Annotated in this window: 52 protein-coding genes (2 of these 52 running past the window's edge); 28 read left to right on the top strand and 24 right to left on the bottom strand. The window is 71.8% G+C overall.

The window, feature by feature from the left end:
* Positions 1–670: the 3' end of an ArnT family glycosyltransferase gene (locus ABH941_RS32640; RefSeq protein WP_370133201.1), read on the top strand. The gene continues 1055 nt to the left of window position 1, outside the view; only the last 670 of its 1725 coding nucleotides appear in the window; the start codon falls outside the window, past its left edge; the stop codon is at positions 668–670.
* Positions 671–683: 13 nt separating this feature from the next.
* Here ABH941_RS32640 and ABH941_RS32645 read toward each other — a convergent pair whose 3' ends face one another.
* The 4 genes from ABH941_RS32645 to ABH941_RS32660 all read right to left on the bottom strand — a co-directional run bounded on the left by ABH941_RS32645 (position 684) and on the right by ABH941_RS32660 (position 4830).
* The gene (locus ABH941_RS32645) at positions 684–1511 is read right to left on the bottom strand and encodes a tyrosine-protein phosphatase (protein WP_370133202.1); all 828 of its coding nucleotides are present in this window, start codon (positions 1509–1511) and stop codon (positions 684–686) included.
* Between the two features lie 34 nt (positions 1512–1545).
* Positions 1546–3255 (bottom strand): phospho-sugar mutase, encoded by a 1710-nt coding sequence (locus ABH941_RS32650; protein ID WP_370133203.1) that lies wholly within the window; start codon positions 3253–3255, stop codon positions 1546–1548.
* 103 nt (positions 3256–3358) lie between these two features.
* The gene (locus ABH941_RS32655; protein ID WP_370133204.1) at positions 3359–4213 is read right to left on the bottom strand and encodes a purine-nucleoside phosphorylase; all 855 of its coding nucleotides are present in this window, start codon (positions 4211–4213) and stop codon (positions 3359–3361) included.
* A gap of 179 nt (positions 4214–4392) precedes the next feature.
* Positions 4393–4830, bottom strand: a complete 438-nt coding sequence (locus tag ABH941_RS32660) for a gamma-glutamylcyclotransferase (RefSeq protein ID WP_134004210.1) — start codon at positions 4828–4830, stop codon at positions 4393–4395.
* A 94-nt stretch (positions 4831–4924) separates the two neighbouring features.
* Here ABH941_RS32660 and ABH941_RS32665 point away from each other — a divergent pair, with 94 nt between their 5' ends.
* Together ABH941_RS32665 and ABH941_RS32670 are read left to right on the top strand one after the other, a co-directional pair.
* The gene (locus ABH941_RS32665) at positions 4925–6382 is read left to right on the top strand and encodes an NAD(P)H-quinone dehydrogenase (RefSeq protein ID WP_370133205.1); all 1458 of its coding nucleotides are present in this window, start codon (positions 4925–4927) and stop codon (positions 6380–6382) included.
* 130 nt (positions 6383–6512) lie between these two features.
* Positions 6513–7406 (top strand): DeoR/GlpR family DNA-binding transcription regulator, encoded by an 894-nt coding sequence (locus ABH941_RS32670; RefSeq protein ID WP_370133206.1) that lies wholly within the window; start codon positions 6513–6515, stop codon positions 7404–7406.
* A gap of 151 nt (positions 7407–7557) precedes the next feature.
* Here ABH941_RS32670 and ABH941_RS32675 read toward each other — a convergent pair whose 3' ends face one another.
* Entirely contained in the window at positions 7558–9300 is a 1743-nt protein-coding gene (locus ABH941_RS32675) for a biotin carboxylase N-terminal domain-containing protein (RefSeq protein ID WP_370133207.1), read from the bottom strand.
* 204 nt (positions 9301–9504) lie between these two features.
* Between ABH941_RS32675 and ABH941_RS32680 the strand changes: the two genes are divergently transcribed.
* Complete coding sequence (locus tag ABH941_RS32680) at positions 9505–9915, top strand: hypothetical protein (protein WP_370133208.1); 411 nt, start codon at positions 9505–9507, stop codon at positions 9913–9915.
* Here the strand turns inward: ABH941_RS32680 and ABH941_RS32685 are convergent.
* From ABH941_RS32685 to ABH941_RS32700, 4 genes are all read right to left on the bottom strand, one after another.
* Positions 9912–10505, bottom strand: a complete 594-nt coding sequence (locus ABH941_RS32685; RefSeq protein ID WP_370133209.1) for a nucleoside triphosphate pyrophosphatase — start codon at positions 10503–10505, stop codon at positions 9912–9914. The two genes, ABH941_RS32680 and ABH941_RS32685, sit on opposite strands and share 4 nt — an antisense overlap.
* A 31-nt stretch (positions 10506–10536) precedes the next feature.
* Positions 10537–10662, bottom strand: a complete 126-nt coding sequence (gene mmpB / locus ABH941_RS32690; protein WP_279591842.1) for a morphogenic membrane protein MmpB — start codon at positions 10660–10662, stop codon at positions 10537–10539.
* 72 nt (positions 10663–10734) lie between these two features.
* Positions 10735–10971 (bottom strand): acyl-CoA carboxylase subunit epsilon, encoded by a 237-nt coding sequence (locus tag ABH941_RS32695; protein WP_370133210.1) that lies wholly within the window; start codon positions 10969–10971, stop codon positions 10735–10737.
* A gap of 10 nt (positions 10972–10981) precedes the next feature.
* Positions 10982–12577, bottom strand: coding sequence for an acyl-CoA carboxylase subunit beta (locus ABH941_RS32700; RefSeq protein ID WP_370133211.1), 1596 nt, complete (start codon positions 12575–12577; stop codon positions 10982–10984).
* 151 nt (positions 12578–12728) lie between these two features.
* On the opposite strand from ABH941_RS32700, the gene ABH941_RS32705 reads away from it, so the two are divergent.
* The 3 genes from ABH941_RS32705 to ABH941_RS32715 all read left to right on the top strand — a co-directional run bounded on the left by ABH941_RS32705 (position 12729) and on the right by ABH941_RS32715 (position 16713).
* Entirely contained in the window at positions 12729–13604 is an 876-nt protein-coding gene (locus ABH941_RS32705; protein ID WP_370133212.1) for a biotin--[acetyl-CoA-carboxylase] ligase, read from the top strand.
* A 122-nt stretch (positions 13605–13726) separates the two neighbouring features.
* Positions 13727–14914 carry an adenylate/guanylate cyclase domain-containing protein gene (locus ABH941_RS32710; protein ID WP_370133277.1) on the top strand — a complete coding sequence of 396 codons (1188 nt, stop codon included), beginning with the start codon at positions 13727–13729 and terminating at the stop codon, positions 14912–14914.
* A gap of 92 nt (positions 14915–15006) precedes the next feature.
* Complete coding sequence (locus ABH941_RS32715) at positions 15007–16713, top strand: diguanylate cyclase domain-containing protein (protein ID WP_370133213.1); 1707 nt, start codon at positions 15007–15009, stop codon at positions 16711–16713.
* Positions 16714–16845: 132 nt separating this feature from the next.
* Here the strand turns inward: ABH941_RS32715 and fdhD are convergent, their stop codons facing one another.
* Complete coding sequence (gene fdhD / locus ABH941_RS32720; protein WP_370133214.1) at positions 16846–17670, bottom strand: formate dehydrogenase accessory sulfurtransferase FdhD; 825 nt, start codon at positions 17668–17670, stop codon at positions 16846–16848.
* Positions 17671–17734: 64 nt separating this feature from the next.
* Between fdhD and hutH the strand changes: the two genes are divergently transcribed.
* Positions 17735–19321: a histidine ammonia-lyase gene (gene hutH / locus ABH941_RS32725; RefSeq protein WP_370133215.1), complete on the top strand. Its 1587-nt coding sequence runs from the start codon at positions 17735–17737 to the stop codon at positions 19319–19321.
* A 35-nt stretch (positions 19322–19356) separates the two neighbouring features.
* On the opposite strand, the gene ABH941_RS32730 is transcribed toward hutH, so the two are convergent.
* Positions 19357–19758: a hypothetical protein gene (locus ABH941_RS32730; RefSeq protein ID WP_370133216.1), complete on the bottom strand. Its 402-nt coding sequence runs from the start codon at positions 19756–19758 to the stop codon at positions 19357–19359.
* Between the two features lie 210 nt (positions 19759–19968).
* Here ABH941_RS32730 and ABH941_RS32735 point away from each other — a divergent pair, with 210 nt between their 5' ends.
* The 13 genes from ABH941_RS32735 (at position 19969) to ABH941_RS32795 (ending at position 36582) form a co-directional block, all read left to right on the top strand.
* Positions 19969–20895, top strand: coding sequence for a MurR/RpiR family transcriptional regulator (locus ABH941_RS32735; protein ID WP_370133217.1), 927 nt, complete (start codon positions 19969–19971; stop codon positions 20893–20895).
* A gap of 508 nt (positions 20896–21403) precedes the next feature.
* Positions 21404–22132 carry a VIT1/CCC1 transporter family protein gene (locus ABH941_RS32740; protein WP_243876573.1) on the top strand — a complete coding sequence of 243 codons (729 nt, stop codon included), beginning with the start codon at positions 21404–21406 and terminating at the stop codon, positions 22130–22132.
* A gap of 95 nt (positions 22133–22227) precedes the next feature.
* On the top strand, positions 22228–22797 hold the full coding sequence (locus tag ABH941_RS32745; protein WP_370133218.1) for a hypothetical protein: 570 nt from the start codon (positions 22228–22230) through the stop codon (positions 22795–22797).
* Positions 22798–23123: 326 nt separating this feature from the next.
* Positions 23124–24794: a urocanate hydratase gene (gene hutU / locus ABH941_RS32750; RefSeq protein ID WP_370133219.1), complete on the top strand. Its 1671-nt coding sequence runs from the start codon at positions 23124–23126 to the stop codon at positions 24792–24794.
* A 56-nt stretch (positions 24795–24850) separates the two neighbouring features.
* Positions 24851–26044, top strand: coding sequence for an allantoate amidohydrolase (locus ABH941_RS32755; protein ID WP_370133278.1), 1194 nt, complete (start codon positions 24851–24853; stop codon positions 26042–26044).
* Entirely contained in the window at positions 26032–27375 is a 1344-nt protein-coding gene (locus tag ABH941_RS32760) for a formimidoylglutamate deiminase (RefSeq protein ID WP_370133220.1), read from the top strand. The genes ABH941_RS32755 and ABH941_RS32760 overlap by 13 nt, the downstream gene beginning before the upstream one ends.
* 99 nt (positions 27376–27474) lie before the next feature.
* Entirely contained in the window at positions 27475–28680 is a 1206-nt protein-coding gene (gene hutI / locus ABH941_RS32765; protein WP_370133221.1) for an imidazolonepropionase, read from the top strand.
* 1365 nt (positions 28681–30045) lie between these two features.
* Entirely contained in the window at positions 30046–31425 is a 1380-nt protein-coding gene (locus ABH941_RS32770; RefSeq protein WP_370133279.1) for a WxL domain-containing protein, read from the top strand.
* Between the two features lie 141 nt (positions 31426–31566).
* Positions 31567–32673, top strand: coding sequence for a WxL protein peptidoglycan domain-containing protein (locus ABH941_RS32775; protein WP_370133222.1), 1107 nt, complete (start codon positions 31567–31569; stop codon positions 32671–32673).
* Entirely contained in the window at positions 32670–33815 is a 1146-nt protein-coding gene (locus ABH941_RS32780; protein ID WP_370133223.1) for a hypothetical protein, read from the top strand. The genes ABH941_RS32775 and ABH941_RS32780 overlap by 4 nt, the downstream gene beginning before the upstream one ends.
* A complete protein-coding gene (locus ABH941_RS32785; RefSeq protein WP_370133224.1) occupies positions 33812–34600 on the top strand; it encodes a hypothetical protein in 789 nt (262 codons plus the stop codon). The genes ABH941_RS32780 and ABH941_RS32785 overlap by 4 nt, the downstream gene beginning before the upstream one ends.
* A 53-nt stretch (positions 34601–34653) precedes the next feature.
* Positions 34654–35328: a response regulator transcription factor gene (locus tag ABH941_RS32790; RefSeq protein ID WP_030264200.1), complete on the top strand. Its 675-nt coding sequence runs from the start codon at positions 34654–34656 to the stop codon at positions 35326–35328.
* A gap of 9 nt (positions 35329–35337) precedes the next feature.
* Complete coding sequence (locus ABH941_RS32795; protein ID WP_370133225.1) at positions 35338–36582, top strand: ATP-binding protein; 1245 nt, start codon at positions 35338–35340, stop codon at positions 36580–36582.
* Positions 36583–36644: 62 nt separating this feature from the next.
* Here ABH941_RS32795 and ABH941_RS32800 read toward each other — a convergent pair whose 3' ends face one another.
* The gene (locus ABH941_RS32800; protein WP_370133226.1) at positions 36645–37208 is read right to left on the bottom strand and encodes a GtrA family protein; all 564 of its coding nucleotides are present in this window, start codon (positions 37206–37208) and stop codon (positions 36645–36647) included.
* A gap of 267 nt (positions 37209–37475) precedes the next feature.
* Between ABH941_RS32800 and ABH941_RS32805 the strand changes: the two genes are divergently transcribed.
* Genes ABH941_RS32805 through ABH941_RS32815 form a run of 3 tightly spaced genes read left to right on the top strand, consistent with a single transcriptional unit; the run spans position 37476 to position 40394 of the window.
* Entirely contained in the window at positions 37476–38615 is a 1140-nt protein-coding gene (locus tag ABH941_RS32805) for a 5-(carboxyamino)imidazole ribonucleotide synthase (RefSeq protein WP_370133227.1), read from the top strand.
* A 28-nt stretch (positions 38616–38643) separates the two neighbouring features.
* Positions 38644–39171, top strand: a complete 528-nt coding sequence (purE, locus tag ABH941_RS32810; protein ID WP_370133228.1) for a 5-(carboxyamino)imidazole ribonucleotide mutase — start codon at positions 38644–38646, stop codon at positions 39169–39171.
* A gap of 8 nt (positions 39172–39179) precedes the next feature.
* Positions 39180–40394, top strand: coding sequence for a dipeptidase (locus ABH941_RS32815; protein ID WP_370133229.1), 1215 nt, complete (start codon positions 39180–39182; stop codon positions 40392–40394).
* A 138-nt stretch (positions 40395–40532) separates the two neighbouring features.
* Here ABH941_RS32815 and ABH941_RS32820 read toward each other — a convergent pair whose 3' ends face one another.
* Positions 40533–41255: a helix-turn-helix domain-containing protein gene (locus ABH941_RS32820; RefSeq protein WP_370133230.1), complete on the bottom strand. Its 723-nt coding sequence runs from the start codon at positions 41253–41255 to the stop codon at positions 40533–40535.
* Between the two features lie 94 nt (positions 41256–41349).
* Here ABH941_RS32820 and ABH941_RS32825 point away from each other — a divergent pair, with 94 nt between their 5' ends.
* Both ABH941_RS32825 and ABH941_RS32830 read left to right on the top strand, forming a co-directional pair.
* Complete coding sequence (locus tag ABH941_RS32825; RefSeq protein WP_370133231.1) at positions 41350–42828, top strand: APC family permease; 1479 nt, start codon at positions 41350–41352, stop codon at positions 42826–42828.
* Positions 42829–42875: 47 nt separating this feature from the next.
* Entirely contained in the window at positions 42876–44609 is a 1734-nt protein-coding gene (locus tag ABH941_RS32830; RefSeq protein WP_370133232.1) for an amidohydrolase, read from the top strand.
* 98 nt (positions 44610–44707) lie between these two features.
* Here ABH941_RS32830 and ABH941_RS32835 read toward each other — a convergent pair whose 3' ends face one another.
* Both ABH941_RS32835 and ABH941_RS32840 read right to left on the bottom strand, forming a co-directional pair.
* A complete protein-coding gene (locus ABH941_RS32835) occupies positions 44708–45130 on the bottom strand; it encodes a CoA-binding protein (RefSeq protein ID WP_370133233.1) in 423 nt (140 codons plus the stop codon).
* A gap of 85 nt (positions 45131–45215) precedes the next feature.
* Positions 45216–46547: a UDP-glucose/GDP-mannose dehydrogenase family protein gene (locus ABH941_RS32840; protein WP_370133234.1), complete on the bottom strand. Its 1332-nt coding sequence runs from the start codon at positions 46545–46547 to the stop codon at positions 45216–45218.
* A gap of 179 nt (positions 46548–46726) precedes the next feature.
* Between ABH941_RS32840 and ABH941_RS32845 the strand changes: the two genes are divergently transcribed.
* On the top strand, positions 46727–47902 hold the full coding sequence (locus ABH941_RS32845) for an acyl-CoA dehydrogenase family protein (RefSeq protein ID WP_370133235.1): 1176 nt from the start codon (positions 46727–46729) through the stop codon (positions 47900–47902).
* Between the two features lie 15 nt (positions 47903–47917).
* Here the strand turns inward: ABH941_RS32845 and ABH941_RS32850 are convergent, their stop codons facing one another.
* Both ABH941_RS32850 and ABH941_RS32855 read right to left on the bottom strand, forming a co-directional pair.
* A complete protein-coding gene (locus tag ABH941_RS32850; RefSeq protein WP_370133236.1) occupies positions 47918–48274 on the bottom strand; it encodes a hypothetical protein in 357 nt (118 codons plus the stop codon).
* 124 nt (positions 48275–48398) lie between these two features.
* Positions 48399–50111 carry an RICIN domain-containing protein gene (locus ABH941_RS32855; protein WP_370133237.1) on the bottom strand — a complete coding sequence of 571 codons (1713 nt, stop codon included), beginning with the start codon at positions 50109–50111 and terminating at the stop codon, positions 48399–48401.
* 182 nt (positions 50112–50293) lie between these two features.
* Here ABH941_RS32855 and ABH941_RS32860 point away from each other — a divergent pair, with 182 nt between their 5' ends.
* Entirely contained in the window at positions 50294–50632 is a 339-nt protein-coding gene (locus ABH941_RS32860; protein ID WP_370133238.1) for a cellulose binding domain-containing protein, read from the top strand.
* Between the two features lie 287 nt (positions 50633–50919).
* On the opposite strand, the gene ABH941_RS32865 is transcribed toward ABH941_RS32860, so the two are convergent.
* The 7 genes from ABH941_RS32865 to ABH941_RS32895 form a co-directional block, all read right to left on the bottom strand.
* Complete coding sequence (locus ABH941_RS32865; protein ID WP_370133239.1) at positions 50920–51279, bottom strand: luciferase family protein; 360 nt, start codon at positions 51277–51279, stop codon at positions 50920–50922.
* A gap of 52 nt (positions 51280–51331) precedes the next feature.
* The gene (locus tag ABH941_RS32870) at positions 51332–51547 is read right to left on the bottom strand and encodes a hypothetical protein (protein ID WP_370133240.1); all 216 of its coding nucleotides are present in this window, start codon (positions 51545–51547) and stop codon (positions 51332–51334) included.
* Positions 51548–51655: 108 nt separating this feature from the next.
* Positions 51656–53113: an aromatic amino acid ammonia-lyase gene (locus ABH941_RS32875; protein WP_370133241.1), complete on the bottom strand. Its 1458-nt coding sequence runs from the start codon at positions 53111–53113 to the stop codon at positions 51656–51658.
* 130 nt (positions 53114–53243) lie between these two features.
* On the bottom strand, positions 53244–54404 hold the full coding sequence (locus ABH941_RS32880; RefSeq protein ID WP_370133242.1) for a low temperature requirement protein A: 1161 nt from the start codon (positions 54402–54404) through the stop codon (positions 53244–53246).
* A gap of 39 nt (positions 54405–54443) precedes the next feature.
* On the bottom strand, positions 54444–54767 hold the full coding sequence (locus tag ABH941_RS32885; RefSeq protein ID WP_370133243.1) for a multidrug efflux SMR transporter: 324 nt from the start codon (positions 54765–54767) through the stop codon (positions 54444–54446).
* A gap of 20 nt (positions 54768–54787) precedes the next feature.
* The gene (locus tag ABH941_RS32890) at positions 54788–55495 is read right to left on the bottom strand and encodes an HAD family hydrolase (RefSeq protein WP_370133244.1); all 708 of its coding nucleotides are present in this window, start codon (positions 55493–55495) and stop codon (positions 54788–54790) included.
* Positions 55496–55579: 84 nt separating this feature from the next.
* On the bottom strand, positions 55580–56574 hold the 3' portion of the coding sequence (locus ABH941_RS32895) for an ABC transporter ATP-binding protein (protein ID WP_370133245.1). It continues 133 nt past the right edge of the window; 995 of the gene's 1128 nt are visible here — the last part of the coding sequence; its start codon lies beyond the right edge, outside the window — the gene reads right to left on this strand; its stop codon occupies positions 55580–55582.

The following is a 56574-nucleotide window of genomic DNA, read 5'->3' on the forward strand; positions in this document are numbered from 1 at the left end:
GCGGATGAACGAGTCGCCGCTCTCGTGGCGGCTGAGCGGTCCGGGATGGCGTCGCCGGCTCATCCTCGGCTTGGTTCTCTGCGGCTCCGCGCTGCTGGCTCCGGCCTACCAGGCACATCTGCAGACCACTCAATCGCTGTTCAAGCATGTCGGCTTCGGCCTGCTGTTCGCCGCCCCGATGGCCGGCGTCGGGTTGACCCGTCTGGTCGGCGCCCACTTCCGCTACCCCCAGCTCGGCATACTCCTCTGGGTCGTCCTGCTGTGCCTCGGACTCGCGCAGAGCCAGGCCCGCTACGCCGTGTGGCCCGACTCCAGCTCACTGGTCGCGACGCTCAAGAGCCATGTCGACGACAAGGGCCACTATCTGGCCACGGCCTACGAAGTTCCCCTCTACTACCTGCGCGACCAGACCAGTCAGCAGCAGTGGACCTCCACCTACAACATCACCTACCGCGACAAGAAGGGCCGCTCCCACAGCGGCAACGACGGCTATGCGACGGCGATCAGCGAGGGCTACTTCAACCTGGTCGTCCTGGACGGGACGACGACCAAGGACACCGACGCCTTCGTCGCCGCCCAACTCGACAAGAGTGCCCACTACCGTCTGCTCGCCGCCCTGCCCTTCCGCAACGGGTGGGGCTCGTACCGGATCTGGGTCAGGACCGGCTAGCCGACCAGGGTGGTCACGCTCCCTGGACGAGCAGTTCCCGGAGTCGGGCGAGTTCCTCGACGTGCAACCCGTGATGCCGAAGGAACCCGGCAGTGGTCCCGTGCCGTGCATGGACCTTGCGGAGGAACAGCGCCAGGAGCTCGGTGCGGACGGGCCGTGAAGGCCGTTCCACCCCGTGTTCGTCGACGTAGTAGACCGGGCCGTTCAGCAGGCCCAGGCCCGCGTTGGAGAGGGCGAAGTCCGCGGTGATGTCGGCGTCGGCGACGCCGAGCGCGGAGAGGATGACGGCGATGGTCACCCCGGTGCGGTCCTTGCCGACCGCGCAGTGGACCAGCGCCGGGAGCGCGCCGGGGGCGGTCAACTGCCGGATGCAGGCCACGATCGGCGGGCCCGCCGTATCGGCCATGTAGGAGTACATCCCGGTCATTCCGTCCTCCTGCGGGTCCTCCGGCTGCCGGTGCCGTTCGCTGACGTCCGCCGCCGTCTCCGGGTTGGCCGACGAGCCCTCCAGCGGCGGGAGCGTGGGCAGCGAGACCAGCTCGAAGTCCAGGCCGTGGCGCTGGTTCGGCCAGTGCACCAACTCCTCCGCGCTGCGCAGGTCCACGACGGTGCGCAGACCCAGCGCGGCCAGCCGGCCCGCGCCGTCCGGGCTCAACTCGCAGAGCGAGGCGGAGCGGTAGAGCAGGCCGAGGCGTATCCGGCCGCCGTCGGCCGTGCCGAAGCCCCCGGCGTCGCGCAGATTGCGTACGCCGGGGACGTCGATCAGACGGTCCGCGCCGGGAGGCGGGCTGGTGGGCGGCTGCTGGTGGTGGTCCGGCGTCTGCTGCTCCGTCGTCTCCATGGCGCCCACCCTACGGGGGGCCGCCGACAGCGCGTCAGATGCCGGCAGCCGCCGAGAGGTCACGCTTCAGCGCGGCCAGCAGCCCGGCGGCCGCGGACCGGGCCGCGGCGAGGGCGTCCGCCGAGGCGACCGGGACGACGACCTCCAGGTAGCACTTGAGCTTGGGCTCCGTCCCCGAGGGGCGGACCACGACCCGCGCCGAGTCGACCCCCGGGCCGCTGAGGCGGTAGCGCAGCCCGTCGGTCGGCGGGAGGTCGGCGCTGCCCTGCTCCAGGTCGTCGGCCGAGTCGACCCGCAGCCCGGCGAGGGCGACCGGAGGCTGCTCGCGCAGCCTGGACATGGCCGCGGCGATCAGGCGCAGGTCGGCCACCCGGACCGCGAGCTGGTCGGTGGCGTGCAGGCCGTGGCCGAGGGCCAGCTCGTCGAGCAGGTCGCCGAGGGTGCGGCCGGCGGCCTTCAGGCCCGCGGCGAGTTCGGCCAGCAGCAGGGCGGCGCTGATGCCGTCCTTGTCGCGGACGGCGTCCGGGTCGACGCAGTAGCCCAGCGCCTCCTCGTAGCCGTAGCGCAGACCGGGGGCGCGGGAGATCCACTTGAAGCCGGTCAGCGTCTCGGCGTAGCCGAGCCCCGCCGCCGCGGCGATCCGCGACAGCAGCGAGGAGGAGACGATGGTGGTGGCGAAGGTGCCTTCGGCTTGCTTGTTCACCACATGCGCCGCGAGCAGCACGCCGACCTCGTCGCCGCGCAGCATCCGCCAGCCCGAGGGGCTGTCGGCGTCCGGGACGGCGACGGCCAGCCGGTCGGCGTCCGGGTCGTTGGCGATCACGATGTCGGGGCCCAGCGCCTTGGCCGTCTCGAACGCCAGGTCCATCGCCCCCGGTTCCTCGGGGTTGGGGAAGCCGACGGTGGGGAAGTCCGGGTCCGGGTCGGCCTGGGCGGCGACGACGGCCGGGGCCGGGAAACCGGCGCGCTCGAACGCGGCGAGGAAGGCGTCCCGGCCGACACCGTGCATGGGGGTGTAGACCACGGACAGCTCGCGGGGGCTGCCCGGGTCGACCAGTCCGGCGGCGCGGGCCAGGTACGGGTCCAGGACCGCGTCCCGATCCGGTACCTCCCAGCCGTCGGCGGCCAGCGGGACGTCCGCCAGCGCGGCGACCGCGTCGATCTCGGCGGCGATGCCCGCGTCGTGCGGCGGCACGATCTGCGCGCCCTCCAGTTCGCCGCCGAGGTAGACCTTGTAGCCGTTGTCGCGGGGCGGGTTGTGGCTGGCCGTCACCATGACCCCGGCCGCCGCGTCCAGGTGCCGCACGGCGAAGGCGAGCACCGGGGTGGGCAGCGGGCCCGGCAGCAGCACGGCGCGCAGACCGGCCGCGACGACCACGGCGGCGGTGTCGCGGGCGAAGTCGTACGACTTGTGCCGGGCGTCGTAGCCGATCACCACCAGGCCGCCCGGGCTGCGCTTGCCCACGTAGGCGGCGAGCCCGGCGGCGGCGCGGATCACCACGGCGCGGTTCATCCGCATCGGTCCCGCACCCATCTCCCCGCGCAGCCCCGCGGTGCCGAACTGGAGCGTCCCGGCGAAGCGCTCGGCCAGCTCCGACCAGGCGGCGCACTGCTGCTCCTCGGCCGGGCCCTCGGCCGAGGCGAGGAGGTCGGCGAGCTCGGCGCGGGTGTCCGGGTCGGGGTCCTCGGCGAGCCAGGTGCGGGCCCGCGCCAGCAGGTCGGCGGTGTCGGGGGGCAGCGTCATCACTGTCACTTTCCTTCGGTGCGGGCGTTACAACGAGCATGGCATCCATCGGGGGATTGACGGATGCCATGCGGATGCCGTGCGGAGCGGATCGAGCGGCGGATCAGAGGCGCTCGAGCAGCTTGGCGAGCAGCGCGCCCATCCGGGTGGCCGAGGTGCGGCCGGCCTCCAGGACCTCGGCGTGGTTCAGCGGCTCGCCGGTGATGCCGGCCGCCAGGTTGGTGACCAGCGACAGACCGAGGACCTCGGCGCCGGCCTCGCGGGCGGCGATGGCCTCCAGCGTGGTGGACATGCCGACCAGGTCGCCGCCGATGGCGCGGACCATGTTGATCTCGGCGGGGGTCTCGTAGTGCGGGCCGGGGAACTGGACGTAGACGCCCTCCTCCAGGCTCGGGTCGACCTCCTGGCACAGGGCGCGCAGCCGCGCCGAGTACAGGTCGGTGAGGTCGATGAAGTTCGCGCCGACGATCGGGGAGGCCGCGGTCAGGTTGATGTGATCGCTGATGAGGACCGGCTGTCCGGCCGACATGCCCTCGCGCAGCCCGCCGCAGCCGTTGGTGAGGATCACCGTCCGGCAGCCGGCGGCGACGGCGGTGCGCACCCCGTGGGCGACGGCGGCGACGCCGTGGCCCTCGTAGAAGTGGGTGCGGCCGAGGAAGACCAGGGCGCGGATGCCGCCGATGCCGATCGAGCGGACCATCCCGGAGTGCCCGGCGACGGCGGGCGGCGCGAACCCGGGCAGCGCGGTGATCGGGAACTCGTGGTCGGGCGTGCCGAGCGCGTCGGCGGCGGGGACCCAGCCGGAGCCCATGACCAGCGCTACGTCGTGGTTCTCCACCCCGGTGAGGTCCCGCAGAACGGCGGCGGCCTCCTTGGCGGCGGCGTAGGGTGCGTACGGGTCGGTGGGGTGCTGGATGCCGTTGGCAGCAGCGGCGACAGGCTGAGTGGATGCGTTCACACCAACGAGGATATCTGTTCGCCCTACGCGCGTAGAAGAACGATCGGATGACATTTCAGGCATGTGGCCCGATTCGGTCTGTAGGTCCTGCCAGTAGCCCCCCGGTACTGGCGCAGCAGCTCGACGGCGTCGGCGAGCCGGTCCTCCGGAACCGCGTCGAGCAGACGGTGTGCTTCCTGTCAGCAGGGGCGCTTGCGTAGGTCCATCACGTAGTCGTGGGGGGCGCCGGCCGATTCGGCGGCGTCGGCGATGATGCCGAGGTAGCGGGCCGAGGGGAGGCCGCCCTCGTAGTCGTTGAGGACGTAGGTCCAGGCGGTGAGGTCGCCCTCCAGGGTGTGCACCCGGACCTTGAGCTTGCGGTAGAAGCCCTGCGGCAGGCCCTCCCAGCGGTCCAGGCCCGCCTCGTCGCCCGGGGCGATGTCGTAGAGGCCGACGAAGACCTGGTCCTTCTCGTCCTCGACCACCGTGGCGATCGAGCCCTCCCAGCCGAACTGCTCGCCGCCGAAGGTCAGCCGCCAGCCGTCCAGCCAGCCGGTGCAGCGGAGCGGCGAATGCGGGGCCCGACGGCTCATCTGGCGTGCGTCGAGGTTGCTGGCGTACGCGGCGTAGAGCGACATGGGTCACAGCGTACGGGAGGTGGGGCAGGTGGGAGGGACGGGTCGGGCCCGTACGGGCCAGCCCGGTGTCACGGAGTCGCCGAGGTGCGGGACAATGGCGTATGTGACTCGGATTGTGATCATCGGTGGCGGACCTGGCGGATACGAGGCGGCGCTCGTCGCCGCGGACCTCGGCGCGGAGGTGACCGTCGTCGACCGCGACGGCCTCGGCGGCGCGGCGGTTTTGACGGACTGTGTACCGTCCAAGACCCTGATCGCCACGGCTGAGGTGATGACCAGCTTCGACAGCTCCTACGAGGAGCTGGGGATCAAGGTCGCGGATGACACTCCGACCTCCGGGGCCCGGGTGGTCGGCGTCGACCTGGGGAAGGTCAACCGACGGGTCAAGCGGCTGGCGGTCGCGCAGTCGCACGACATCACCCAGTCCGTCACCCGGGCGGGCGTCACCCTGCTGCGCGGCTTCGGCCGACTGGCGGCCGGCGGCCAGGCCGTGGACGGCTCGCGCGGGGTCGTGGTCGACCTCGCCGAGGGCGGCACGCAGGAGCTGCGGGCCGATGTGGTGCTGATAGCGACCGGCACCCGGCCGCGGGAGCTGCCGGACGCCGTCCCGGACGGCGAGCGGATCCTGAACTGGACCCAGGTCTACGACCTGGACGAGCTCCCCGAGGAGCTCATCGTGGTGGGATCGGGGGTGACCGGCGCCGAGTTCGCCGGCGCCTACCAGGCCCTGGGCTCGCGGGTGACCCTGGTCTCCAGCCGCGACCGGGTTCTGCCCGGCGAGGACCCGGACGCCGCCACGGTGCTGGAGGACGTGTTCCGGCGGCGCGGGATGAACGTGATGTCGCGCTCGCGGGCCGAGTCGGTGCAGCGTGTCGGCGACAAGGTGGAGGTGACCCTGTCCGACGGTCGGGTCATCACCGGGTCGCACTGTCTGATGGCCGTCGGTTCCATCCCCAACACCGGTGCGATGGGCCTGGAGGAGGCCGGGGTCCGGCTGACCGAGGGCGGGCAGGTCAAGGTGGACCGGGTGTCGCGGACCTCCGCCCCCGGGGTGTACGCGGCGGGCGACGTCACCGGGGTGTTCATGCTGGCCTCGGTCGCGGCCATGCAGGGGCGCATTGCGATGTACCACGCGCTGGGCGACGCGGTGCAGCCGCTGAACCTGAAGACCGTCGCCTCCAATGTCTTCACCGACCCGGAGATCGCCACGGTCGGCTACAGCGCCGCCGACGTCGAGTGCGGGAAGATGGACGCGGTCTGCGTGAAGCTGCCGCTGCGCGGCAACCCGAGGGCCAAGATGCAGGGCATCAGAGACGGCTTCGTGAAGCTGTTCTGCCGCCCGGGCACCGGGATCGTGGTGGGCGGTGTGGTCGTGGCGCCCCGGGCCAGCGAGCTGATCCATCCGATCTCGCTGGCGGTGGACAACAATCTGACGGTGGAGCAGGTGGCGAGCGCCTTCACGGTGTACCCGTCGGTCTCCGGGTCGATCGCGGAGGCGGCGCGGCAGCTGCACATCCGCAAGCGGGCCTCGGGGAGTTCCCCGGGGGCCTGAGGGCTGGGGGCGTGAAGTTGGTACGGACCGGCGCGCATTGTAGTTCTGTGCGCCGTTCCGTGGCGGACAACTTCGACTACTAGGTGCAAACGCCTGAAAGCAGATGGTCATGCACGTTACCGTCTGTTTCGTGTTCGCAGCAGAACGTCGCCAATTGATCCTCGAAATGGTGCGCGCCAATGGAGCGGTTTCGCTCCGGGAGCTCGCCCGAGTCGTCCAGACCTCCGAAGTGACCGTCCGTCGGGACGTGCGCGCTCTGGAGGCCGAAGGCCTTCTCGACCGTCGCCACGGGGGCGCAGTGCTCCCCGGCGGTCTCTCCAGAGAGCCCGGATATCCGCAGAAGACCCATCTAGCCGCCGCCGAGAAGTCGGCCATCGCCGACTACGCCGCCACGATGGTCGCCGAGGGCGACGCGATCGTGGTGGGCGCCGGGACCACGACGCAGGAGCTGGCCCGACGGCTGGCCCGGGTGCCGGGGCTGACCGTGGTCACCAACTCGTTGCTGGTGGCCCAGGCGCTGGCCCATGCCAACAGGGTGGAGGTGGTGATGACCGGGGGCACGTTGCGCGGGTCGAACTATGCCCTTGTGGGCAGCGGGGCCGAGCAGTCCCTGCAGGGGCTGCGGGTCTCGCGGGCCTTTGTGTCGGGCAGCGGGCTGACCGCGGAGCGGGGGCTCTCCACGACCAACATGCTGTCGGCGAGCGTGGACCGGGCCCTGGTCGCCGCCGCGGCGGAGGTGGTCGTGCTGGCGGACCACGGGAAGCTCGGGTCGGACACCATGTTCCAGACCGTGGCGACCGAGAACATCGCCTGCCTGGTCACGGACGAGCAGTCCGGCCTCTCCGAGGAGGCCTCGCGCGAGCTGGACGCCCTCGCCGACCACGGCGTCCAGGTCTGCATCGCCCAGGCCCCCGTCGCGGCAGCGCCCGCGGTCGCCGGCGTCCCAGGAGTCCCCTTCCCGGGCCAGCGCCGCTCCCCAGGCGCAGGCGTCCCAGTGGCCGGCCGAGGCATTGTCCGCCGCTGAGGCCCACCCCCTCCCGCCCGGAGGGGGTGGATCAGGACGGCGCCGCCTGCTTCGCCTTTTAGGGGCGCGGGCTCTGCTGTCTGAAATGCGTGCGCGACAAGCCACGACGCGCCGTCGCTCCTCACGCCGCGCAACCACCCTCGCGGGGGGCTCAGTCCTTGATCTCGCAGATAGCTGCCCCGCTGGTGACGGTGGCTCCGATCGCCGCTGAGAGCCCGACGATGGTGCCGGCCTTGTGGGCGTTCAGGGGCTGTTCCATCTTCATCGCTTCGAGGACGACGACCAGGTCGCCCTCGTTGACGGCCTGTCCCTCCTCCACGTTGATCTTGACGATGGTGCCCTGCATCGGCGAGGCCAGGGTGTCCCCGGAGGCCGCCGAGCCGGCCTTGGACGCGGTGGCGCGGCGCTTGGACTTGGCGGCGGGCCGGGCCGAGCTCGCGGCGAGGTTGGCCGGCAGGGAGACCTCGATGCGTTTGCCGCCGACCTCGACCACCACGGTCTCGCGGGTGTCGGGCTCGTCCTCCTCGCCGCCGGTGCCGGCGAAGGGCGCGATGGTGTTGACGAAGTCGGTCTCGATCCAGCGGGTGTAGATGGTGAAGGGCTCGCTGGTGAAGGCCGGGTCGGTGACCACCGCGCGGTGGAAGGGGAGGGCGGTGGCCATGCCCTCGACGGTGAACTCGGCCAGCGCGCGGGCGGCGCGCTGCAGGGCCTGGGTGCGGGTGGCGCCGGTGACGATCAGCTTGGCCAGCAGGGAGTCCCAGGCCGGGCCGATCACGCTGCCGCTCTCCACCCCGGAGTCCAGCCGCACGCCTGGGCCCGAGGGGGGCTGGAACGCGGTGACGGTGCCCGGCGCGGGCAGGAAGCCGCGGCCGGGGTCCTCGCCGTTGATGCGGAACTCGAAGGAGTGGCCGCGCACCGCCGGGTCCCCGTAGCCCAGGGCCTGGCCGTCGGCGATGCGGAACTGCTCGCGGACCAGGTCGAGGCCGGTGACCTCCTCGGTGACCGGGTGCTCCACCTGCAGGCGGGTGTTGACCTCCAGGAAGCTGATGGTGCCGTCGTTGGCGACCAGGAACTCGCAGGTGCCCGCGCCGACGTAGCCGGCCTCGCGCAGGATGGCCTTGGAGGCGGCGTAGAGCTGGGCGTTCTGGGCGTCGGTGAGGAACGGCGCGGGGGCCTCCTCGACCAGCTTCTGGTGGCGGCGCTGCAGTGAGCAGTCCCGGGTGGAGACGACCACGACGTTGCCGTGGGTGTCGGCCAGGCACTGGGTCTCCACGTGGCGGGGCCGGTCCAGGTAGCGTTCGACGAAGCACTCGCCGCGGCCGAAGGCGGCCACCGCCTCGCGGACCGCGGAGTCGTAGAGCTCGGGGATCTCCTGCAGGGTGCGGGCGACCTTCAGGCCGCGGCCGCCGCCGCCGAAGGCCGCTTTGATGGCGATGGGCAGGCCGTGCTCGCGGGCGAAGGCCAGCACCTGGTCGGGTCCGGAGACCGGGTCGGCGGTGCCCGCGACCAGGGGCGCGCCGGCGCGCTGGGCGATGTGACGGGCCGCCACCTTGTCGCCCAGGTCGCGGATGGCCTGCGGCGGGGGGCCGATCCAGGTCAGCCCGGCGTCGATGACGGCCTGGGCGAACTCGGCGTTCTCGGACAGGAAGCCGTAGCCGGGGTGGACCGCGTCCGCGCCGGAGTCGGCCGCGGCCTTGAGGACCTTGGCGATGTCCAGGTAACTGGTCGCCGGGGTGTCACCCCCCAGGGCGAAGGCCTCGTCGGCCGCGCGGACATGCAGCGCGTCCCGGTCCGGCTCGGCGTAAACAGCGACGGCGGCGATACCCGCGTCACGACAGGCCCGGGCGACGCGGACTGCGATCTCTCCGCGGTTGGCGATGAGCACCTTGCGCACAATGGCTCCCTTCTTGAACCGTGGATGAGTTTATGGAGTACCAGGGCGTGTTGGTGAGCCCGGCCCAGGGGTGAGCTTGCCCACACGGAGGGTGATTGTCTCCGGTACACCGTACGCCCGGGGGTTGGCAGGGGCCTTTTCGGCGTACCTCTTCCGGACGTGTCTACCCGTCAGTAAGGTGCCGCTATGAGGATCTGGACGGCGGTGGCGACGGTGCTGCTGCTGGTGCTCGAAGCCCTGTTCTTCGCGGGCGTGGGCCTGCTTCTGGGGCTGGCCGTGCGCGACCAGAACATGTCCCTTGGTGGGCTGACGCCTGATGCGATGGCCGTCGGAGCGTGGGTCGGAATGGGGCTGCTGGCGGCGTTCCTGTTGCTGGTCGCCCTGGTCCTGGCACGCACGGCCCGGAGTGGTGGTGCCATGGGGCGGCCCACAAGGATTCTGCTGATTGTCTGTGCGGTGCTGCACGGGGTGCTGGCGGCCCTCCTCCTGGCGCTGAACGGTGTGGTGGCTTTTGTGGCGATGCTGGTGATGGTCGGCCTGCTCGTGATGGTGCTGCTGATCCCGCCGGCCGAGCCGGTCGACGCACCCCCGAAGCCTGCTGCAGCACCCTCCTAGACCCAGAGATCGGTGATCGACACTCCCAGCTTCCCCAACAGCTCGCGCAGCAGCGGCAGCGAGAGGCCGATGACATTGCCGTGGTTGCCGTCGATGCTGTCGACGAACGGGGCCGACCGGCCGTCAAGAGTGAAGGCGCCGGCCACGTGGAGGGGTTCGCCGGTGGCGATGTAGGCGGCGATCTCGGCGTCGGTGGGGTTGCCGAAGCGGACCGTGGTGGAGGCGGTGGCGGAGGCACGGCCGTTGCCGGCGGTGTCGATGACGCAGTGTCCGGTCTGCAGGACTCCGTTGCGGCCGCGCATGGACTGCCAGCGGGCCAGCGCCTCGGCCGCGTCGGCGGGCTTGCCGAGGGCCTGCCCGTCCAGCTCCAGGACCGAGTCGCAGCCGATGACCAGGGCGGGAGCGGTCAGTTCCGCGGCGACGGCGGTCGCCTTGGCCTCGGCCAGGAGCAGCGCCAGTTCCGCGGGGGTGGGGGCGGAGAGGGCGTCCTCGTCGACGCCGCTGACGATCACCTGCGGGTCGAGCCCGGCCTGGCGGAGCAGGCCGAGGCGGGCGGGGGAGGCGGAGGCGAGCACGAGTGGCACGGTCATGGCCCCAGCCTAGACACCCGTCCGACCCCGTTCAGACCATCACGACGACGAGTAACAGGATCGCGAAGGCGGCGATGAGCAGGCCGACTCGGCGAAGCAGGGCGTTGACCCGGCGCTTCTCCTCGGCTGTCTCGTCTACGGGGTCGGACCAGAGCATGCCTTCCAGGGTGCAGCGGTACCCGCACTCCGCGCCTGAGTACGGGTACTCAACTTTGCGCCCGGGCCCGGTTCACTGCGCCCAGGCGGAGGTGCGCCAGGCGTCCGGGCCCGGGTGGGCCGGGGCGCGCAGGTTGCGGGCGCGGTCGGACCACTGCGAGGCCGGGGCGCGGTCGGAGGTCCGGGCGGCGTTGGCCGCCGCCCGGACCGAGACCACCGCCAGGACGGCGGCGAGCTCCTCGGGGCTGGGCTGCCCGTGCAGGACCTTGATCGGCGTCCGGTCGTCAGTCGATGTGTCGTCAGCAGTCATGGCCGCCTCCTTACAGGGGGATGTTGCCGTGCTTCTTGGGGGGCAGCGTCTCGCGTTTGTTGCGCAGCGCCCGTAGGCCCTTGACGATGTGCTGGCGGGTTTCGGAGGGCAGGACCACCGCGTCGATGTAGCCGCGTTCGGCCGCGACGTAGGGGTTGAGCAGGGTGTCCTCGTAGGCCTCGATGAGTTCGACCCGGCGCGCGTCCGGGTCCTGGGCTGCGGCGAGGTCGGCCCGGTGCAGGATGTTGACGGCGCCCTGGGCGCCCATCACGGCGATCTGGGCGGTCGGCCAGGCGAGGTTGAGGTCGGCCCCCAGGTGCTTGGAGCCCATGACGTCGTAGGCGCCGCCGAAGGCCTTGCGGGTGATGACCGTGATCAGCGGGACGGTGGCCTCGGCGTAGGCGTAGATCAGCTTGGCGCCGCGGCGGATGATGCCGTTCCACTCCTGGCCGGTGCCGGGCAGGAAGCCGGGGACGTCCACGAAGGTGAGCACCGGGATGTTGAAGGCGTCGCAGGTGCGGACGAAGCGGGCGGCCTTCTCGGAGGCGTCGATGTCCAGGCAGCCGGCGAACTGCATCGGCTGGTTGCCGACGATGCCCACGGCGTGTCCCTCGACCCGGCCGAAGCCGGTGATCATGTTGGGCGCGAACAGCTCCTGGGTCTCCAGGAACTCGCCGTCGTCGAGGATGTGGTTGATGACCTTGTGCATGTCGTAGGGCTGGTTGGCCGAGTCCGGGACGATGGCGTCCAGTTCCCGGTCCAGCGTGCTGACCGACAGGTCCGCCTCCTCGGGGAAGGCCGGGGCCTCCTCCAGGTTGTTGGAGGGGAGGTAGGAGAGCAGCGCCTTGACGTAGTCGACGGCCTCCTTCTCGTCCGCGGCCAGGTGGTGGGCGTTGCCGGACTTGGAGTTGTGGGTGCGGGCGCCGCCCAGCTCCTCCATGCCGACGTCCTCGCCGGTGACGGTCTTGATGACGTCGGGCCCGGTGATGAACATGTGCGAGGTCTGGTCGGCCATCACCACGAAATCGGTGATGGCGGGGGAGTAGACCGCGCCGCCGGCGCAGGGGCCCATGATCAGCGAGACCTGCGGGATCACACCGGAGGCCAGGACGTTGCGGCGGAAGATCTCGCCGTACAGGCCCAGGGAGGCCACGCCCTCCTGGATCCGGGCGCCGCCGGAGTCGTTGATGCCGATCATCGGGCAGCCGGTCTTCAGGGCGAAGTCCATCACCTTGACGATCTTCTCGCCGAAGACCTCGCCGAGGGAGCCGCCGAAGACGGTGAAGTCCTGGGCGAAGACCGCGACCTGACGCCCCTCCACGGTGCCGTAGCCGGTGACCACGCCGTCGCCGTAGGGGCGGGTCTGCTCCTGGCCGAAGTTGGTGGAGCGGTGCCGGGCGAACTCGTCGAACTCCACGAAGGAGCCCTCGTCGAGCAGCATGGCCACCCGCTCACGGGCCGTCAGCTTGCCCTTGGCGTGCTGCTTCTCGATGGCACGGGCGGAGCCGGAGTGCGTGGCCTGGTCCAGCCGGCGCTTCAGATCCGCGATCTTGCCGGCGGTGGTGTGATGGGCCGCGCCCTCATTGGCGATCTCGGCTTGGGACATCCGGCGCGACTCCCGTCAGGAGGGGGTAGTGCAGTCCAGGTCCGGTGTGGGGATCCCGGCGGCACCAACGGGTGAGGTTTCCGTGTCGTAGCGTAGCCATGCCGGGCGCGTGGCGGATATGCAGAGTGACCGGCGTCATAAGGTGCGGAGCATGAGTTCTTCGCAGAGTTCGTCCCCGTGGAGTGACCTGGACCGGCCGCCCTTGCGCGGCGCCGCGCTGGAGCGGGCCGTGCTGCGGCCCGGCGGGCTGTGGACCTCGCTGCGGGTGGTGGCGGAGACCGGTTCGACCAACAGTGATCTGGCGGCCGAGGCGGCGCGCGGCGCGGCGGCGGGCGCGGTGCTGGTCGCCGAGGAACAGACGGCGGGGCGGGGGCGGCTGGAGCGCCGGTGGAGCGCACCGGCGCGTTCCGGCATCTTCCTGTCGATGCTGCTGCGTCCGGACGGGGTGTCCAAGCAGCGCTGGGGCTGGCTTCCGCTGCTGGTGGGGGTGGCGGCGGCGTCCGCGGTCAGCCAGGTGGCCGGGGTCGAGGTGCGGCTGAAGTGGCCCAACGACCTGCTGGTCGAGGTCGGCGGCGAGGAGCGCAAGCTCGGCGGGATCCTGGCCGAGCTGGCCGGGGACGCCGTGGTGGTCGGCATCGGCCTCAACGTCAGCCTGCGGGAGGACGAGCTGCCGGTGCCGGGCGCCGGTTCGCTGGTGCTCGCGGGCGCCGCGGTGACGGACCGCGAGACCCTGCTGCGCGCGGTGCTGCGGACCTTCGACGAGCTGTACGCGGACTGGGCCGGCGCGGCAGGCGATCCCGAGGCCAGCGGGCTGCGGGCGGCGTACGCGGCGCAGTGCGCCACGTTGGGCCGTTCGGTGCGGGTGGAGCTGCCCGGCGGCCGGGAACTGCTCGGTGAGGCGGTGGCGGTGGACGGCGACGGCCGCTTGGTGGTGCGTGACGGCGGGGGCGAGGAGCGCGCGGTGGGCGCCGGAGATGTCCTCCACGTCCGCCCCCAGCAGGCGTCCTGTGACAATCCCGGGGGGTGACCCCCGAACCCCCACGAACCCGAAACGGGTGAATCCGTGCGAGGATTCGTGCGGGCGGTGGTGTGAGCAAGGCCACAGGGCAGGACGCGGCGAGGGTGGAGAAGGTGGGCGACGAGGACCGGATGGCGGGCTCGGCCGAGGACGGCGCGGGCTCCGCGCCGACCGGCTCCGAGGAGTCCGTACCGCTGCAGTTGGAGCGGCTGATTCTGGATTCCGAGCGCCAGTACACGCCGTTCCAGGCGGCTCGCGCCGCGGGTGTCCCGATGGAGCTCGCCTCACGGTTCTGGCGGGCGATGGGCTTCGCCGACATCGGCCAGTCGCGGGCGCTGACCGACGCCGACGTGATCGCGCTGCGGCGGCTCGCCGGGCTGGTCGAGGCGGGGCTGCTGAGCGAGCCGATGGCGATCCAGGTGGCCCGGTCCACCGGACAGACCACGGCCAGGCTCGCCGAGTGGCAGATCGACACCTTCCTGGAGCATCTGACCTCCGGGGTGGAGCCCGGGCTGACCCGCGCCGAGGTCGCGTATCCGCTGGTGGAGCTGTTGCTGCCGGAGCTGGAGCAGTTCCTGGTCTACGTCTGGCGGCGACAGCTCGCGGCGGTCACCGGGCGGGTGGTGCAGGCCGCCGAGGACGAGGACATGCAGAGCGGCCGGCTCGCGGTGGGCTTCGCCGACCTGGTCGGCTTCACCCGGCTCTCGCGCCGACTGGAGGAGGAGGAGCTCGGCGAGCTGGTCGAGAACTTCGAGATCAGCTGCGCGGACATCGTCGCCGGACGCGGCGGCCGGCTGGTGAAGACCCTGGGGGACGAGATCCTCTATGTCTCCGAGGACGCCGGGACGGCGGCCGAGATCGGGCTCGCCCTGGTGGAGACCCTGGGCAAGGACGACTCGATGCCGGCCCTCCGGGTCGGCATGGCCTTCGGCACGGTCACCACCCGGATGGGCGATGTCTTCGGCACCACGGTGAACCTGGCGAGCCGGCTCACCTCCATCGCCCCGAAGGACGCGGTGCTGGTGGACGGCGAGATGGCGGCGGCGCTGGAGCGGGAGGGCGCGGTGCCGCCGGCGGCCGCCGCCGGCCATCCGGGGGTGCCGCCAGGGGCGGCTGACGCCCTGTCGGCGGTCGCCTCGGTGGGGATCTCGGCGGGGGACCGGGCGCCGGCGGAACGGGTCCCGGCGGACGACGGTCCGACCGGGGCCGAGCACGAGCCGTCCTACCGGTTCGCCCTGCAGCCGATGTGGCGGCGGCCGGTGCGCGGGCTGGGCCTGGTGGAGCCCTGGCTGCTGACCCGGCGGCCGGGGCCGGTCTGACCGTACGTCATTTAGGGCGATATGTCTGCCCTGTACCTAAAGTGGTCGTTATGGCCATGGACCTGGCCCTGTCCTGAGCCGGGAGGATCAGCGTGCACGGCGCGGATGTGCGGTTGCGGGCGGTGGTGGGCCTGGCTCAGGCGATGTCCGGCGCGCAGTCGCGGATCGAGGCGGTGCAGGCCGCGGCGGTGCGCTCGCGGGAGGCCCTGGGCGCCGACTTCGCCGCGATCTCGGTCTGGGAGCGGGAGACCGGACGGCTCCGGGTGCTGGTCAACAACGGACTGCTGGCCCCCGGCGAGGAGGAACTGCCGGAGGACGAGTCCTACGCCGTCGCCGACTACCCCGAGATCGCGCTGTTCCTGGAGCGCCGCGGCCTCGGCGCCCCGTGGACCGTGGACGGCCTGCCGCGGGCCTGGGTGCAGACCGCGGACGGCGGCGGCGCCGACGCCAACGGCCCCGCCTGCCGGGAGCGGGCCGCCTCGCTGCGGCGGCGCGGGCGTGGCTGCTGCCTGGTCGCGCCGATCCTGCTGCGCGGCCGCGCCTGGGGTGAGCTCTATCTGGCCCGCGGCGTCGGCGCCCCGGTCTTCTCCCAGGACGACGCCGAGTTCGCCACCGCCCTGGCCGCGCAGCTCTCGGCCGGCCTGGCCCAGAGCGAGGAGCTGGAGGAGGTGCGCAGACTCGCCTTCACCGATCCGCTGACCGGGCTGGCCAACCGCCGCGCGGTGGACGCCCGGCTGGACGCGGCGCTGACCGCGCACCGCGAGCACGGGACCGTCGTCTCGCTGGTGGTGTGCGACGTCAACGGCCTGAAGCGGGTCAACGACGAGCTGGGCCACGAGGTCGGCGACCAGCTGCTGGAGCGGTTCGCCAACCAGCTGTCGCTGTGCGGGGCGATGCTGCCGGGCAGCGTCGCCGGGAGGCTCGGCGGCGACGAGTTCTGCCTGGTCGCCGAGGGCACGCCGGCCGACGAGGTGGTCCGGGTCGCCGAGGAGCTGTGCGCCCAGGCGCTGACGCTCGATCAGGGCGACGGCGTCGCCTGCGGAGTCGCCTCGACCGGCGACCCGATCGGCCCGGTCACCACCGCCGACCGGCTGTTCCGGTTGGCCGACGCGGCCCAGTACCGGGCCAAGGCGGGACAGGCCTCGCGCCCGGTTGTCGCCGGGCGCGGCGAGCTGCCCGACCCGACGGTGCAGCTGGCCGAGACCGGCGAGGTGCCGCGGCCCGGACGGCGCGGCGAGCGGAGGCGGTTCCGCGGGGCGCGCCACAGCGCGGACCCCGGGGTGCTGATCGCGGCGGTGACCTCGGCGATCGACGAGGCCCGGCGCAGGGACACCCTGGGCCGGCTGGAGATCGTCGCCGAGACCACGGCGAGGATGCTGGACGCGGTGTCCTGGTGGATCTCCTACGTCGGGCCCGGGTCGCTGCAGATGCGCACCTCCCACTACGGCGTCCGCCGGATGACCCGGGGCCCCGGCAGCATCCGGGCCCAGGTGCAGCGGGCCGTCAACGAGGCCCCCGACGCGGTGTTCGACCTCCGCTCCTACCCGCTCACCGCGGAGGCGGTACGCGGACACGCTTTCACCATGCGGGCGGGGGTGCCGGGCAACGACCCGGCGGAGGAGGCGGTCCTCATGGTCGGCGGGTACCGTGCGGTCCTCGCCGCGGGGGGCAGCAACGCTGCCGGGGGCTGGCTGATCGAACTCTTCGCCGACGAGTCGACGCTCTCCTATGCGGCTCTGGGCCCCGCCCTCCGGGCCCTCGTCGCCGTCGCCCTGTCGGGCCCTGCGTCGCCGCCGTGAGCTCATAGGTGCAGCTTGTGCATGGTTGTTCGCGCAGTTCCCCGCGCCCCTGAGCATGTGCAACTGGGCCAGTTGCAGACTCCTAGGGGCGCGGGGAACTGCGCGAACAACCATGCACGACCCGCAGCCGGCTTACGCCAGTGCCACCCTCTCGGTCCCCGCGTAGACGTTGGCGCTGTGCCCCCGGAGGAAGCCGACCAGGGTGAGCCCCAGCTCCGAGGCGAGGTCGACCGCCAGGGAGGACGGCGCCGAGACGGCCGCGAGCAGCGGTATCCCGGCCATCGCCGCCTTCTGGGTGAGTTCGAAGGAGGCCCGCCCGCTGACCATCAGCAGATGCCCGGTCAGCGGCAGCATCCCCTCCCGGAGGGCCCAGCCGACCACCTTGTCGACGGCGTTGTGCCGTCCCACGTCCTCCCGCAGGCACAGCAGTTCGCCGTCCGCGGTGAAGAGCCCGGCCGCGTGCAGGCCGCCGGTGGAGTCGAAGACCTTCTGTGCCGCGCGCAGCGCGTCCGGCAGGCCGTAGAGGGTGTCGGGCGCCACCCGGAGCCCGTCCGCCGCCACGTCGTACGGCACGCGCATGCGGATCGCGTCGACGCTCTCCCGCCCGCAGAGCCCGCACGCGCTGGAGGTGAGCAGGTTGCGGTGGGCCGAGACCGGCACGGCCGCCCCCCGCGGGAGCGAGGCGTCGATGACGTTGTAGGTCTGCAGCCCGTCCGCGTCCGTCCCGGCGCAGTACCGCAGGGCGGTGAGGTCCTCGGCCGAGGCTGCCAGGCCCTCCCCCACCAGGAATCCGGCCACCAGGTCGAAGTCATGGCCGGGGGTGCGCATGGTGACCGTGAGCGCCTCGCCGTTGATCCTGATCTCCAGCGGTTCCTCGGCTGCCAGCGCGTCCGGGCGGTAGCTGCCCTGCTGTTCCCGCAGTCGCAGCACCCGGCGCCGTTCGGTGGTCCGTCCCATACCGGACACGGTATCTGGCCTGGCCTAGTTGTCATATCGCCATTCACCTGATGTGATTCCGTATATGGATATGCACAACGTGGTGGACGACGTGGTCGTCGTCGGCAAGTCTGATGTCTCCCCGGCGGATGTCATCGCCGTCGCCCGTGGCAACGCCCGGATCGAACTCTCGGCCGACGCGCTCGCGGAGATGACGGGCTCACGTGCCCGGATCGACGCGCTGGCGGCCGAGCCGCGCCCGGTCTACGGGGTCTCCACCGGCTTCGGCGCGCTGGCCGTGCGCCACATCGAGCGGCCGCTGCGCGCGCAGCTGCAGCGCTCGCTGGTGCGCTCGCACGCCGCCGGGATGGGTCCGCAGGTCGAGCGCGAGGTCACCCGCGCGCTGATGTTCCTGCGGCTGAAGACGCTGGCCTCGGGCCGCACCGGGGTCCGCCCGGTGGTCGCCGAGACCATGGCGGCCATCCTCAACGCCGACATCACCCCGGTGGTCCGCGAGTACGGCTCGCTCGGCTGCTCCGGCGACCTCGCGCCGCTCTCGCACTGCGCGCTGACGCTGATGGGCGAGGGGCTGGCCTACGGTTCCGACGGCGAGGTCCGCCCGGCCGGCGAGCTGCTGACCGAGGCCGGGATCACCCCGATCGAGCTGGCCGAGAAGGAGGGCCTGGCCCTCATCAACGGCACCGACGGCATGCTCGGCATGCTGGTGATGGCCATCGCCGACCTGGCCCGGCTGTTCACCACCGCCGACATCACCGCCGCGATGTCGCTGGAGGCCCTGCTCGGCACCGAGAAGGTGCTCCAGCCGGAGCTGCACGCCATCCGCCCGCATCCGGGCCAGGCCGCCAGCGCCGCCAACATGCTCAAGGTGCTGGAGGGCTCCGGCCTCACCGGGCACCACCAGACTGGACATGATGGAAAGCCAGGCGCACCCCGGGTCCAGGACGCCTACTCCATCCGCTGCGCCCCCCAGGTCGCCGGCGCCGGCCGGGACACCCTGTCACACGCGATGCTGGTCGCCGACCGGGAGCTGGCCGCAGCGGTCGACAACCCGGTGGTTCTGCCCGACGGCCGGGTCGAGTCCAACGGCAACTTCCACGGCGCGCCGGTGGCCTACGTCCTGGACTTCCTCGCCATCGCCGCCGCGGACCTGGGCTCGATCGCCGAGCGCCGCACCGACCGGCTGCTCGACAAGAGCCGCTCGCACGGCCTGCCGGCCTTCCTGGCCGACGACCCGGGCCTGGACTCCGGTCTGATGATCGCTCAGTACACCCAAGCCGCCCTGGTCAGCGAGAACAAGCGGCTCGCCGTCCCGGCCTCGGTGGACTCCATCCCCTCCTCGGCGATGCAGGAGGACCACGTCTCCATGGGCTGGTCCGCGGCGCGCAAGCTGCGCCAGGCCGTGGACAACCTGGCCCGCATCCTCGCGGTGGAGCTCACCGCCTCGGCGCGGGCCCTGGAGATCCGGCTCAACACCGGCAGCGGCCCGATCGCCCCGGCGACGGCCGCGGCGCTGGCCGGCGCCCGCGCGGCGGGCGTGGTCGGTCCCGGCACGGACCGCTTCCTCGCCCCCGACCTGGACGCGGCCGAGGCGTACGTCGCCGGCGGCGGCCTGGTCGCCGCCGTGGAGTCGGTCACCGGAACGCTGGCCTGACGGACCGTCGGACCGCGCCGCTACCGGGACGGGACTCAGTCGTCCCACTCGTCGCGGCGGGTCCGGCGGCCGTCGGATTGGCGCCTGCTGCGCAGCTGGACGAAGTTGAGGCCGACGATCCCGCCCCAGGCGACCAGCAGCCCCGGCAGGTGGGACACGCCGGCGCCGATCGCCGACAGCGGCACCGCCAGTACCAGCGAGGCGTACTGGAAGGCGTTGGGGTGGTGGTCGCCGCGCTCCTTCCGGGCCGGGCGGCGCGCCTCCGGGTTGGCCTCCAGCTCGCGGCGGACCCGAACCGCGATCTGGGCCTCCAGCCGCTCGTCCAGGCGGTGCAGGAAGCCGTCGATGACCTCGGACTCGTACTCGGGGCCGAGCTCCCGCAAGGTGTGGGCCGCGGCCCGCAGGTCCTTCTTGGTCTCGCTCTCGACTGGGTTCATACCTGTGAGCGTAGGGACCAGGAGGGCTCCGGCACCGCCGGAGACACCGATCTCGGGGTTGTCTCAGGGACATATCAGGGGCGTGCCGACGGTGTCCGGCGGGCAAGACGGCACTTGCCGACTCTGCATGGAGTCATGCAGAGTCAACGGACAGTGAATGTCCCCCGCTGCCCGCCCCCCACCAGGCGGCCAGGGGGGAGAGGAGATGCGATGAGCACGACCGCCACCAACAAGGACGCGACGACCAGGACGCCGGCCACTGCCTCCGCCGAGGCCGTCGCGACCGGTCCGTCCGGCAGGCTGCTGCGTCTGTTCGACGGTCACCGGTTGACGCCGACTCAGCGCAGGATCGCCCACTGCCTGGTCCGCAACGCCGCCGAGGCGCCGTTCCTGTCCAGCGTCGAGGTGGCCGAGCTGGCCGGGGTGAGCCAGCCCTCGGTGACCCGCTTCGCGGTGGCCCTCGGCTTCGACGGCTACCCCGCGCTGCGCAAGCAGCTCCGGGAACTCGGCCTGGGCGAGCCCGGCGAGTCCGGCGCGGGCCGGGAGACCGAGCGGGACGTCGTCCGCAACGAACAGCAGCAGGCGGTGCTCTCGGAGATCGCCAATCTGCAGCACCTGGCGGCGGTGCTGGCCGATCCCGAGCCGGTGCTGCAGGCGGCGAAGCTGCTGGCCGCCTCCCGTCCGCTGCTGGTGCTCGGCCTGCGGGCCGGCTCCGCGCAGGCGCACGGCTTCGCGTACTTCGCCGCCAAGGTGCACCCGGACGTGCGGCTGCTGGACGAGGGCGGCAGCATGCTGCTCGACCGGATCGAGCAGGCGGCCAGGGCCGGGGCGACCACGCTGATCTGCTTCGCGCTGCCGCGCCATCCGCGCGAACTGCTGGAGGCGCTGACGGCGGCCAAGCAGGCCGGGCTGACCGTGATCACGGTCGCGGACAGCGCGTTCGCCCCGGTGTCCGGGCTGACGGATCTGATGCTCCCGGCCGCGGTGGGCTCCAGTCTGATCTTCGACACGGCCTGTGCGCCGATGATGCTGGGACGGGTGCTGCTCCAGGCGATGTGCGACGAACTGCCCGGAGCGGTCAGCCGGCTGGAGGAGTTCGAGCACGCGGCGGCGGCCCGGGGGCTGTTCGTCGGCTGACACTGCCGGACCGCCGATGTGGTTCCTGAGTGACTGGAATCGAGCAGAACCGGTCCATTTCACGCGGAGCCCTCCTGGCGGCCCTGGTCGGGCGTAGGTTCCAGCTGAAGCTCGTCCCGGTTCCCACTGCTCCCACGGTTGCCCCGTGCGCTCTGGAGGTACAGGCATGGCCGCGAACACCTGGCAGGATCTGTACCCCGCTCCGCAGCCGGAGCGATCACCCGCCTCGCCGCCCGCTCAGCCGACCGTCCCAGCGCCCGTGCGGATGAGCGGGCCGGTGACGCAGACGCAGCTCTACCGGGACGCCCCCATGGAGCAGACCTACACGGACCTGAGCTACGCGGAGCCGATCTACTCGGGGTCCTACCCGGAGCCGACCTACCCGGCCGCACCCTCCGTCGAGGAGGAGCTCACCGCCGTCCTGGAGACTGCGCTACCCGAGACGCCGATACCCGAGACCGCGCTACCCGAGACGCCGTACCGGCCCTCCGTCGATCCGGGCCCCCGCGTGGGCCGGGCCGCCAGGGCCCTGCTGGGCGCCCGGCACCGGCCCCTGGTGCACCGTGACGTGTCCGGTGGCTGGCTGCGGCCGGCGGTGTTCGGGGCGATGGACGGTCTGGTGACCAACGCCTCGCTGATCGCGGGTGTCGGCGGTGGTGGCGCGCCGAACCACACCATCGTGCTGACCGGGCTGGCGGGGCTGATCGCCGGGGCGTTCTCGATGGCTACCGGCGAGTACATCTCGGTCTGCTCACAGAACGAGCTGACCGAGGCCGAGGTGGCGGTCGAACAGCTGCAGCACTGGCGTAACCCCCAGGGCGAGGAGCGCGAGCTCGCCGCCGCCTACGTCAAACGCGGCGTCGCCCCCGAGCTGGCCGAGGCCGTCGCCCAGCAGATCTCCGTGGACCCCAAGGAAGCCGTCAAGGTCCACATCCGCGAGGAACTGGGCATCGACCCGGACGACCTGCCCTCGCCGTGGACCGCAGCCGGGGCCTCCTTCGCCTCCTTCACCGTCGGCGCCCTGCTGCCGCTGCTGCCCTACCTCTTCGGCGCCCCGGCCGCCCTGCTGATGGCGCTGGTGCTGGCCGCGGTGGCCTTGTTCGCGGGCGGCGCCTCGGTGGCCCAGCTCACCGGCCGCCCGCCGCTCCAGGGCGGCCTGCGCCAGTTCAGCCTCGGCGCGCTGGCGACCGGCATGACCTTCCTGGTCGGTCTCCTCGTCGGAGCGCATGTGTCCTGAGAACGAACCCACCGGCGAGCTGAGCCGTTTCTCATACGCGTCTCACATGTCCGCGCTACCGTCCCGCCAGAAACGGTTCGGTTGGGAGGACAGGAATGCGCGGAACCTATGCACTGGCTCGCGTGGTGGTCATCCGCGCGACGGTCGCCCGCACGCTGCTGTGGGTCGGCGTCGTCGGCATCCTGGCCGGCCTGCTCATCCCGAGCGTCACCGGGCGTCGGCACGGCCTCATGATCGGGGCGGCCGCAGGCGTGCTGGCGGCCCTCGCCGGGCTGCTGCTGCGCAGCCGCTGGTACCGCGCCCGGATCGCCGCCGCCGACAAGGCCGCGTTCGCGGTGACGCTGGAGCCCGCACAGGCGACCCGGCGACGGCTGGCCCGCGACAATGCGTTGTGGCTGCTCGTCGGCATGGTCGCGGTCTGCGCCGCAGGCCTCGCCGCGGGTCCCGCCGCCGGGATGGCGGTCTTCGGTTACGGGCTCGGCCTCTTCCTGGCGACCCGCCTCACCGCCCGCTGGGAGCGCGCCAACGAGACCCTGGTCTGGGCCCGCACCGAGGACGCCCGCCTGCTCGGCCGCCGCAGCCACATCGGCCCCTTCGCCACCACCGGCCCAGCCGCCGGCAAGGTCCGCCCCGTCGTCAAGGGCGCGGCCCGCAGCCGGGGGTAGGCGGGGGTACCCGTCGGATCTAGGCTGCGGCGTCTGCCGGGCTTGTCGCGCAGCTCCCCGCGCCCCTGACCAATTGCAACTGGGCCAGTTGCAGACCCAGAGGGGCGCGGGGAACTGCGCGTTGCGCACGATCCGGGTTCCAGCAGCTCGGTCGCCTCCGCCGCGTCCGCCGGTGCGGAGGTAGTCGGGGTCAGCATATGGTCCAAAACATATGCAAGCAGACATATGGGTCCGGGTGGGTCTGGTGCCCCTTCGTATGATTGGCTATCTTCAGACCTGAAGAATCTGAATGGATGTATCCACCGCTTCTCGAGAGGCCGGAAGTCATGACGCAGCACCAGAGCGGCCCGCGCCCCGTACGCGCAGCCCGCGGCACCGCCCTCAGCACGCAGGGATGGCAGCAGGAGGCCGCCCTGCGGATGCTCATGAACAACCTCGACCCCGAGGTGGCCGAGCACCCCGACAAGCTGGTCGTCTACGGCGGCACCGGCAAGGCCGCCCGGGACTGGCGCTCCTTCGACGCCATGGTCCGCACCCTGCAGACGCTCAAGCAGGACGAGACCATGCTGGTCCAGTCCGGCCGTCCGGTCGGCGTGATGCAGACCCACGAGTGGGCGCCGCGGGTGCTGCTCGCCAACTCCAACCTGGTCGGCGACTGGGCCAACTGGGAGGAGTTCCGCCGTCTGGAGCACCTCGGCCTCACCATGTACGGGCAGATGACCGCCGGGTCGTGGATCTACATCGGCACCCAGGGCATTCTCCAGGGCACCTACGAGACCTTCGCCGCCGTCGCCGCCAAGAAGTTCAACGGCACTCTGGCGGGCACCATCACCCTCACCGCCGGCCTCGGCGGCATGGGCGGCGCCCAGCCGCTCGCCGTCACCATGAACGACGGCGTCGCCATCTGCATCGACTGCGACCAGACCCGGATCGACCGCCGCATCGAGCACCGCTACCTGGACGTCGAGGCCAAGAGCCTCAAGCACGCCCTGGAGCTGGCGGTCGAGGCCCGCGACCAGCGCAAACCGCTCAGCATCGGCCTGCTCGGCAACGCCGCCGAGCTGGTCCCGCAGCTACTGGCGATGGACGCGCCGATCGACATCGTCACCGACCAGACCAGCGCCCACGACCCGCTCGCCTACCTGCCCATCGGCGTGGACTTCCACGACATGGCGACCTACGCGGCCGAGAAGCCCGCCGAGTTCACCACCCGCGCCCGCGAGGCCATGGCCAGGCACGTCGAGGCGATGGTCGGCTTCCAGGACAAGGGCGCCGAGGTCTTCGACTACGGCAACTCCATCCGCGGCGAGGCCCAACTCGCCGGCTACACCCGGGCTTTCGACTTCCCCGGCTTTGTCCCCGCGTACATCAGGCCGCTGTTCTGCGAGGGCAAGGGCCCGTTCCGCTGGGCCGCGCTCTCCGGCGACCCCAAGGACATCGCCGCCACCGACAAGGCCGTGCTGGACCTCTTCCCGGAGAACGAGTCGCTGGCCCGCTGGATGAAGATGGCCGGCGAGCGGGTGCACTTCCAGGGACTGCCGGCCCGCATCTGCTGGCTCGGCTACGGCGAGCGCGACAAGGCCGGCGAGCGGTTCAACGAGATGGTCGCCGACGGCACCGTCTCCGCCCCGCTGGTCATCGGTCGCGACCACCTCGACTGCGGCTCCGTCGCCTCCCCCTACCGGGAGACCGAGGCGATGCTGGACGGCTCGGACGCCATCGCCGACTGGCCGCTGCTCAACGCCATGGTCAACGTCGCCTCCGGCGCGTCCTGGGTCTCCATCCACCACGGCGGCGGGGTCGGCATCGGCCGCTCCATCCACGCCGGACAGGTCACCGTCGCCGACGGGACCAAGCTCGCGGGCGAGAAGATCCGCCGGGTGCTCACCAACGACCCCGGCATGGGCGTGATCCGGCACGTGGACGCCGGCTACGACCGCGCCGTCGAGGTCGCGGACGAGCGCGGCGTCCGCATCCCGATGCGCGAGGGCGAGTAATCACGGTGACTTCCGTCGAGGAGCAGCTCGGGTCCGCTGCCGACAGCCATCGCCGGATGTGGTCCGAGCTGCTCCCGGTCGGCCGCTACGACGCCTCCGGCGGCTACCGGCGGCACGCCTGGACCCCGGCCGACGCCGAGTGCCGCGCCTGGTTCGCGGAGCAGGCCGCCGCCCGCGGACTGGCCTACGAGGTCGACCGCAACGGCAACCAGTGGGCCTGGTACGGCGACCCAAAGGGTGACGGCGCCATCGTCACCGGCTCACACCTGGACTCCGTCCCGGACGGCGGCGCCTTCGACGGGCCGCTGGGCGTGGTGTCCTCGTTCGCGGCGCTCGACGCGCTCCAGGAGCGCGGCTTCCAACCGGTGCGCCCGCTGGCCGTCACCAACTTCGTGGACGAGGAGGGCGCCCGCTTCGGTGTCGCCTGCGTCGGCTCACGGCTGGCCGCAGGGGTGCTGACGCGGGATCAGGCCTACGACCTGCGGGACGCGGCTGGGATCCGGCTCCCCGACGCCATGGAGGCGGCCGGCCAGGACCCGGCGCTGATGGGCAAGGACGAGGAGCGGCTGTCCCGGGTCGCCGCCTATGTCGAACTCCATGTCGAGCAGGGCCGCTTCCTCGCCGGGACGCCGCACCCGGTCGGCGTCGCCTCGGCGATCTGGCCGCACGGCCGCTGGCGCTTCGACTTCCACGGTGAGGCCAACCACGCGGGCACCACCCGCCTGGAGGACCGCCGGGACCCGATGCTGACCTACGCCAACACCGTCCTCTCGGCCCGCAAGAAGGCCAGGCTGCACGGGGCCCTGGCCACCTTCGGCCGGGTCAGTGTGGAGCCCAACGGCACCAACGCCATCGCCTCGCTGGTGCGCGGCTGGCTGGACTCCAGGGCGGCCGACGAGGCCACCCTGACGGCCCTGGTCCAGGAGATCGAGACGGCGGCGCGCGAACGGGCCGAACGGGACGGCGTCCGGGCGGATGTCGTACGGGAGTCCTACACTCCGGTTGTCGACTTCGACGCGCCGCTGCGGGACCGGCTCGCCGCGCGCCTCGGCGCCGGCACCCCGGTCCTGCCGACCGGCGCGGGCCACGACGCGGGCATCCTGTCCGCCGTCATCCCCACCGCGATGCTGTTCGTCCGCAACCCCACCGGCGTCTCCCACTCCCCGAGCGAGTACGCGGGCGAGGCCGACTGCCTGGCGGGCACGGCGGCCCTCGCCGACGTCCTGGAGGAGCTCGTATGCCGTCCGTGACCCAGTTCTGGGCTCCGCACGCCTGGATCGACCCGGTCGTGGAGTCCGACGTCCTGATCACTGTGTCGGGTGAGGGCCGGATCACCGCGGTCACCCCCGACAGCGGCCCGGCCCCCGCCGGGGCGACCGTACTGACCGGGCTCACCCTGCCCGGCATGGCCAACGCCCACTCGCACGCCTTCCACCGCGCCCTGCGCGGCACCGTCCAGGTCGGCAGCGGCACCTTCTGGACCTGGCGCGACACCATGTACCGGACCGCCGACGCGCTCACCCCGGACAGCTACCTGGAGCTGGCGACGGCCGTCTACGCGGAGATGGCGCTCGCGGGGATCACCGCCGTCGGCGAGTTCCACTATCTGCACCACGCCCCCGGCGGCACCCGCTACGCCGACCCCAACGCCATGGGCGAGGCGCTGATCGAGGCCGCCTCCCGGGCCGGCATCCGGATCACCCTGCTCGACACCTGCTACCTCTCGGCCGGCTTCGGCGAGCCCCCCAACCGGCACCAGCAGCGCTTCAGCGACGGCGACGCCGAGGCCTGGGCGGCGCGCGCGAGCAGCATCGAACCCCGCGCACACGCACGCATCGGCGCCGCCGTGCACTCCGTCCGCGCGGTGCCGGCCGAACAGCTGTCGACGGTGGCGCAGTGGGCGGGGGAGCGGAAGGCCCCGCTGCACGTCCATCTCTCCGAGCAGACCGCCGAGAACGAGGCATGCCTGGCGGCCCACCGGGTGACCCCCACCCAGCTGCTGTCCCAGCACGGGGTGCTGGGCCCGCGCACCTCGGCCGTGCACGCCACCCACCTCACCGACGCCGACGTCAAGCTGCTCAGCTCCTCCTCCACCGTCATCTGCATGTGCCCCACCACGGAACGGGACCTCGCCGACGGCATCGGCCCGGCCCGCCGGCTCGCCCACGGCGGCAGCCCGATCTCGCTGGGCAGCGACAGCCACGCGGTGATCGACCCGTTCGAGGAGGCGCGGGCGCTGGAGCTGAACGAGCGCCTCGCGACGCAGCAGCGCGGCCACTGGACGGCGGCGGCGCTGCTCCGCGCCGCGACGGAGGACGGGCATGCGTCCCTGGGGTGGCCCGAGGCGGGCCGTCTTGAGCGCGGGGCGCTCGCCGACTTCTGTGCCGTAGCGCTGGACACCCCTCGCACAGCGGGACCGCCGGCTCGGCTGGGGGCGGAGACAGCGGTGTTCGCGGCGAACGCGTCCGACGTACGCGAGGTAATCGTGGGCGGGCGGGTTGTGGTGCGTGATGGTGTGCACCAGTTGGTGCCCGACGTGGGAGCAGCACTCGCGACGGCGATCAAGACCGTTACTACCTAGGGGGCGCGGGGAACTGCGCGACCAGCCCACTACGGAGGTGCATGGTTGGCAGCGCAGTTCCCCGCGCCCCTGAGGTTCTGCAACTTTGGGAAGGTGTGTATGCGCAGCACAGTGATCACGGGGATCGGGAGCCTGGTCACCAATGATCCGTCCATCGGCGATGGTCCGCTGGGCCTGTTGAACGACGCCGCCCTTGTGATTGCTGACGGCAGGATCGCGTGGGTCGGACCCGCCGCCTCGGCCCCCGACGCCGACACGCGGTTCGACGCAGGTGCCCGCGCGGTCATCCCCGGTTTCGTGGACTCGCACTCGCACCTCGTCTTCGCAGGCGACCGCACCGCCGAGTTCAACGCCCGGATGTCCGGTGCCGCCTACACCGCCGGCGGCATCCGTACGACCGTCGCCGCCACCCGCGCGGCCACCGACGCCGAGCTGGACGCCAATGTCGCCCGCTACGTCGCAGAAGCCCTGCGCCAGGGCACCACGATCCTGGAGTGCAAGTCCGGCTACGGACTCACCGTCGAGGACGAGGCCCGCGCCCTCCGCATCGCGGGTCGCCACACCGACGAGACCACCTACCTCGGCGCGCATGTCGTCTCCCCCGACTACGCCGACGACCCGGCTGCCTACGTCGACCTGGTCACCGGACCCATGCTGGACGCCTGCGCCCAGCACGCCCGCTGGGTGGACGTCTTCTGCGAGCGCGGCGCCTTCGACGGTGACCAGGCCAGGGCGGTCCTGACGGCCGGCGCGAAGCGGGGTCTGACGCCCCGGATCCACGCCAACCAGCTGACCGAGGGCCCCGGCGTCCAGCTCGCCGTGGAACTGGGAGCGGCCTCGGCCGACCACTGCACGCACCTCTCCGACGCCGACGTGGCCGCCCTCGCCTCCGCCTCGGGGACCACTGTGGCGACGCTGCTGCCCGGCGCCGAGTTCTCCACCCGCGCCGCTTACCCCGACGCCCGCCGTCTCCTCGACGCCGGGGCGACGGTGGCCCTCTCCACGGACTGCAACCCGGGCTCCAGCTTCACCACGTCCGTCCCCTTCTGCATCGCCGTCGCGGTCCGGGAGATGGGTATGACCCCGGACGAGGCCCTCTGGTCCGCCACGGCCGGCGGCGCAGCCGCCCTGCGCCGCACCGACGTCGGCCGAGTAATGGTCGGCGCCCGCGCCGACCTCGCCCTGCTCGACGCCCCCTCCCACGTCCACCTGGCCTACCGCCCGGGGGTCCCGCTGGTCGCTGCGGTGTGGCGCGGGGGCGAACTGGTCGTCGGCGCCGGCGCCGGGGGAGGCGGGACGGCGTAACGGGCCCCTACGCCCCACGCCTGCAACGGCAACGCCCGTGCCGCGACCTCGCCCACCGTCTCCCGGGCTCCGCCCGGAAGGAAGGCGCTTCGCGCCGGCAACTGGGGCGGGGGGTGGGGGCGCTCCGGCGCGGAGCGTTTCGCGGTGGGCGGGGGTGGCGCTCCACGGTTGCAACGGCAGCGTGTGGTGGGGCGTGTTGGGCGCCGTTTCCCGGGCTCGCGCCCGGACAGAAGCGGCTTCGCCGCGCGACAAGGGCCGGGGGTGGGGGCGCTCTGGCGCGGAGCGTTTGGCGGTGGGCGGGGGTGGAGCTCCGCGCTTGCAACGGCAGCGCTGGGTGGGGCGCGTGGCCCGCCGTTTCCCGGGCTCGCGCCCGGACAGAAGCGGCTTCGCCGCGCGACAGGGGCCGGGGGCGGCCTGGGCCCGGCGCGGAGCGCTCGCCGGGGGCGCGGGGCGGGGCGAGTGTGTCCCCCAATCGGGTTACCTGGGGGGAGTTGCAACCAGGCTGGGGGGCGTAGCAACCATATATGGGTGTAATTCACCCCAGTGTGGTTGTAACTCCCCCCAGCACGGGCAATCCGGCCCGAAGAAAGGTTTCTGCAGGCCCACCCGCCGGCGCGCCACCCGGCAACGCACGCCCCACCGACCGCCCCCTCGTCGTGGTTGCCGCGAGGCGGAGCCGAGCCACCTCAGCCCGGGGCCGACCATCGTGCCCCATGGAGGTGACGGACGGTCAGCGGGAGCGAGCGCGCACCGGTCACTCGGCCGCTGGAAGGGGGCTCGGTCGCAGACGTACCCCGCCGCACCAACGGGCGCCGCCCCGCCTCCCCCGACGCAGCGGCCGCCCCCGCCGCCCCCGATCCTCCCACCGCTCACTGAGAACATCCGTGCATGGCGGTTCCGCCCGCCCGCCGAACGGCGTACCGTCAGCTGGAATCTGACGAACCGTCAGTACGGGAGTTGCGGAGGCGAAGGGCGGGGTCGTGGTCGGGAGAAGTGGCGGGAGGCTGGCGGCGGGGGCTCCTGTGCTGCGCCTTCGGCCTGTTTGGCGGGACGGTTCTGCTGGGCGGTCTGGGAGAGGTGCTGTTTCTGCCCCGGCGGCCCCGGCGGCCCCCGGCGGCCCCGGTCGGCCGGGCGGATGCCTTGACTTCTAAATCTGACGGGTCGTCAATGATGGGCACCGCCAAGGCGGTGAGCACAGAAACGGCACACATGCAGGAGGCCGGCCGCCCCCGTCGACGGCAAGGGAGACAAGGGGCGACCGGCCCGCACGGCACCGTAGCGCCGATCGAAGAATAGTCCTGGTGCACCTCACCCGGGCAGATCGGCTCCGGTGGCCGTGACGGCTGTCACGCAGCGGGCGTGGCGATAGCCGCCGCCTTCACCGAAAGGGGCACCACGATCGTGTTCCACAGTTCGCACAGACATACGCCGCGGCGCAGACGCCGCGGGCTCCAGGCAGGATTCCTCGCGCTGGCCCTGGCGGCGCCGCTGGCGTTCGTCGGACAGGCGCAGGCGGACACCGCCGGCACGCCGGTGTCGTACGCGACCACCTGCACACCCCCGGCGAGCCTCGGCCTGTCGCCGATCCACGGCACCACCACCTCGGAGATCACCGTCTCCAACGCCACTCCCAAGGTCGGCGACACCGTCACCGTCACCTATGACGTGACGACGCCCGCCGCGGGCAACCCCACGGCGACAGCGCTCCCCGCCAACGTGGTCCTGCCCACCGGCACGGTCACCCTCGGCGGCGCGCAGAGCGGGACGGTCGCCGTCACCGGTACCCGTACCAACCCTCCGGTGGCCGGCAACGCGGCCTTCCCCGGCTTCACCATGACCGGGACCTTCGTGGTCTCCGCGGCCGGGGCGATCACGCTGACACCGAGTAACTACAACATCAACTCCAACTACATCATCAGCATCGACATCCCCTGCACCATCGACACCCCGCCGGCCGGCGTCTCCAACACCATCACCGCCAGCCCGGCGACCTCAGCAAACAACCGGGTCGTGACCGACAACCCCAGCTCCGGCGCGCCCGGTGCGAAGACCACGGTCAGCGGCACCGGCTTCACCGCCGGCGCCTCCGTCACCGTGGCGGGCTTCGCCGGGACCACCGCGACGGGTGACGCCACCACCGCCACGGCGGACAGCACAGGCGCGTTCAGCGTCCAGCTGACCGTCAACGCGGCGGCGACCACAGGCATCATCGCCTTCGAGGGGACGGCCTACAGCGCTGCCACGGCGGCGCCGCCGGTCGCGTACACCGTCATCCCGGTCACCCCGCCCGGCGGTGTGTCCCAGACGCTGAACAGCTCGGTCAAGAGCGGAACGCTGAGCATGACCCAGGCCGGTGACACCGTCACCATGACCCCGGTCGACTTCGGCACCGGCGGCAGCTCCACCGGATCGCTCAACGCCATCACCGTCAAGGACTACCGCGGCGGTGCCAGCGGCTGGTCGCTGACCGCCAGCAACACCAACTTCGTCGGCCCCTCCGGCAGCACCCTGCCGGCGGCCAACCTCAGCTGGACGCCTGCCTGCAGCACCACCTCCGGCAGCCCCAGCACCTGCGCCGCCGGTTCGGCGGGCGCCGTCGGCACGGCCGGGGCGACCCTGGCGAGCACCCCCGCGGCGACGCTGACCGGTGGTCAGTTCAGCGCCACGGCGGACCTTTCGCTGAACGTCCCGGCGTTCACCGCGCCCGGCAACTACACCTCGACGCTCACGCTGACCCTGGCCTGAGCCCGTACGGCGCCCGATCCCGCACGGCGCCTGATCCCGCACGGCGCCTGATCCCGCACCGCACCCGATCCCTCCGGGATGTCCGATCCCTCTAGGGCGTCCGTTCCCCTCACCCGACCCCGCACCGTTGGAGGACCGCCGATGTACCACCGTCGACCACTGACACCCCGTCTGCTCAGGGTGCTGCTGGCCGCGCTGCTGGCCGTCGGCGGCCTCCTCCTCGGTGCGGGGTCGGCCCCGGCCGCAGCCCCCGCCGCAGCCCCCGCCGCGGCGCCCGCGACCGCGCCCGCGATCGCGCCCGCAGCCGACAACGGGAGCTGGGCGGTCTACCCGGTCCCGGCCTCCAAGGCCAAGAACGCGCTTCCGGACCGCGAGTACTTCTATCTGGAGGCGGCCCCCGGGGCGACCGTCAGCGACACCGTCTCCGTCTTCAACACCTCCGACCAGCCGATCACCTTCCAGCTCTACGGCGCCGACGCCTACAACACCCCGCGCGACGGCGGGTTCGCGCTGCGCGCGGCCAACCAGCCGCAGCTCGGCGTGGGCGCCTGGGCGCACCTCAAGGTGAACAGGCTGACCGTCCCCGCGCACCACCGTGCCGACATCCCGTTCACGATCGCGGTGCCCAAGGGCGCCGAGCCCGGGGACCACCCCGGCGCGATCGTCGCCCTCGACACCGCCACCGTCGGGACCGGCAGCAACGGCAAGGTCGCCGTCGGCATCCAGCGCGCTGTAGGCGCCCGCGTCTATCTGCGGGTGTCCGGACCGGCCGTTCCGGCGGTGACGCTGCAGAACGTCTCGGTGAGCCGCAGGGCTCCGCTGATCCCCGGGCTCGGATCGTCCTCGGCCACCGTCCACTACACCCTGGTGAACCGGGGCAACACCACCGTGCACCCCACGCTGGCGCTCAGGGCCAGCGGATGGTTCGGCGGCACCGTCCTCAACGCGGCCCCCAAGGACCTCGGCATCGACCTGCTGCCGGGCCAGTCCGTCACCCTCAGCGTCCCCTGGCCGCATCCGCCGCAGTTCGACCACGTCAGCCTGAAGCTGTCGGTCGCCGGTACCGACATCTCGGCGACCGCCGGCACGAGCTTCTTCGCCGTCCCCTGGTTCCTCGTCGGCCTGGTCCTGGTGCTGATCGGCCTGCTGATCGGCGCCCGCCGGCTCCGGTCGCGGCGGCGTCGGGCGCAGCGCGGCGGCGGCTGGTCCTGGCGGCGCGGACGGGTACGCGTGGAGGCCGCCGCATGACGGTGATGTCGCTGCCGCGCCGGGCCGCCCTGCTCGCCGGGGTGCTGTTGCTGGCACTGGCACTACCGGTCGCGCTGCGGGCGGCCCCGGCGCGCGCCGCAACGCCGGGCGCCGCAGTGACGGCGTCCCCGGGCACCGCGGCACCCGGCTCGACCACCACCATCACCGGGACCGGCTGGCCGGCGCGCACCCTGCTCACCGTGCTGCTCTGCGGCCAGAACGGGGTCGACGGCACGGACGACTGCGCCAACGGCAGCGGACGCGCCCTCACCACCACGGCCGGCGGCGGCTTCACCGTGCAGCTGCCGGTGGTCAAGCCGCCGCAGCCGTGCCCGTGCGTCATCCATGCCACCACGGTGACCGGCGGGAACATCACGGTGAACACTGCCTTTCCGGTGATCGGCGTCGCCAGCGTCCCGGTCAAGCAGTCTCCGGGCACGCTGCTCCCGCTCACCGCGACCGTCAGCGGCGGCGGCTCCCTGATGACCTGGTTCGGAGCGCCGCCGCACCGCACGTTCAAGGCGGTGATCGCCAATGTGGGCAATTCGGCGATCACCGATCCGGTGTTCCGGACGGGCATCTGGCACTCCGTCTTCGCCCCGGACTGGCAGGAGTTCCAGTGGAGCGGGGTGATCGCGCCGGGGGGCAGGCAGGAGATCGACATACCGCTGGATTTCGCCGCCGGCGCGCACGGCGGCTACTCCGTCGAACTCCAGTACAACGGGACCGAGTTGACGACGCAGCAGGTGACCCTTCCGCACCCCTGGGGAGTCGCCCTGTTCTGGCTGCTGCTGTGCGTGGTGGTCCCGGTGGGCCTGTTCAGGATCGGGCTCGCCGTGGTCGACCGGCTACGGCCCGACCTGGCCCTGAACCAGGACCAGAGGCCGGGCCCTCGGCCGCCGCACACCGCCCCGGGTCAGGGGTACGACACCCTCGTGCTCCCGCCGATGCCCGTGCACCCGCCCCGGCCACCCCGTACGGCTCCGCTCGCGCCCACCCTGCCCTGGTTCGCGCCCGGCTACGGCCCGGCGCTGCCCAGGACGGACGAGGACGACCCCCCTTCCCGTACCGCCCAGGCCCGCACCCCTGGTTCTTCCACCCTCGGATCTTCCACCCTCCTCGACAAAGGAATCGACGCGTGAACAGAAACAGGCTCGCCTGGGGCGCACTGCTCGCCACGGCCGGTGCATCGCTGCTCATGGGAGTTCAGCCGGCCGCCGCCGCGGACCTCAGCTTCGCGACCACCTGCATACCGCCCGCGGGGGTGGGCCTCGGCACGGTCCACGGCACCTCGATCGCCAATGTGACCAGCTCCAGCTCCTCGCCGAAGGTCGGCGACACCATCACCATCACCTGGACGACGGTGAAGGCCGCATCGAACAACCCCGGCATCATCGACCTGGCGGCCAACACGGTGAAACCCAGCGGCAGGATCAAGCTGGGCGGCGTCCAGTCCGGCACGGTCGCGGTGAGCGGGCCGATGGTCAACCCGAAGATCCCCAAGAACTCCCCGATGGTGATCTCCCCGATGACCGGAACGATCAAGCTGACCGCGGCCGGCACGGTGACCTTCAGCCCCGCGGCGTACACCATCACCGTCCTGGGCACCGACACCGTGTGCACCGCGGACTCGCCCGCGGTCGGCCTCACCGTCACCGTCGCGCAGGGCTCCGGGAGCGGCAGCAGCGGCGGGACGACGGCGTCCAGCTCGCCCAGCAGCTCCTCCTCCAGCTCGTCCTCGTCCAGCAGCTCCTCCAGTTCCACGACCGGTTCCACCACCAGCTCCTCGTCCAGCGGCAACCTGGCCAGTACCGGTGGGGACAGCTCCAGCCTCCGCGCACTCGGCCTGCTCGGCGCCAGCGTCCTGCTCGTCGGCGCGGCGGTGTTCGTGCTCACCCCCTGGCGCCGGCTCCGCCGACCGCGCTGAGCGGCTGTGGGCGGAAGGGCCGTTCGCGCAGCGCCGGGCACTACGATCAGGGCATGACCCGTGTACTGCTCGCCGAGGACGACGTCGCCATCTCGGAACCGCTCGCCCGCGCGCTGCGCCGCGAGGGTTACGAGGTCGTGGTCCGCGAGGACGGCCCCTCGGCCCTGGAGGCCGGTCTCGAGGGCGGCAACATCGACCTGCTGGTGCTCGACCTCGGACTGCCCGGGATGGACGGCCTGGAGGTGTGCCGACGGCTGCGCGCCGACGGCCACGGCTTCCCGGTGCTGGTGCTCACTGCCCGCGCCGACGAGGTCGACACCGTGGTCGGCCTGGACGCGGGCGCCGACGACTACGTCACCAAGCCGTTCCGGCTCGCCGAGCTGCTCGCCCGGGTCCGGGCACTGCTGCGCCGCGGCACGGTGGACCTCACCACCGGCGCCCACGGTGTGAAGATCGACGTGGAGTCGCACCGCGCCTGGATCGGCGAGGAGGAACTCCAGCTCTCCGCAAAGGAGTTCGAACTGCTCCGGGTGCTGGTGCGGGACGCCGGCCGGGTCGTCACCCGCGAGCAGATCATGCGCCAGGTCTGGGACACCACCTGGTGGACCTCCACCAAGACCCTCGACATGCACATCTCCTGGCTCCGCAAGAAGCTCGGCGACGACGCCGCCAGCCCCCGCTACATCACCACCGTGCGCGGCGTCGGCTTCCGCTTCGAGAAGGGCTGACCCTCACACGTGCAGCGCCGGCTGATCAACTCCACCCTCGCCGTCGTCCTGGTGGTGGTCGCGCTGTTCTGCGCCCCGCTCGCCCTGGTCGAGAAGCGCAGCATCGAGAACAACGCCCAGGAGCAGGTCTCCTCGGAGGCGCTGCACCTGATCGGGGTCGTGGAGAACCGTCTGGTCGCGGGCGAGCCCATCGACGCCGAGGCGCTGTCCGGGCTGACCAGCCAGAACGCCCAGCGCTACGCCGTGGTCGAGGTGCCGGGACAGCCGACCATCACGCTCGGTGCGAAGCCGTCGGGCGGCAACCCGGTCAGTGCGACCGAGACCGGGCCGCACGGCGAGAAGGTCACCGTCCAGGAGTCGCGCGGGCCGCTGAACCGCAATATCCGCAACATGCTGCTGCTCCTGGTCCTGGTCGCGGTGCTCACCCTGGTGGCGGCGGCGCTGCTCGCGGTCTGGCAGGCCAAGCGGCTGGCCCGTCCGCTCACCGACCTCGCCGAGACCGCCGAACGCCTGGGCTCCGGCGACCCGCGTCCCCGGCAGCGCCGCTACGGCGTGGTCGAGCTGGACCGGGTCGCCGAGGTGCTGGACGCCAGCGCCGAGCGCATCGCCCGGATGCTCACCGCCGAACGCCGCCTCGCCGCCGACGCCTCGCACCAGCTGCGCACCCCGCTCACCGCGCTGTCGATGCGGTTGGAGGAGATCGCCGAGACCGACAACCTGACCACGGTCAGGGAGGAGGCCGCGATCGCCCTGGGTCAGGTGGAACGGCTCACCGACGTGGTGCAGCGGCTGCTCACCAACAGCCGGGACCAGCGCAAGAGCTCGGCGAAGCCGTTCGAGCTGGACGAGGTGATCAAGCAGCAGGCCGAGGAGTGGAGCCCCGCGCTGCGCCGCGCCGGACGCACCCTCTACCTGGAGGGCCCGCCCGGACTGCTGGCGCTGGGCAACTCGGGCGCGGTCGCCCAGGTGCTGGCGGCACTGATCGAGAACTCGCTGATGCACGGCGACGGCGCGGTCACCATCCGCACCCGGGTCCGAGGCTCCTCGGTAGTGCTGGAGGTCCAGGACGAGGGCGCCGGCGTCCCGAGCGAGCTGGGCGCGCGGGTCTTCGAGCGCGCCGTCAGCGGCCACAACTCCACCGGCATCGGCCTGGCCGTCGCCCGCGACCTGGCGGAAGCGGACGGAGGCCGACTGGAACTGCTGTCCCAGCGGCCTCCGGTGTTCGCGCTCTTCCTCGGCAGGGCCGAGCAATAGGAGGAAGCCTCGGACGCCCTGAGGGTCCGGGGAGCGGGAGCGCAAAGTAAGAACGTAAGGGTTTAGAGCTCCTTGGCCTTCGCCTGGAATTCGGCGTGCCCGGTGCTCAGCTTGACCTGCTCGGCGGCCAGGATCCGCTCGGCCTGGCCGACGGCGTCGGCCGCCTCGATCACGGCCGCGGCTGCTTCGGGAACGGCCTTGAAGACCCAGGTCCGGTAGGACCAGAAGCGGAAGACCGTGGCGACGCCGATACCCACGACGGTGCACACCAGCTTCTCGATCTTGGTGTCCAGACCGAGGCCGTAGGTCAGCGCGTAGAGCACGGCGTTCTGGATCAGCAGGCCGATGCCGCTGAAGATCAGGAACAGGGTGATCTCGCGGGACCGGGTCTTCTTGTCGGCGTTGCGGTACACCCAGTACCGGTAGCCGATGTAGTTGGTGCCGATCGCGATCAGCGTTGCCACGACGTTGGCGCGCACGGTCTGCATCGAGTCGAGCAGGATGCTGAAGGCGACCAGCTGGACGACGACGCCGACTATGCCGACGATCCCGAACTTGGCCAGCTCATGGACGAGCCGACGCAGAACGTTGGGCGCTGCGGGCGCAGGACCAGGGGTCGAGGTCATCGATGTCCGTCTCTTTCAGGGCTGTGGGGGAGCGCTGCTCATGCTAATTCGCGTACCCGCTTCATCGTGGGCCAGCGCAGGCATCTCATGGGACTCACACGCGAGTCCTGGCTGCAGAGCCTCAAAGCTCCAGGACCGTAAACATCAACGATAGACGATCCCTGTGTCGGCGCGATCGGCGGACAGGGGGCAGTGCCGGCACCGGAACTGCCCCGGCGGCCTGGCCTGCGGTGATGCCGAACTGCGGGCACCTATATCCTCAGGGGTGTGACTTTTCCAGTAGTCGGCATGATCGGCGGCGGGCAGCTCGCCCGAATGGCTCACCAGGCGGCTATCCCGCTGGGCGTGAGGTTCAGGCTTCTCGCGGACACCCCGCAGGACTCCGCGGCCCTGGTGGTGAACGACGTCGTCCTCGGTGACTACCGGGACCTCGACACCCTGCGGCGCTTCGCGGCCGGCTGCGACGTCATCACCTTCGACCACGAACACGTCCCCACCGAGCACCTGCGGGCGCTCCAGACCGAGGGCGTCGCGGTCAGGCCGGGGCCGGACGCGCTGGTGTTCGCGCAGGACAAGGGGCTGATGCGGGCCAGGCTGGACGAGCTGGGCGTGCCCTGCCCCCGGCACCGGCTGGTCGCCGACCCGCAGGACGTCGCCGCCTTCGCCGCCGAGGGCTCCGGTTTTCCGGTGGTGCTGAAGACCACGCGTGGCGGCTACGACGGCAAGGGGGTCTGGGTCGTCGGCGACGAGTCCGAGGCGGCGGAGCCGTTCCGGGCCGGCGTTCCGGTCCTCGCCGAGGAGAAGGTCGACTTCGTCCGGGAGCTGGCGGCCGATGTGGTGCGCTCCCCGCACGGCCAGGCCGTCGCGTACCCGGTGGTCGAGTCCTTGCAGAAGGACGGCATCTGCCACGAGGTAACCGCCCCGGCCCCCGGCCTCTCCGCAGACCTTGCCGCCGAGGCCCAGGCACTGGCGCTGCGCATCGCCGGCGAACTGGACATCACCGGCCATCTCGCGGTCGAGCTGTTCCAGACCCGCGACGGCCGCATCCTGGTCAACGAGCTGGCCATGCGACCGCACAACTCCGGCCACTGGTCCATCGACGGTGCGGTCACCTCGCAGTTCGAGAACCACATCCGCGCCGTCCTCGACCTGCCGCTGGGCGACCCCCGGCCGCGCGCGCCCTGGACCGTGATGCTCAACGTCCTCGGCGGCGACTACCCGGACATGTACCACGCGTTCCTGCACTGCATGGCCCGCGATCCCGGGCTGCGCATCCACATGTACGGCAAGGACGTGAAGCCCGGTCGTAAGGTGGGCCACGTCACAGTCTTCGGGGACGACCTGGACGACGTCCGGGAGCGTGCCCGCCATGCCGCCGCCTACCTGCGCGGCGACATCACTGAGTAGTAGAGACAAGTGGACAAGGGGACAACGCATGCCTGAGCAGCCGTTGGTCGGGATCGTCATGGGATCGGACTCCGACTGGCCGGTGATGGAGGCCGCCGCCAAGGCCCTCGACGAGTTCGAGGTCGCCTACGAGGTCGACGTCCTGTCCGCGCACCGGATGCCCCGCGAGATGGTCGAGTACGGGGAGCAGGCCGCCGGGCGCGGCCTCAAGGCGATCATCGCCGGCGCGGGCGGCGCCGCCCACCTGCCCGGGATGCTCGCCTCCGTCACCACCCTGCCGGTGATCGGCGTGCCGGTGCCGCTGAAGTACCTCGACGGCATGGACTCGCTGCTGTCGATCGTGCAGATGCCGGCCGGGGTCCCGGTGGCGACGGTGTCGATCGGCGGGGCGCGCAACGCCGGACTGCTGGCGGTCCGTCAGCTGGCCGCGTTCGACCCCGAACTCGCCGAGCGGATGCGGGACTTCCAGCAGGAGCTGAACAGCCAGGCCACCGACAAGGGCAAGAAGCTGCGGGCCAAGGTCAGCGGCGGCAACAGCTTCGGCTTCGGGGGCTGAGCGGACGGATGGGCGAACTGACGGACTGGACCGCCCCCGCGCCCGAACTGCTGGACCGGGCAAGGGCGCTGCTCGCCGAGCACCCCGTCGTGGACGGGCACAACGACCTGCCCTGGGCGCTGCGCCAGCAGGTCGGATACGACCTCGACGCCCGTGACATCGCCACCGACCAGAGCGCCCATCTGCACACCGACCTGGCCCGGTTGACGGCCGGCGGGGTCGGCGCGCAGTTCTGGTCGGTGTACGTGCGCTCGGACTTCGCCGGGGACCGGGCCGTCAGCGCCACGCTGGAGCAGATGGACTGCGTGCGGGCGCTCGCCGCCCGCTACCCGGACCGGCTCCGGCTCGCCTTCAGCGCCGACGACATCGAGACGGTCCGCGCCGAGGGCCGGATCGCCTCGCTGATGGGCGCCGAGGGCGGGCACTCCATCGACTGCTCGCTGGCCACGCTGCGAGCCCTGTACGCCCTGGGCGTCCGCTATATGACGCTCACTCACAACGACAACCTGCCGTGGGCGGACTCCGCCACCGACAAGCCGGTGGCCGGCGGCCTCACCCGCTTCGGCGAGGAGGTCGTCCGGGAGATGAACCGGCTCGGCATGCTGGTCGACCTCTCGCATGTCTCCGCGGACACCATGCGGGACGCGATCCGGGTCACCCGCGCACCGGTGGTCTTCTCACACTCCTCCTCCCGCGCGGTCTGCGACCACCCGCGCAACATCCCCGACGACGTGCTGGAGCAGCTGGCCGTCAACGGCGGCGTGGCGATGGTCACCTTCGTACCCAAGTTCATCCTCCCCGAGGCGATCGCCTGGACGAAGGCCGCCGACGCCAACCTGGAGGCGCACGGCTTCCACGCGCTGGAGACCACCCCGGAGGCGATGGTGGTGCAGCGGGCGTTCGAGGCGGCGAACCCGAGCCCGCGCGCCTCGGCCTCGACCGTGGCGGACCACCTGGACCACATGCGCGAGGTGGCCGGCGTCGACCACATCGGCATCGGCGGCGACTTCGACGGCACGGCCTTCACCCCCGACGGCCTCAGCGACGTCTCCGGCTACCCGAACCTGATCGCCGAGCTCCTCAGTCGGGGCTGGTCGGAGGGTGACCTCTCCAAGCTGACCTGGGGCAACGCCGTGCGGGTCCTGCGCGAGGCCGAAGGGGTCGCACGGTCGCTCGTCGGGGAGGCGCCGTCCATCGCCACGATTGAGCAACTGGACCGGTAGGGTTCGCGGCTGCGGACCGTAGATGGCTTGTCGCGCAGTTCCCCGCGCCCCTGACGTTTGCAACTGAGCCAGTTGCAGACCCCCAGGGGCGCGGGGAACTGCGCGAACAACCAGGCAGACGCCGCGCCCGAAAAGCCCTCAGCAACTCCCCACTTCCTGAAGCCGCACCTCAGCCGCTTCCAGGAACTGCTCCAGCGTCTGCGCATACGCGCTCCGCCCCATCTCCGCCCGCAGCAGCCGTGCCACCGCCGCGATGTTGGGGTGCGTCGCAGCCGGTAGCTCGCTGTAGGTGTGGTTCCAGACGTCCCGCTCCGCGGCCCGCGCCTCCGGCGGCAGCGCCAGCCCCGCGGCGTCCAGCGCGGCGAAGGCCAGGCCCAGGTCGACGAAGCCGTGGTAGAGCCGGACCGCCTCGGGGTCCGGGAAGCCGGCGCCGCGGAGCACCCCGAGGATGATCTCGATCGCCCGCGCCTCGTTGGCGCGCCCGGTGACCCGGTAGGTCGCCAGCATCGCCGCCTGCGGATGCTGCTGGTACGCGGCGTGCATCCGCAGCCCCAGCTCGCGCAGGTCGCTGCGCCAGCCGCCGGTGGACTGCCAGCCGGTCCAGGCCTGGCCGATCAGCTCGTCGGCGACGGCCAGCAGCAGGTCGTCGGTGTTGCGGAAGTACCGGTACAGCGCGCTGGGGTCTGCGCCCAGCGCGGCGCCGAGCCGCCGCACGGTCAGCGCCGCCGCGCCGTGCTGCCGGATCAGCCGCAGCGCGGTCTCCACGATCAGCGCCTCGGAGAGGACGGTGCCCTGCTTGGTCGGACGGCGCCGGCGGCGGGCGTCCTCGGTCACCACGGACCGGTCGGGGGTGGTCGTCATCTCCGCACCTTATGTCAACAGCATTGACCTTGTGCCGGAACGCAGGGTTCCATGGCGCTCCAACAGCAGCCGGTGCGGCAGATGGGTGGCTTTGATGAGCGACGAGATGCGCAGATCCCTCGGCGTGGTGGACGGTGTGGTGATCGCCGCGTCCAGTACCGCCGCCACCTCCAGCATCGGCATCGGGATGGGGCTGCTCGCGGGAGTGGTCGGGCTGCACCTGCCGATCATCATGCTGCTGGCGTTCCTGCCGATCCTCGGCATCGCCGGGGCGTACGGGCGGCTCAACCGGGTCGAGCCCAACTGCGGCAACAGCTACGTCTGGGTCGGCCGCTCGCTCAGCCCCTGGCTGGGCTTCCTCTCCGGCTGGGTCAACCTGGTCGGCACGGTGGTGTTCATGGCCTACACCACCACCGTCACCGGCTCGGCGATCCTGCAGTTCCTCGGCGAGGCCCACCTCACCGGCGTCGCCGGCATCACGCTGAACCCCGGTTCCACCCTCCAGTCCACGCTGATCGGCCTGTTCGTCCTGGTCGCGGTGGTGATCGCGGCCACCACCGGGGTCGCCGTGGCCGCCCGGCTCCAGCGCTATCTGCTGGTCTTCGAGTACCTGGTGCTGCTGGGCTTCTGCGGCTACGGCCTGTTCGCCGGCAGCCAGCCGTTCAGCCTGGACTGGTTCAACCCCTTCGGCATCCCGTCGCTCAGCGCCCTCGCCCAGGGCATGGTGCTCGCGGTGTTCTGCTACTGGGGCTTCGACGCGGCCTTCAGCGTCAGCGAGGAGACCCGCGACCCGCGTGACGCCTCACGCGGCGGCACCATCGCCCTGTTCACCATGCTCGGCCTGTTCCTGCTCGGCGCCACCGCGTTCCAACGGGTGCTCACCGTCGGCCAGTTGGCTGACCACGGCGCCGAGGGCCTCACCTACTTCGGCAACCGGCTCGCCCACCAGCCGCTGGCGGCGCTGCCGCTGGTCGCGCTGATGTTCTCGGCCGTCGCCTCGCTGCAGGCCGGCGTCATCCCCAGCGCGCGCGGCATGTTCGCGATGGGCCGGGACCGCACCCTCGGCCCGGTCTGGGCCCGGATCAGCCCCCGCTACGGCACCCCGGCCGCCGGGACCCTGCTGCTGGGCGCGATCGCGGCCGCCATCGCCGTGCTGGCCCTGGTCATCCCCAAGGTGAGCGACCTGATCAGCGCCGCCGTCAACGCGATCGGTATCGTCGTGGCGCTGTACTACGGACTGACGGCACTGGCCGCGGCGAGCCGGTTCCGCGGGCTGCTGCGCACGGCGCCCTGGGAGGGGGTGCGGGCGGTGCTGGTCCCGGTGCTCAGCGCGCTGGTGCTGTTCGCCCTCGGCGGCTACCTGTGCTGGACCTTCTACCACTCGACGGACCACTTCGCGGTGGACGCGGCCAACGGCTGGTTCCAGCTGACGATCCCGGCGCTGATGATCGTCTCGGGCCTGCTGGTCGCGGCGTGGGCCAAGTGGGTCCGCAGGTCCGACTACTTCACCACCGGCCGCGGCACCGACGCCGACGCCGTGGATCTCCTGTCGGAGGCCGGCCTGTCCGCCTGACCGCTCGCCATTCGACTGTTCGTCCACCCGCACCACCTGGAGCCCGCATGACTACTCACCCACAAGCGGCAGCATCTGCCCCGGCGAGCTCGGCCACGTCGGGTTCACGTGGGGGTACGGGGGGTCGCCCCCCGGAGGGTGGGAGTACCACCCACGCCGACCTGGTCCTCACCGGCGGCCCCGTCCTCACCGTCGACGGTGCCCGCAGCCGGGCCGGCTCCGTCGCCGTCACCGCGGGGCGGATCACCGCCGTCGGCCAGGACGAGGTCCGCGAGCTGATCGGCCCCGGGACGGAGGTGGTGGACCTGGCCGGACGGATGCTGCTGCCCGGCTTCCAGGACGCGCACATCCACGCCGTCTACGGCGGCGTGGAACTGGGCGAGTGCGATCTCACCGGCACCACGGACCCGGACGAGTACCGCCGCCGCATCCGTGCCTACGCCGAGGCGCACCCCGAGCGGGAGTGGATCACCGGCGGCGGCTGGTCCATGGAGAGCTTCCCCGGCGGCACCCCCACCCGGCAGTTCCTGGACGCCCTGGTCCCCGACCGTCCGGTCTACCTGCTGAACCGGGACCACCACGGGGCCTGGGCCAACACCCGGGCCCTGGAACTGGCCGGACTCACCGCCGCAACGGCGGACCCGTCCGACGGACGGATCGAACGCGAGGCCGACGGATCCCCCGGCGGGACCCTGCAGGAGGGCGCGACCGGCCTGGTCGCCCGCGTCGTCCCGCCGACCACCCTGGCCGACCGGGTCGCCGGGCTGCTGCGGGCGCAGCAGTTGCTGCACTCCCTCGGCATCACCGCCTGGCAGGACGCGCTGCTCGGTGTCTTCAACGGCCAGCCCGACCCCTCCGACGCCTACCTCGCCGTCGCCTCCGACGGCCGCCTCACCGCGCGGGTCAACGGCGCCCTGTGGTGGGACCGGTCGCGCGGCGCGGAGCAGATCCCCGAGCTGGTGGAGCGGCGCGAGCGGCTCCGGGTCGGACGGCTGCGGGCCGACTCCGTCAAGATCATGCAGGACGGCATCACCGAGAACTTCACCGCCGCGATGACCGTCCCCTACCTGGACGGCTGCGGCTGCTCGACCGCCAACAGCGGCCTCAGCTTCGTCGACCCGGACGCCCTGCGCGACTACGTCACCGAGCTGGACGCCCTCGACTTCCAGGTCCACTTCCACGCCCTCGGCGACCGCGCGGTCCGCGAGGCCCTGGACGCGGTGGAGGCGGCCCGCGCCGCCAACGGATTCCGTGACACCCGGCACCACCTGGCCCACCTGCAGGTCGTCCACCCCGACGACGTCCCCCGCTTCCGCGCGCTGGGCGCGGTCGCCAACCTCCAGCCGCTGTGGGCGGCGCACGAGCCGCAGATGGACGAGCTCACCATCCCCTTCCTCGGCGGGGACTCGGCGCAGTGGCAGTATCCCTTCGCCGACCTGCTGCGCGCCGGCGCGACGCTGGCCTCGGGCAGTGACTGGCCGGTCAGCAGCCCGGACCCGATCCAGGGCATCCACACCGCGGTCAACCGCAGGGGCTATGGCGACGGCGCGCACCCCGTCTTCCTGCCGGACCAGCGGCTGGACCTCGGCACGGCGGTCGCTGCTTACACGGCGGGCTCTGCGTATGTGAATCACTTCGACGACGCAGGGAGCATTCGGGTGGGGGCGGTGGCGGATCTGGTGGTGCTGGACCGGGATCCTTTTGCGGGGGCTCCCGAGGAGATCGGGGCTACCAGGGTTGAGCAGACGTTCGTTGGGGGTGAGCGGGTCTGGTGCAGGTAGTGCATGGTTGAGCGCGCAGTTCCCCGCGCCCCTGACGTTTGCAACTGAGCCAGTTGCAGACCCTCAGGGGCGCGGGGAACTGCGCGCTCAGCAAACGCTTACGTAGAGCGCGGCAGCCGTGGGATCTCGATGGCCGGGCAGCGGTCCATCACCATGGTGACCCCGGCGTCGCGGGTGCGCCGGTACGCGGCCTCGTCGATGACGTTCAGTTGGAACCAGACCGCTTTGGCGCCGACGGCGACCGCTTCGTCGGCGACTGCTCCGGCGAGGCGGCTGTTGACGAAGACGTCGACCACGTCCACCGGGAAGGGGATGGCGGCCAGCGAGGGGTAGCCCTGTTCGCCGTGCACCGTCTCGGCAGAGGGGTGCACCGGCACGACCCGCTTGCCGTACCGCTGCAGCACCTTGGCCACGCCGTAGGCGGCGCGTGCGGTGTTGTTGGAGAGGCCGACCACCGCCCAGGTGTCGCCGGAGCCCTCCAGGATCTCGCGGACGGTGGCGTCGTCGCCGTAACTGCTCATCGGTCTGCTCCCTCGGCCCCGCCGGTTCTTCCGGTCACTCCGGAGAACCGGCGGGCGGGCGACCGCATTCCTGGTCGGGCCGGGTTCAGCTGGGGCGCCCCAGCGCGCGGTAGGTCCAGCCGGCCTCGCGCCACTGCTGCGGGTCCAGGACGTTGCGGCCGTCCAGGATCCGGGGTTCGGCGACGACCGCGCCGAGCTCGTCCGGGTCCATCGCGCGGAACTCCTGCCACTCGGTGAGGTGCAGCACGACATGGGCGCCGGTGACGGCCTCCACTACGGACTCGGCGTAGTTCAGCGCGGGGAACATCTTCCGCGCGTTGTCCATGGCCTTGGGGTCGTAGACGGTGACCTGCGCGCCCTGGAGCTGGAGCTGTCCGGCCACGTTCAGCGCTGGGGAGTCGCGTACGTCGTCCGAGTCGGGCTTGAAGGCCGCGCCGAGCACCGCGATCCGGCGGCCGAGCAGGCCGCCGCCGCACTGCTCGCGGGCCAGCTCCACCATCCGCGAACGGCGCCGCATGTTGATGGAGTCGACCTCGCGGAGGAAGGTCAGCGCCTGGTCGGCGCCCAGCTCCCCGGCCCTGGCCATGAAGGCGCGGATGTCCTTGGGCAGGCAGCCGCCGCCGAAACCCAGACCGGCGTTGAGGAACCTGCCGCCGATCCGGGTGTCGTAGGCGAGGGCGCCGGAGAGCTGCACCACGTCGGCGCCGGACGCCTCGCAGACCTCGGCCATGGCGTTGATGAAGGAGATCTTGGTGGCCAGGAAGGAGTTGGCGGCGGTCTTCACCAGCTCGGCGGTGGGGAAGTCGGTGACGACCAGCGGGGTGCCCTTGTCGATCAGCGGCGCGTACAGCTCGCGCAGGGTGGCCTCGGCCTCGGCGCTGCGGACGCCGATGACCAGCCGGTCCGGGTTCAGGGTGTCGTCGACGGCGAAGCCCTCGCGCAGGAACTCGGGGTTCCAGGCGACCTCGGCGGCGGCGCCGGCCGGAGCCGTCTCGGCCAGCCGGCGGGCGAGCCGGTCCGCGCTGCCGACCGGCACGGTGGACTTCCCGACCACCAGGGTCGGCCTGGTCAGATGCGGCGCCAGCAGATCGAAGGCCGACTCCACATAGGACATGTCGCAGGCGAACTCGCCGCGCCGCTGCGGGGTGTTGGTGCAGATGAAGTGGACGTCGCCAAAGGCACCGACCTCCTCCCAGGAGGTGGTGAAGCTCAGACGTCCGGTGGAGCCCTCGAACCCGCGCAGATGCTTGCGCAGCAGCTCCTCCAGGCCGGGCTCGTACATCGGGACGTTCCCGGAGGCGAGTGCGGCGACCCGTTCGGGAAGGATGTCGAGCCCCAGGACCTCGAAGCCGAGCTCTGCCATGCAGGCCGCGTGGGTGGTCCCCAGGTAGCCGGTCCCGATAACGGTGATCTTCACGGCGCTGAACGTCCTTCCGCCGGATGGATTGGTCGAGCAAGTAAGTAAGAGGGCCTGCGGATACTACCCGCGAAGTCTGAACGCTGTTGCGGACGTCACGCAACGGACTACGGGCCGGAAGCTCTAGAATCGGGGAGGAGCACATGTTACTTAACGGTAGATAACTTGGGGTGAGGCGCATGGCGTCCAATGGTTCGTCCAACGGGTCCGCGGACTTCGACCTGTTCCGGGTCTCCGAGGAGCACGAGATGCTCCGGGACGCGGTGCGTTCGCTCGCCGAGTCCAAGATCGCTCCGTTCGCGGCCGAGGTGGACGAGCAGGCCCGCTTCCCGCAGGAGGCCCTGGACGCGCTGACCGCCAACGACCTGCACGCGGTGCACGTACCCGAGGAGTACGGCGGCGCGGGCGCCGACGCACTGGCGACGGTGATCGTGATCGAGGAGGTGGCCCGGGTCTGCGCCTCCTCGTCGCTGATCCCGGCGGTCAACAAGCTGGGTTCGCTGCCGGTGATCCTTTCCGGCGACGAGGCGATCAAGCAGAAGTACCTGGCCCCGCTGGCACGCGGCGAGGGCATGTTCTCCTACTGCCTGTCCGAGCCGGACGCCGGCTCGGACGCGGCCGGGATGAAGACCCGCGCGGTGCGCGACGGCGACTTCTGGGTGCTCAACGGCGTCAAGCGCTGGATCACCAACGCCGGGGTCTCCGAGTTCTACACGGTCATGGCGGTCACCGACCCCGACAAGCGATCCAAGGGCATCTCCGCGTTCGTGGTGGAGAAGGGCGACGAGGGGGTGTCCTTCGGGGCGCCGGAGAAGAAGCTGGGCATCAAGGGCTCGCCGACCCGCGAGGTCTACCTCGACAACGTCCGCATCCCGGCCGACCGGATCATCGGCGCCGAGGGCACCGGCTTCGCCACCGCGATGAAGACCCTGGACCACACCCGGATCACCATCGCCGCCCAGGCGCTGGGCATCGCGCAGGGCGCGCTGGACTACGCGGCCGGGTACGTCAAGGAGCGCAAGCAGTTCGGCAAGGCGATCGCCGAGTTCCAGGGCATCCAGTTCATGCTCGCCGACATGGCCATGAAGCTGGAGGCGGCCCGCCAGCTCACCTACGCCGCCGCCGCTCGCTCCCAGCGCGGCGACAGCGACCTGACCTTCTTCGGCGCCGCGGCCAAGTGCTTCGCCTCCGACGCCGCGATGGAGATCACCACCGACGCGGTCCAACTGCTGGGCGGCTACGGCTACACCCGCGACTATCCGCTGGAGCGGATGATGCGGGACGCGAAGATCACCCAGATCTACGAGGGCACCAACCAGGTCCAGCGCATCGTCATGGCCCGCAACCTGCCGTAGGGGTAAAAGAGCAGGTCAGCAGCCTGATTGCATCGCCAGAACAGGCGCCCTTCCGAAGCCGGAAGGGCACCTGCCCTCGTAGATGTTGTTCGTCGCGTCGTGCAGCGTCCAGCCGGTCACCTGCTGGCCGCCGGAGATCACCGGCGTCTGGTCGGACGCGGCCTGCCGGCGGACGGTGTGTCCGTTGGCGCCGGAGTCGGTGCTGCCGAGGCTGAGCGGGGAGGTCAGGCGGTAGGTTCCACCGGCGAGCTGGACGACAATGTCGCCGCTCATGCTGCCGTCGATGGCTACGACGGACGCCTTCGCCTGGGTCAGGGCCGTGGCGGTCGGGCCCCCGCCGGGCAGGAACGCCAGAATCAGGCACGTCAGCACCCCGACACTCAGCAGCGCCAGTGGAATACCCCGTCGGCCCCGGTTACCCGTCAGTTGCCGCCGGGGCCGAGGAGAACGGACCCGACCCCGTCGAAGCGGGCGGGGCCGGGTCCGCACATCCCGCCTACTTGAGGGGTGTGCCGCCCGAGTTGTGATAGGCGATCGTCTTGTTGATCAGGTTTCCGCCGTCGGTCTCGACCGAGGTCTGTTCCTGCTGCCCTGGACCGAACAGCAGACCGGCGATGTGTGCGTCCGCCACCTGGTCCATGTGCGCGAAGAACCAGTCCACCTTGTCGTCCTTGTAGTGGTTGAGCGTGTTGTTCTGCGCCATGTTGCCCACGGGGATCTGCCACAGGACCACCGGCTTGCCCACGGACTCGGCCATCGTCTTGTAGAAGGCCAGTTGGGCGGCGGCCTTCTGGTCGTTCCAGAACTTGTCGAGGGCGCCGTGGGCGGGCTGCGCGTACCAGCCCGCGTCGCGGTCCGACACGTCGGTGGCCAGGAAGTCGGCGGTCTGTGCGCCGAGGTGGGCGTAGTCCTTGACGCACTGCGGGGTGTTCTGCTGCCAGTCGAAGCAGGACAGGTGCAATCCCGCGGCGGTGTTCGGGGCGTACTTGTGCGCCATCGCGATCAGGCACTGGGCGAGTCCGGCGGCGCTGTTCTCCTGCGATCCGCAGTCCGTCGGGTTCGCGGCCGTGACCTGCGCGGCGACCTGGCGCGGGTCGCCGAGCGACCGGACGTAGCCCCAGAAGTCGGGCTCGATGTCGATCATGTCGTGCGAGGTGCCGATCTTCTGGAGGAAGAAGCGGTAGTCGTTCAGGTACCGGGTGAGCAGGTCGGCCCTGTTGATTGCTTGAACCTCGCCCGGACCGTCGCCCTGGCCCGCCGCATCCCCGAGGTCGCGCAGCGAGTACCACGTCCAGAGCATCTTCTGCGGACGCGGGCTGCCCTTGTACGTCGCCTGGGCCGCCACGCTGTCGCGCCAGGTCACGTAGGTGCCGGGCGCCGTGGTGCTGCCGTTCCAGCAGCCCCACCAGCCCGACCAACCGTCGTGGCAGCGCGCTGCCGAGTAGTAGTCCGACGAGGGCGCGGGCTGGCTGTGCACATAGGCGTACCGCACGTCGAACGGCGCGGCGGCCGCCGAGGCGTCGGACATCGAGCCGCCGATGAGTACCGTGCTGCTGCCCATGAAACGCTTCGCCGAGCTGCCGCCGCCCGCGGGGGTCGGCGGCGCCGACGTCGGGCGGGTACCGCTCGGCGTGGCGGGCGTGGCGGGCGTGGCGGGCGTGGCGGGCGTGGCGGGCGTGGCGGGCGGGGCGCTGCTGCCGGATTTCCCCGGGTTCCCAGTGCCGCTGACGCTGTCGGCCGGGACGAGCTGCCACTGCTGGTTCGTGCCGTTCCAGTCGTGGTACTGGGCTATGTGGCCCCCGTCGGCCTTGGAGCCGAGCGGGACCTCGACGGCCTTGCCGCTGAAGCGGTTGATCAGACGTACGTTGCCGTCCGGCGACTTCTCCAGGTGGAACTGCTGGTTGGCGCCGTTCAGGTCGCGCCACTGCACCAGCTCGGAGCCTTCGGTCTTCGACCAGTTGTAGTCGTCCAGCACCTTGCCGGAGTTCCGGTTCTGCAGGCGGTAGTTCCCGTCACCCGAGTCGATGAACTTCCACTGCTGATTGGTGTCGCCGTTGCGGCTCCACTGCACCACCGAGGCACCATCGTTCGTGGCGTAGCCGAGGTCGTCCAAGACCTCGCCGGTGTTGTGGTTGACCAGCACGTACCAGCCGTTCGTGTCCACGATTTCCGCCGAGGCCGTGTTGATCGTGACCACGGAACCGCCCACGACCGCCAGACTGACGGCCGCCCAGAAGCTCCGACGCTGGTACAACCGACGGCCATGATGCGTCTGCCGCCGCCCCGGAACGGCAAAGCGGAACGACGCACGACCATGCCGGGCACGGCCGCCGGACGACGCTTCCGGCGACGAGGATGGGCGAGGGGACATGTCGATGCTCTCTTTCAGCCATGGCCTTTGACCAGACCGCCTGTCCGGACACCACCCAGTTGCCACCACCCCCGGAAAAGGTTGCCGCGAACCGCGAAGATTCTGGTCGGGCACCGCGCCGGCCGGCGATCACGGACTGGAAGATCACGTTCGGGCTCCCGGCCCGTGAGCACGTCACCGCCGGCTGGAACGTCACGCACAGCCAGCGCGGCGCCACCGTCACCGCCCAGCCCGTGAGCTACGACAAGACCATCGCGGCCGGAGCCACTCTGCCGTTCGGGTTCAACGCCTCGGAATCGGGCACCGCGGCCCAGCCCACCTGGTACGCCCTCAACGGCGTGCGGTGCACGGGCCACTGACCTTCGAGGCGTGACATCGCCGAGTACTGACTCGGACGGAGGCCGGCCGGCGCTCGCCGCCGGCCTCCGGACCGCCCCGACGGGGGTGCTGTCTGGGCCCGGAACGGCCCCGACTGTGGCATGCGAACCGGTCGAGGTGGCGCATCGTCATGGCGCGGAACCTGCCGTGACGGCAATAGAGGCGGCGGGTTTTTAGGGGCGCGGGGAACTGCGCGACCAACCCTCTACGGAGGTGCATGGTTGGCAGCGCAGTTCCCCGCGCCCCTGTTGAGGCGGCGGCGTAGCTGTCAGGCGGCGTGGATGATATCGATGCGGCCCATGTTGCAGGGTTCGGACGGGCCGCAGTCGGCCTTGAGGCAGAGGCTGACCAGGGAGACCAGCAGGTCCCCGTCGGCGTCGCAGTCCAGGTGCACGGTGGCCCAGGCGGAGTCCGGATGCAGCCGGAACGCCGTGGAGCGTTCCAGCTCGTCGTGGATGCGCGCGATCACCGGGCGGGTGAGCAGCACGTCGGCATCGCGCTCGGTGTGCAGATGTACGATCTCGCGCCCGTCCGCGAAGATCGCTGATCCGGTGCCGCAGCTGGCCGGTGCGGTGGTGAGGTCGGGCCAGGTCGCTAGCTGCTCGACGGCACGACGCGTGGCGGTCATGCAACCATCATCCCCTGGACGCTCGGGAATTCACCACCCTTCAGTCAAATGTTCAGTCCATGGGGACCGAGCGCGGCGGTGGGGGTGTCGGCGGGTGTTCCGGGCCGTGGACGGCGGCGGGCCGCTCCTCGTCGTCCGGGCGGGGCTCCGGGCGGGGCTGGGGGCGGAGGTGGCCGTAGCGGAGCATCCGGCCCACCAGCAGCCCCAGGAGCAGGGAACCGACGAGCCAGGCGCCGAGCACCAGCAGAACCGTCCCAGTTGTCCCCATAGCACCTCCCCGCTCTCCTCTGTAATGGATGGCATACGCTCAGTGATGATCTCCCTCCATCATCGCTCCTTCGGGGTCCTCCGCGTCAACTCCGCATTCCTGTAGGCCTCACAGCGAGGGTCGGGCCAGTAGCTGCGCCGCCGCCTCGACGTCCGGGGTGAGGTCGCGGTCGGCGGTGCCCGGGTCGAGGACGGCGCCTGCGTCGCGCTGGAAGCGGCCCAACTCCGTTGCCGGGTCCAGGATCACCCCGTTCATCCGCAGCGCCCGTACGGCCGTGACGAGTTCGCAGGCGAACACCAGGCGGAGCAGGGCGACGCCGTCCAGCAGGTGCCGGGCGCCGCCGGCCGCGAAGCTCGCGTGCTCCTCGACGCCGCGGGACAGTACGGCGTGGCCGAGGGTCACCGGCTGGGCCAGGGTGCGCAGTTCGGCCAGCGCGGACTGGGCGGCGTACTCGGTGACCATGACCCCGCTGCTGCCGTCCTCGTCCTGGGCCAGGAAGGCCGGCAGGCCGGTGAAGACGGGGGAGACCAGCACCCCGATCCGGGCCGTGGACAGTTGCGCCGTGCCCAGCGCGGCCAGTCGGAGCTGGTCCGTCGCCAGCGCCAGCGAGGCCTGGTGGAAGCCGCCGTGGTGGTGGTAGTCCGCCGGCTCCAGTGAGAGCAGCGGGTTCTCGGCGGCGGCGTTGATCTCGATGGCGAGGACGGACTCCAGCGCGTCGGCGGCGTCCAGGGTCGCGCCGTGCACCTGCGGCAGGCAGCGGAAGCCGTACGGGTCCTGCACCAGCGGTGGTTCCCAGGGGAGCGGATCGAGCAGCTCCCGCATCCGGGCGGCGAGCCGGGTCGCCCCGGCGTGCGGACGCAGCGCGTGCACCACCGAGGCATAGGGCTCGGTGGAGCCGCGGACCACGGTGAGGGAGAGCGCCGCGATCAGCGGGACGGCGTCCAGAAGGATCGCCAGATCGTGGTGGGCCAGGGCCGCCTGACCAATCGTCAGGGCACTGCTGGACATCAGTGGCAGTGCGTCCCAGCGGTCCAGGGCCAGCGGTTCCGGGGCGGGGCCGCTGCCCTCGCCCTTGCGCCAGGGGTGCTCCCCGGCCAGTGCCAGGCCGAGTTCGGCCAGGGCGGTCAGGTCACCGGTGCCGATCGAGCCGTAGGCGTGCACCTCCGGGACGTGTCCGCTGTCGAGGGCCTGGGCGATCCGGTCCGCGACGGTGGCGCTGATCGCCGATCCGGCCCGGAGCAGCTGGTTCAGCCTGACCGCGAGCATGGCCCGGGTCTGCTCGACCGGGACCAGCGGGCCGATGGCGCCGCTGTGGCTGCGCAGCAGGCGCATGCCGTGGTCGCCGGCGGCGGCCTCGCTGAGGTCGGTGGTGCGGTTGGCGCCGACGCCGGTGGTGTGGCCGTAGACGCGGCGGCGGGTGACCACGTCCTCGGCCGTCCTGCGGGCCTGCAGCATGCGCTCGCGGGAGGCGGGGTCGATCCGGGCCCGCGCGGTGCGCCGGGCGAGGGCCGCGATCTCGGCGGCCGTGAGCGAGGCGCCGTCCAGGGTGAGTATCGGGGCTTTCACTGGCGCTGGATGCCTTCCTGGGCGGACGCGTGCGAGGTGGCCCCTCATCCTGGATGGATGTCTACAGTCGATCAATGGACCGATGCAAGAATTTCATCATGCGGACGGTGCACCGTCGGTTGCTCGGGCCTCAGTTCATCCCGCGCCGGTTGATCCGGATCTGCTCCCAGATGTTGAGACCGACGACCAGCGCGGCGAGCAGGCAGAGCGTGGCCAGCGCGGGCAGCCGCGGTACGGCGGGGAGCAGCAGCAGGGCCACCGCAGCGACGATCAGACGGGTCGTGGAGAGCAGCCGGAACATCCGCCAGCGGGTGTAGCCGAAGGTGGCGAGGTAGAGGGCGCAGCCGCCGACCAGCAGCGAGCCGCCGCCGGTGGTGAGCCGCAGGCCGGGGTGGGCCACCGACTCGGTGAGGCCCACGGCGACCGCGATGATCGCGGCTATCAGGCTGAGGTGGGCGTAGGACAGCACCTGCCGGACCATGTCGACCCGGACCGCGGCGGTGGTCACGGCATGGCGCATGGCGTCGGCGGCATAGGCGAAGTAGACCCACCACAGCCCTCCGATGAGGACGAACGAGACGGCCACGGCGACCAGTTCGGCGGCGGAGAGGCTGGTGGCGGCGGCGAGCGGGGTGCCGACGGAGATGATGGTCTCGCCGAGTGCGAGCAGCACGAACAGGGTGAAGCGCTCCGGCAGATGGGCGGGGTGCACCGGTACCCGCAGCAGTCGGCTCCGGGCCAGCACGGGGGTGGCCAGGTCGAGGCCGGCCGCCACCGCCCACAGCGCGGTCCTGGCGTCCCCGTGCAGCGCGCCGCCGATCACCAGCATCGGCCCGGTGACCAGCGCCCCCATGCCGAACGGACTGACCAGCTGACCGCCGATGGCGGCGACCCGGCCGGCCAGCACCAGCCGCGCGGCGAGGTAGGAGCAGCCGAACAGCAGCCCGCGGGAATCGTAGGCATGGGTCACCGAGAGCGCCATGAACAGGCCGCAGAGGCCGACGGCGAAGATGGTGAGTCGGTCCACCGGGTTGTCGATGTCATGGGTGCTGGCCTGGATGCTGGTGCCGACCCAGGCCCAGTAGACCGGGACGAAGACGATCAGGGCCCGGCCGATGCCGGCCCAGCCGTGGTCCGCGTGCAGCAGCGCCGAGACCTGGGTGACGCACAGCGCGAACACCAGGTCGAAGAAGAGTTCGGCGTTGGTGACGCGCTTCTCGGTGAGGTCCGCCGCTTCAGTGGTGCTGTCGCTGCCGTCGGCGCCCTCTAGTTCGGCCGTCTGCTCGGTCACGCGTCGATACTGCCATGCCGAACGGATGCTGATGGAACGTCAGTGCGATGCTCCGCCCAGGTTCAGTGCCACCACCCCGGCGATGATCAGGGCGATCCCGGCGAGCTTCGCCGCGTTGACGCCCTCGCCGAGGAAGGCGAAGCCGATGGCCGCGACCAGGGCGGTGCCGGCCCCCGACCAGATCGCGTAGGCGGTGCTCACCGGGATGTGCTTCAACGCCTGGGCCAGGAACACGAACGAGAGTCCGTAGCCGACGACCACGACCAGGCTGGGGAGCAGGCGGCTGAAGCCCTCCGAGTACTTCAGCGAGACCGTCGCGCAGATCTCACTGCAGATGGCGAGGGAGAGGAGCAGGTAGGGCATGGGTGGGGGAGTCCTCACGGTCAGGTGCTGGATCGGTCTTCCCCAGCCCGGACCAGGGCACGCAGCAGGGCGAGATCCACGTCGAGCAGGCTACCCACCACCAGCCGTCCGGGCGCCTCCTCGACCCGGGCGGCGGAGGGGACGGCGAGCACCGCGCAGCCGGCCGCCTCGGCCGAGGCGATGCCGGTGGGGGTGTCTTCGACGGCCACGCAGTGGGCGGTCGCCACGCCGAGTGCGGCCGCGGCGGCGAGGTAGGGGTCGGGGGCGGGCTTGGTCCGCGGGGTCTCGCCCGCGGCGAAGGACACCGCAAAGCGGTCCCGGCCCAGCGCGTCCAGGACCACGTCGACGACATGCCGGGGCGAGGCCGAGACCAGGGCGGTGGTGACCCCGGCGGCGACCAGGGCGTCCAGCAGCGCCAGGGCGCCCGGCATGGGGACGACCTGGTCCGCGACCAGCAGCGCGAACCGTTCGTCCAGCGCGTCGGCGAGCCGGTCCAGCGGGAGCGGCCGGGCGGCGTGCTCGGAGCGCAGCCGGCGGTGCAGATGCTCGGCGGTGTCCGCGACGGCCCGGCCGAGGATGTGCGGTTGGTCCTGTTCGTCCAGGTCCAGGCCGAGTTGCTCGGCCTCGATCCGCACCGCCTCCAGCCAGAGTCTCTCGGTGTCGACCAGGGTGCCGTCCATGTCGAAGAGGACGGCCTGGAGCTGGTCGGTGGCTTGGATCGGCGGCACGTGAGCTGCTCTCTGAAGGGATGGTTGTGGGCAGGCCGATGCTGCGGGGTCCCGGGGGACTCCGCAGGGGTCGGTGAGCCCCGGTCAGTCGGCGGGTCGGGCGTCCACCAGGACCGGGCGCTCGGGCAGTGAGACGGTGACGCCGCTGCCGGCCGGGAGTTCGGCCGCGTCGTGGGTGGACAGGTCGACCTTGATGCTCCTGCCGTCGGGGAGTTGGACGCCGAGCCGGGTGACCGCGCCCAGGAAGGTGCTTCCAGTGATGATCGCACCGCTGCTGCCCTGGGCACTGAGCAGCACATTCTCCGGGCGCACCAGCACCTCGACGTCCTGCTGCGCGGCGGTCCGCTCGCCGTCCACGGGCAGCCGCTGGCCCAGCACCTCGACCGTGCCGGGGTCCTCGCCGACGCGTCCGGGGATGCGGTTCATGGTGCCGACGAACTCGGCGACGAACGCGGTGGTGGGGCGGGCGTAGAGCTCGGCGGGCGCGGCGCACTGCTCCAGCCGTCCGGCGTGCATCACCGCGACCCGGTCGGCCATCGACAGCGCCTCCTCCTGATCGTGCGTCACAAAGAGGGTGGTGATGCCGAGTTCCTGCTGGAGCCGGCGGATCTCCTCGCGCAGAGTCAGCCGGACCTTGGCGTCCAGCGCCGACAGCGGCTCGTCGAGCAGCAGCACGCGTGGGCGCAGGGCCAGGGCGCGGGCCAGCGCGATGCGCTGCTGCTGGCCGCCGGAGAGCTGGTGCGGGTAGCGGTCGCCGTACTGGGGGAGGCCGACCAACTCCAGCAGCTCGTCCGCGCGCTTGCGGCGCTCGGCGCTGCCGACCCGCCTCATCTTGAGGCCGAAGGCGACGTTGTCGCGGGCGTTGAGGTGCGGGAACAGGCTGTACGACTGGAACACCATGCCGGCGTCGCGGCGGTGCGCGGGGATGCCGGTGATGTCGCTGCCGTCGACCAGGACCGCGCCCGAGTCGGGGCTCTCGAAGCCGGCCACCATCCGCAGCGCGGTGGTCTTGCCGCAGCCGGACGGGCCCAGCAGGGCCAGCAGTTCGCCGGGGCGGACGGTGAGGTCCAGGCCGTCCA

Origin of the sequence: Streptacidiphilus sp. EB103A, assembly GCF_041261405.1 — a bacterium.
Lineage (GTDB): Bacteria > Actinomycetota > Actinomycetes > Streptomycetales > Streptomycetaceae > Streptacidiphilus.

Coding starts and splice junctions, on each gene's coding strand:
- ABH941_RS32645 (WP_370133202.1), bottom strand. CDS start 1,511: ATGGAGACGACGGAGCAGCAGACGCCGGACCACCACCAGCAGCCGCCC.
- ABH941_RS32650 (WP_370133203.1), bottom strand. CDS start 3,255: ATGACGCTGCCCCCCGACACCGCCGACCTGCTGGCGCGGGCCCGCACC.
- ABH941_RS32660 (WP_134004210.1), bottom strand. CDS start 4,830: ATGTCGCTCTACGCCGCGTACGCCAGCAACCTCGACGCACGCCAGATG.
- ABH941_RS32665 (WP_370133205.1), top strand. CDS start 4,925: ATGGCGTATGTGACTCGGATTGTGATCATCGGTGGCGGACCTGGCGGA.
- ABH941_RS32685 (WP_370133209.1), bottom strand. CDS start 10,505: ATGACCGTGCCACTCGTGCTCGCCTCCGCCTCCCCCGCCCGCCTCGGC.
- mmpB (WP_279591842.1), bottom strand. CDS start 10,662: ATGCTCTGGTCCGACCCCGTAGACGAGACAGCCGAGGAGAAGCGCCGG.
- ABH941_RS32695 (WP_370133210.1), bottom strand. CDS start 10,971: ATGACTGCTGACGACACATCGACTGACGACCGGACGCCGATCAAGGTC.
- ABH941_RS32700 (WP_370133211.1), bottom strand. CDS start 12,577: ATGTCCCAAGCCGAGATCGCCAATGAGGGCGCGGCCCATCACACCACC.
- ABH941_RS32705 (WP_370133212.1), top strand. CDS start 12,729: ATGAGTTCTTCGCAGAGTTCGTCCCCGTGGAGTGACCTGGACCGGCCG.
- ABH941_RS32710 (WP_370133277.1), top strand. CDS start 13,727: ATGGCGGGCTCGGCCGAGGACGGCGCGGGCTCCGCGCCGACCGGCTCC.
- fdhD (WP_370133214.1), bottom strand. CDS start 17,670: ATGGGACGGACCACCGAACGGCGCCGGGTGCTGCGACTGCGGGAACAG.
- hutH (WP_370133215.1), top strand. CDS start 17,735: ATGGATATGCACAACGTGGTGGACGACGTGGTCGTCGTCGGCAAGTCT.
- ABH941_RS32730 (WP_370133216.1), bottom strand. CDS start 19,758: ATGAACCCAGTCGAGAGCGAGACCAAGAAGGACCTGCGGGCCGCGGCC.
- ABH941_RS32735 (WP_370133217.1), top strand. CDS start 19,969: ATGAGCACGACCGCCACCAACAAGGACGCGACGACCAGGACGCCGGCC.
- ABH941_RS32745 (WP_370133218.1), top strand. CDS start 22,228: ATGCGCGGAACCTATGCACTGGCTCGCGTGGTGGTCATCCGCGCGACG.
- hutU (WP_370133219.1), top strand. CDS start 23,124: ATGACGCAGCACCAGAGCGGCCCGCGCCCCGTACGCGCAGCCCGCGGC.
- ABH941_RS32755 (WP_370133278.1), top strand. CDS start 24,851: ATGTGGTCCGAGCTGCTCCCGGTCGGCCGCTACGACGCCTCCGGCGGC.
- ABH941_RS32760 (WP_370133220.1), top strand. CDS start 26,032: ATGCCGTCCGTGACCCAGTTCTGGGCTCCGCACGCCTGGATCGACCCG.
- hutI (WP_370133221.1), top strand. CDS start 27,475: ATGCGCAGCACAGTGATCACGGGGATCGGGAGCCTGGTCACCAATGAT.
- ABH941_RS32775 (WP_370133222.1), top strand. CDS start 31,567: ATGTACCACCGTCGACCACTGACACCCCGTCTGCTCAGGGTGCTGCTG.
- ABH941_RS32780 (WP_370133223.1), top strand. CDS start 32,670: ATGACGGTGATGTCGCTGCCGCGCCGGGCCGCCCTGCTCGCCGGGGTG.
- ABH941_RS32790 (WP_030264200.1), top strand. CDS start 34,654: ATGACCCGTGTACTGCTCGCCGAGGACGACGTCGCCATCTCGGAACCG.
- ABH941_RS32800 (WP_370133226.1), bottom strand. CDS start 37,208: ATGACCTCGACCCCTGGTCCTGCGCCCGCAGCGCCCAACGTTCTGCGT.
- purE (WP_370133228.1), top strand. CDS start 38,644: ATGCCTGAGCAGCCGTTGGTCGGGATCGTCATGGGATCGGACTCCGAC.
- ABH941_RS32815 (WP_370133229.1), top strand. CDS start 39,180: ATGGGCGAACTGACGGACTGGACCGCCCCCGCGCCCGAACTGCTGGAC.
- ABH941_RS32820 (WP_370133230.1), bottom strand. CDS start 41,255: ATGACGACCACCCCCGACCGGTCCGTGGTGACCGAGGACGCCCGCCGC.
- ABH941_RS32825 (WP_370133231.1), top strand. CDS start 41,350: ATGAGCGACGAGATGCGCAGATCCCTCGGCGTGGTGGACGGTGTGGTG.
- ABH941_RS32830 (WP_370133232.1), top strand. CDS start 42,876: ATGACTACTCACCCACAAGCGGCAGCATCTGCCCCGGCGAGCTCGGCC.
- ABH941_RS32835 (WP_370133233.1), bottom strand. CDS start 45,130: ATGAGCAGTTACGGCGACGACGCCACCGTCCGCGAGATCCTGGAGGGC.
- ABH941_RS32845 (WP_370133235.1), top strand. CDS start 46,727: ATGGCGTCCAATGGTTCGTCCAACGGGTCCGCGGACTTCGACCTGTTC.
- ABH941_RS32860 (WP_370133238.1), top strand. CDS start 50,294: ATGGCCTTTGACCAGACCGCCTGTCCGGACACCACCCAGTTGCCACCA.
- ABH941_RS32865 (WP_370133239.1), bottom strand. CDS start 51,279: ATGACCGCCACGCGTCGTGCCGTCGAGCAGCTAGCGACCTGGCCCGAC.
- ABH941_RS32870 (WP_370133240.1), bottom strand. CDS start 51,547: ATGGGGACAACTGGGACGGTTCTGCTGGTGCTCGGCGCCTGGCTCGTC.
- ABH941_RS32885 (WP_370133243.1), bottom strand. CDS start 54,767: ATGCCCTACCTGCTCCTCTCCCTCGCCATCTGCAGTGAGATCTGCGCG.